The following is a 56,989-nucleotide window of genomic DNA, read 5'->3' as shown; positions in this document are numbered from 1 at the left end:
AGGCGGGCGATCTCGTTCTTGATCTGGCGCAGGTGGCGGACGGCCTCGACGACGTTGCCGGTGCCGGCCTCGCCCTTGGAGCGGATCATCGCGGCGCCCTCGGCGATACGGCGCAGGGCCTCGCCCAGGTTGGTCGCACCACACACGAAGGGGGTCGTGAAGGCCCACTTGTCGGAGTGGTTGACCTCGTCGGCCGGGGTGAGGACCTCCGACTCGTCGATGTAGTCGACGCCGAGGGACTGCAGCACCTGGGCCTCGACGAAGTGACCGATGCGGGACTTGGCCATGACCGGGATCGAGACCGCGTCGATGATGCCCTCGATCATGTCCGGGTCGGACATACGGGCCACGCCGCCGTCCTTGCGGATGTCGGCCGGGACCCGCTCCAGGGCCATGACCGCGACCGCGCCCGCGTCCTCGGCGATCTTCGCCTGCTCCGGCGTGACGACGTCCATGATCACGCCGCCCTTGAGCTGCTCCGCCATGCCGCGCTTGACCCGCGCGGTGCCGGCCACCACCTCCTCGCGCGGCAGGGACCCGGGGTGAACGGACATGACTGCCTCCTCTGCTGCTGATGGGTGCTTGGGGTCAAGCCCCTGTCCTGCCGTCCAATCTCGCGCCCTGCCCTGCGGCGCTCCGTCGGCCACTCGGCTGGTCTGCCGGTGGAGCGGCCGCCTCCGACTGGGGGACCCCCTGCTCAGCGCGACGGCCGCACAGTGAGAGGCGGGCAATTGAGTTGTGCACAATTTAATTGTGTGTATGCTTGGCGTCCTGAGGCAGTCACATCGAGGACTTCACGGAAAGTGATCTCATGGAAATCCGTCGCAACAGCAAGATTGCGGCCGTGGCCATAGCTGCGGGTGTCGCCGTAACGATCAGCACCGGGGCGTTCGCAGTCGCATCCCCCGGTCCCTCGCACGCCCCCGCCAAGCCCACCGTCGTCCTGGTGCACGGCGCCTTCGCGGACTCCTCCAGCTGGAGCGGCGTCGTCAAGGACCTCCAGCACCGCGGCTATCGCGTCATCGCTCCCGCCAACCCGCTGCGCGGGCTGCCCGGCGACTCCGCCTACCTCGCCAGCGTGCTGCACGGCATCCGCGGGCCCATCGTTCTGGTCGGGCACTCCTACGGCGGTGAGGTGATCACCAACGCCGCCGCAGGTGACGCCGACGTCAAGGCCCTCGTGTACGCGGCCGCCATCGCCCCGGACAAGGGAGAGAGCGCCAACGACATCCTGGGCGCCTTCCCCGGCAGCAAACTCCCCGACGCCCTCGACCAGTTGCCCTACCCGAACGCCGACGGAAGCACCGGTACCGACCTCTACATCAAGCCGGACAAGTTCCGGGAGGCCTTCGCCGCCGACGTGCCCGCTTCGACCGCTGCGGTCATGGCCGCGACTCAGCGCCCCATCGACGCGTCCAGCCTTGCCGCCAAGAGTCAGGCGGCGGCGTGGAAGACGATCCCCTCGTGGTACCTCGTCGCCACGCACGACCAGGCCATCCCGCCGGCCGCCCAGCGCTTCATGGCCAAGCGTGCCGCCGCGCACACGGTCGAAGTCGGCTCGGCCCATGACGTCGCCGTCTCCCACCCCGGCGCCGTGGCCGACCTCATCGCCGACGCTGCCCGCGCCACCGTCCACGACTAGGTCGCGTCCCCACAAGTCCCGCCTGCATCAGGGTGGATGCGCGGGTGGGACGGCCGCTTGGCAGGACTCGGTGGTCTTGCCGTACATCGCCAGCGCTGCAAGGCGCTGTTGGACCTTCCCCGGTCGTGTCGTCCTTGCCGCCGGCGGCCACGAGGAGTTGCTGCCGGAGGCCCGGCGACGCCCCATGTGGCCGGGTACCGGTCTGGGGCACGTCATCCGGCTGCGGCGTCCTCGGCCTCCCAGCGCAGCAGGTCGCCCGGCTGGCACTTGAGGACCTCGCAGAGCGCGGCGAGCGTCGCGAAGCGCACCGCCTTGGCACGGCCGTTCTTGAGGACCGCCAGGTTGGCGGGCGTGATCCCGACGCGTTCCGCGAGCTCGCCCACGGACATCTTCCGCCTGGCCAGCATCACGTCGATGTCGACGACGATGGGCATCAGATCACCTCGTCCAACTCGGCCCGCATCTGCGACGCTTCGACGTCGCGCGCGACCGCCTGGGCGAGCAGCGTCCGCAGCACGAGCACGATGAGCGCGACCCCCAGGATGGCCACGCCCACCCCGCCCATGATGACGGTGACGCCCGGGTCGTCCCGCTGGCCGGGCGCATTGACGGCCGTGACCGCGAACCACAGGAGGGCGGCCGCCACGATCGCGCCGATCATCCTGTCCACGTACCGGAAGGCGGCGCGGGAGAACACGGTGCCGCGTCGCACCATCGTCACCAGCCGCCACACGCAGACCAGGGCGACCTGGGCCGACACCATGCCCAGGATCGTGATCACGCGCAGCGGGGTCAGCGGGAGCGACCCGTCCTCCGGGTCGTTCCCGCCGGCCAATGTCCACACCATTGCTGCCTGCACGAATGCGGTGCCGGCGAGTACCGCCACGAGCACGGCGCGCAGCGCACGCACGGTCAGCTTTCCCATGACCCAACTTTCCATCGAGATGCGATGGAAAGCTATCGAGTTTCGATAGATGAAGCAAGGGCTGGGACGGAGGGCGGTGGCGCGGCCCCGACGCCTTCGTCCACCCGGGCCCGGGCCCGCAGGTCAGGGCAGTCGGCAGGGGTGGAAGCGGCTGGAGTGGATGTGGCCGAAGGATGCGGGCAGTTGGGCAATGCCCTGGCCGGGGGCGATGGTCAGGGCGCGTCCCTTGTAGGCGGTGCCGTTGTACACGGTGACGCATCGGCCCCGGGGCTCGCCGCCGACGCGCGATGTCCCGGCGCCGTTCCACACCGACGCCGCGTTGTTGAAGCCGACGTAGGCGGTCGTCTCGGGGTAGTACGGCATGTCCTGCGCCGCGAGGCTCACCACACCTGTGTACGAGGGGCCGGTCCAACCGCACACCCAGCCCGGGCTGCAGCGCTCGGCGGACGCCACGGAGCCGACCGGCCAGTCCTGGGCCGCGGGGGCGAAGACGAAGAGGAGGGCGAGGCCGGCGTAGAGTGCGGCGCCCCGGCAGCGCGGGCCGGTGCGTCGGCAGCGCGGGCCGGTGCGTCGGCAGCGCGGGCCGGTGCGTCGGGCCACGGCTGCGGTGTGCGCGGTCATGAGGGTCACCGCCGCTCTTCGGTTCGGCCTGGTGGGGACTGCCGCGGTCGGCACGGCAGCGCCCGGGTCGCGGAGCCGGCGGTCCCCCGGGGGGGGGAGGCGCGGCACGGCTCCGGGTATCCATCGCACCCCTCGTCCGTCTTGATCGCACCCCGGCCGCGCCGGCCGCTTCCGGCCGCCCCGGGCGTCGGCGTGGTCGATGTGAGGGGATGTGCGGTGGCGCGCCGTGCGCCGGTGATGTGTTCGGGGAGCGCGTTCCTCCTCCGGCGTACTCGAAGTGCGGGTGAGCCCGCGGGTCGCGAGGTCGATCACCGCGAGGTGGATGACGGCTTCGGAGCGGTGGAAACGGGTCCGCGGACCGGACCGCCCGTTGTCGGGGGCCGGCGGACGCGGCGTTGCCGTGGGTCCGCCGACGGTCGAGCCGGATCGCCGGCGAACGATTTTGGAAACCGCTGAAGCGGTATGAATTGAGGATCGCCGGCCGGGGACGATGCCCGGCCGGCTCGCTCAAACGGCACGGCTGGCACGCATACCGCTGCCGCGTTCCAGCTCTTCGGCGAAGGTCAGCCAACGCTCGCCGCACAGCCTGGCGGCCCGGGCGATGTCGGCGTGCCGGTGGGCCGGCACCGCGCTCATCAGCCACCTCCACCGCTCGTCATCGAGCTCGTTGGCCGCCGCGAGGAGTTGCAGCAGCGCCCGGCCCGCCTCGGAGAAGCGCAATGAGGGGTCCTTGCGCAGGTTCGCGAACCGGCTGGGTCCCGCGACCACGACGGGCTCCGACCGTATGCGCGGGCCATGGCCGGCCGTCTCCGCGAGGACCCGGTTGCGCGCCCCGCTCCCGGCCGCCTCCCCGCTGTCCTGCGCGGTGCCGCGGAGCTTGGCCGGAACCGGGTCCTTGCCCTCACGGATGCGCCGGCGGACATCCCTGGCCGTCGCCGGGGCTATCCCCGCCTCCTGCGCGATCTCACGCAACGACGCGTCCGGGCGGGCCGCGATGACCTGGACGGCGCGGCGCCGGCCGACCGCGCTGTCGACCGGCCTCGAACGCCCGTCGCGTCCGGTCCGTGCCTCCACCTGGTCGCTGTCGGCGGTCGTCCTCCTGCGCAGCGCGGAGACCGTGACCGGCGAAAGACCTGTCACTTCGGCGATACGCCGGTCCGACCACCGGCCGTGGCTGCTGATGATGCGCTCGGCCGCCGCGACCCGGTCCCGGCGCGACAGCGGCATGCCGTGTTCGGCGTTGAGCCGGACGGCCAGCACGAAGGCGTCGTCGGCCGTGCCGTCCACGAACCGAACCTCGACGCGGTCCTCTCCCCGCAGCACGGCCGCCTGCACCCGGTGCATGCCGTCGATGATCCGCATGGTCGGCCGGTGTACGACGATGGGCGGCAGCGGGGTCGGCGCTTCGGCCAGCATCTCGGCGTGCGCCGCGCTCCCCCCGGCCGTTCGCGGTGAGTCGCACGCCACCAATGAGCTGATGGGGATCAGTTCCGAGACTGACTGCTGAGACGTGTCCGGCGCTGGCGGCCTGACCCCGTCTGCCGTTGACGCGTCGAGCATCAACGCCTCCTCAGGCATCGTCGGTTCAAGGTTCGGGACACTGACGCTACCAAGAAACTAAACCGACTGTCCCGACTTGTTCTGGGTGTACTGCAGGGCCGCGCACCGCGCGACGGCGCGGGGAGGCAACCGCGTGAGCGGTTAACAGTCCTTTGACCAGGCATCTGGTGATGGCACGTCGGGTGGAGTGATGGGGTGCCGCGCCATCCGGGGCGCCGCACCGGCTGCCGCACGGGGAACGGCGCACAAGCGACGTACCGGCCATTCGTCCGGACGGCCCGGCCCGCGCTCCCCCGCCTCGGCCGGCCGGGCCGCTTCCGCGGAGCCCCTCCGGCTCCGCGGCTTCTCGCGGCCGATCGCCGCCGGACTCACCCGCCCGCATCGTCGGCCACCCCGGGGTGCCGGCGAGGCTTTCGGCAATGGCGACGGCAATGGCCTTCGTTCTGTGTGCACTTGACACTTACTCAGCGGGCATGGCCACCATGGGGCCCTTGTTCACCGAATTCTTCCGCGGAGTTTTCATGCCGAAGGACAGATGCGTAAGGGCCCGGGGTGGACTCGTCGAACGGCATTCCATCGATTTCGTCCCGGCCGGCGAGCGGCACGGCAGACCTTCCAGTCTGTTCGCTCTGTGGTTCGCCGCCAATCTGCAAATCAGCGCGGTGGTCACCGGATCGCTCGCTGTGGTGTTCGGGCTCGACGCGCTGTGGTCCGTGGTGGCGCTTCTGGCCGGGAATCTTCTGGGCGGAGCGGTCATGGCCCTGCACGCCGCGCAGGGCCCGCGGCTCGGACTGCCGCAAATGATCTCCTCCCGGGCCCAGTTCGGGGTGCGGGGGGCGGCGGTCCCGCTGGTCTGCTCGATCGTGATGTACATCGGATTCTTCGCGAGCGGCAGTGTGCTCGCCGGGCAGGCCGTGGGGCATCTCGCGCACACGGGTGAGACCGCCGGGATCGTGGTCTTCGCGCTCGCCACCGCGGTGACGGCCGCGGTCGGCTACCGGCTGATCCACCGAGTCGGCAGGCTCGCGGCGGCGGTCGGCGCCCTCGCCTTTGTCTACCTGGGCGTTCAGCTGGTGCGGAGCGCGCCGCTGGGAGTGATCCTCGGGGAGCACCACTTCTCGGCACCGCTCTTCCTGCTCGCGATGTCCCTCTCCGCCTCGTGGCAGCTGGGGTTCGGCCCGTACGTCGCGGACTCCTCCCGCTATCTGCCGCGCGACACCCGGCCGGGCGCGGTGTTCGGGGCGACGATGGGCGGCAGTGTGCTCGGCGCGCAGTGGTCGATGGGTTTCGGGGCGCTCGCGGCGGCCTGGCACGGCGGCGGGGAGGGCGACGAGGTCGGGAACATCGTCGGCATGGGGGGCTCGGCGGCCATCACGCTGTTGCTGTATTTCGCCATCGCCTTCGGGAAGTTGACCGTCAATGTACTGAACACCTACGGCGGTTTCATGTCCATCGTCACCGGGGTCAGCGGATTCCGGCGGATCCGTCCGGTGGGTCCTCTTGCCCGAAGTCTTTACGTCGGCGGCATCATGCTCGCGGGAACAACGCTCGCACTGCTCGGCCGGGGGAACTTCCTGGAGTCCTTCTCGACCTTTCTGCTGTGTCTTCTGACTTTCTTCACCCCGTGGAGCGCGATCAATCTGGTCGATTTCTATCTGCTGTCCAAGGAGGGGTACGACATCGAGGCGCTGGCCGACCCCGGCGGCCGCTACGGCGCCTGGAACGTGCGGGCGCTGACGACCTACGCGGCCGGCATCCTCGTCCAGCTGCCGTTCCTGTCCACCGAGCTGTACACCGGACCGCTGGTCGCCCGGCTCGGCGGCGCCGACGTCTCGTGGATCGTCGGCCTGGCGTTGCCGGCGCTCATGTACGGGCTGCTCGCCCGCCGGGGGCCAGGGCGCCGTCCCCGGGGGAAGGACGACGCCCTGGGGTCCGGTGTGCCGGCCCCCGCCGAGCTCAGGAGTCGGTAGGGGTGTACCGGGTGCGCAGCCAGGCGGCGAGCACGGTCAGGGGCACCGCGGTGACGGCCGCGAGGGCGAACAGCTCCTGGTAGTGGCCGTGCTCGGTGAGCGGGCCGCCGAGTCCCGAGCCGATCGAGCTGCCGACGAACAGGGCGGACACGAACAGTGCGACGGCGGTGCCGCGGGCCGCGGGCACCAAGGTGGTGGCCCAGGTCTGCAGTGAGGAGTGGAAGAAGGACCAGCCGCCTCCCAGGAGGATCGCGGCCGCCCCGATGCCCGCCACGGACAGGCTCAGGGACGCGGTCAGGAAGCCCCCCGCCATCATCACGCCGCCCGCGGCCAGCAGCGTCCATGGCGGGCGCGTCGCCACCAGCTTGAGCAGCCGTGAGAAGGCCAGGGTGCCGGCGCCGTAGAGGGCGGTCACCCCGCCCGCGCCCATCGTGCCGACCCCATGGTCCTGGAGCGCCGGGGCGAGGAAGGTGAAGCAGCCGAGCAGCACCGCTCCCTCGACGAGGCCGAAGCCCATGACCACCCAGGACCACCTCAGCCGCAGCACCGAGCCGAGCTGCTCGGTGGGGCGGCGCAGGGTGGTCGCGGACTGGGACTCCGTCAGGCCGCGCGTGGCGAACACCGTGACCGCCGCCAGCACCGCGGAGAGGGCGAGCATCGCGCGCCAGCTGAGCAGTTCGGACACCCCGCCGGCGACCAGGGTGGCGGCCGCGGTGCCGATGGCGAGAGCCACCTGCAGATCCGACAGGGCTCGCTGGCGCACCGCGGGGGAGACGGTGTCCCCGACATACGTCAGGGAGGTGGGTACGACGGCCCCGAAGAAGGCCCCGGTGGCGATCCGCAGGACCACCAGCACGGTCAGCGTCGGGGCGGCCGCGGAAGCCAGCCCGCACACCGCTGCGGCGGCGAGCGAGAAACGGATGACGCGCATGCGCCCGTACCGGTCGGACAGCATGCCCCACACCGGCTGGACGCACCCGTAGGCGAAGAAGTAGCCGCTCGCGACCAGCACGACCTCGTCGAGTCGTACGTCGAATCCGGCGGCGACGGCCACCAGCAGGGGGGTGATCGCGAACCGGTCGAAGTTGCTGAGGAAACAGGCCACTCTGAGGACCGGCGGCACACGCCCGGCCTCCGGCGGACGCGGTGTCGAGCCGGCCTGCACGCTCCGTGGCGGTTCGGGACCGGCCTTGCCGAGCCGGGTGTCCTGGGACATCTGGGGGCCTCTCTGCGAAGCGCGAATGCTGGTCGCTCCAGCCTCGGACGGGCGCGTGAGGAGAGCCAGGAGACAAAAACTCATAGCATCAGCGCTCCCCCTCTCGAAGTGGCGGGAGCCGGGGGCTGCCGGGATATGTTGATCCGGAACTTGACGGGCGTCATTCCAGGAGTTCGTCGGTGACGGTCCGGGAACGGCTGGAGGGACGATTGCGGACAGGAAAAGAGAAGGCCGTGTTCGAGGACGTCGAGCTCTCATCGTTGACCCGCCGCCCGGGCGTGAAGTGGAACCGGGCCGCACCAGGTGTGCTCGCGGCGTGGATCGCGGAGATGGATTTCCCGCCGGCCCCTGCCGTACGGGAGGCGCTCCTGCGGTGTGTGCAGGAGGACCTGGGGTATCCCGCGTGGGACGGGCGCCCCGAGGAGATCCCGCTGCGGACGGCGTTCGCCGAGCGCATGCGCGAGTGCCACGGCTGGGTGCTCGACCCCGGTCATGTACGGGAGTTCACCGACATCAACCAGGGCCTCCAGGCCGTTCTGGCGGTCGCCACCCGGCCGGGCGACGGCGTCGCCGTGCACACCCCGGCGTATCCGCCCTTCCTGGCCACGGTGACCGGCATGGAGCGGCGCCTGCGCCCCGTCCCGTACGTCCGGCGCGACGGAGCATGGGTCTTCGACGCCGGCCGGCTCGAGGGCGAGCTGGCCGACGGCGGCTGCCGGGTGCTGCTGCTGGTCAATCCGCACAATCCGACAGGGCGTGTGCTGCGCCGGGACGAGCTGGAGACGCTGGCCGAACTCGCCTGCCGGCACGACCTGCTGGTGATTTCCGACGAGATCCACGCCGACCTCGTGCACCGCTCTCACCGGCACGTCCCCTTCGCCTCCCTCTCGCCCGAGGTGGCGGCGCGGACGGTGACGTTGACCTCGGCGACCAAGGCGTTCAACGTGCCGGGGGTGCGCTGCGCCGTCGCCCATGTCGGTGCGGCCGAGGTGCGCGCGGCGCTGGCGTCCCCCACCCATCTGTACGGAGAGCCCAACACCTTCGGTGTGGCCGCCACCCTGGCGGCCTGGCGGGAGGGCGATTCCTGGCTGGCGCAGCTGCGGCGGGTGCTGGAGCGGAACGCGGAGCTGGTGCGGGCGGAGCTGCCCGACGGCATCGGGTACACCGTCCCGGAGGGCTCCTTCCTGGCCTGGCTGGACTGCCGGTCGCTGGATCTCCCCACCGACCCGGCCACGTTCTTCCTGGAGAAGGCCCGGGTTCTGCTGAACGACGGCCGCTCCTTCGGACCTGGCGGCGAGGGCTTCGTCCGGCTCAACTTCGGTACGTCTGCCACTCTTCTGCGGGAGATCCTGGGCCGGATGCGCGACGCCGTGGACTGACCTCGCTCCGCGCGCCGTGCGCCACGGGAGCGACCGCTGCCTGGCGGGGCACTGCCTGGGCTTCCCGTGGCAGCCGGTCCGGGGAGAAGGACAGGACGGTCTCCCTCGAAACCGGCGCCGCCACCAGGTGCGGATCGACGGTCAGGCGGGTCACTCCCAGCGGTTCGGCCAGCGCCCGCAGTATCGGCTCGGCGAGTTCGACGCAGGCCTGGTCGTCGCCCAGTTCGATGGCCAGCCGGGCCCGCGAGGTGAAGCCGACGACGGTGCGGCCGCCCGGCGGAGTCCGGAAGAGCCTGATGAGGTGGACGTGCCTGCGCCTGTGCACCGGGACGAACAGTCTGGTGGTGGAGGCGCGTTGGGGTCCGAGGCCGTGCCTGGGGTCCATGGGTTCCTCCGTGAGGTGGCCGGCGGTCCGGGGCGGGCCGGGGGCGGCGTGTGGGTTCGCCGGACACGGCCCCGTGGGCGAGGTGTCCGGCCGAGGAGTTGCGGCCGGGTGGCCGGCGGGCGGCTGGTCCGGTGCGTCGTGCGGAGTCCTGCTGCCGAGGGCTGCCGTTCGGCCGGCGCCGTGGGGCCGCGTCCGCCGGTGACCGGTCCGGGGACGGCCCCGGCGGGGCGTGCCCGGACAAGACGGCGCGGGCCGTGCGCGCGTCCCGGCCGTCACCGCCCCGGCCGGCCGCTCAGTGTGCGCCGCTGGCCGGGCATCCGGCAGGTCCGGGTTCCCGGCCCCTCGGGACGGCTCTCCCCGAGTGTGACCGTGCCGGGTTCGGCCCTGGTCGTCGATGTGCCGGCGGGGCCGGGACGTGACGGCTCGGGCGGCGGCAGCCAGCTCAGCCGGTCGAGGGCCTCCTGGCGGCGGGCCGGCGGCTCGTGCTCCGCGCACTCGGCGGCGTAGATGCCCATGAGGGTGTGGAAGCGGTACCGGTGGCCCGGCCCCTCCTCCAGCAGATGGTGGGCGGACAGGACCGAGAGGAGCCGGCGGGCGGTGGCCCGGTCCGTCCCCGCGAGTGTCGCGGCGATCTCCTCGGTCACCGGTCCGTCGTACAGGCCCAGGTGACGGAACATCCGCGCCGCGTCCGCGGGCAGCGCCTGGTACGACGCGTCGAAGGCGCCGCGCATGCTGGCCGCCGCGTCACCCTTCACCGTGAGCCAGTCGAGCCGGCCGCGCCCGGCCGCGTAGGGCTCGATCAGTGCGTTCAGTGGCACACCGGGGTTGGCGGCGAGGCGCTCCGCGACGATGCGCAACGCCAGCGGCAGCCCGCCGCACCGGGCCACCAGGCCGGCGGTGGCCGGGCCCTGCCCGTGGAGCCGGCCCCCGCTGAGGTCGGTCAGGAGTCGTGCCGACTCCTCGTCGGCCAGCGGGCCGATCGTGACCAGGTGCGCCCCGTCGCGCGCGGCGAGCCCGCTGAGGCGCTGCCGGCTCGTGGCCAGGACGCAGGAGGGGCCCTGGGGTATCAACGGGCGCAGCTGGCCGGGGCTGTACGCGTCGTCGAGCACCACCAGCATCTTCCGGCCGTGCAGCAGGCTGCGGTACAGGGCGGCCCGGGCGGCCGGGTCCGGCGGTATCCGTGTGCCGTCCACGCCCAGGCCGCCCAGCAGTTGCTCCAGGGCGTCCGCGGCGCTGACCGTGCGGCCCTCCGGTCCGGTGCCGCGCAGGTCCACGTACAACTGGCCGTCGGGGAAGTGGCCGGCGAGCCGGTGCGCCAGCCGCAGGACAAACGCGGACTTGCCCACGCCGGCCGGTCCGTCGACCACCGCCACGGGTGTCGTGCCGCCGCCGCTCTCGCCGGTGACCAGGTTCTCGAGCCAGGCCAGTTCTGCGGTCCTGCCCAAAAAACCCCGGGCCAGGGGCGGGAGCTGGGCCGGCCTGGGCGTGCCCTGGGGCGTCGCCCGGCGGCTGGTGAGCAGCAGGGGGCCGGTGTCCGCGCCGGGCTCCGGGCGTCCGGACAGGATCTGCTGGTAGAGGTGGCGCAGGTCGGCTCCCGGCTCGATGCCCAGGTCCCGGCGCAGCAGCTCCCGGGTCTCCTCGTACACCCGCAGGGCGTGGGCCTGCCGGCCTCCTCGGTACAGCGCTGCGATCAGGAGCCAGCGCAGCTTCTCGCGCAGCGGCTCCTCGGCCACCGCGCCGGTCAGTTCGGTGACCAGCTCGGCGTGCCGGCCCACCGCCAGCATGGCGGCGGCCCATTCCTCGACGGCCGTCAGCCGCAGGTCCCGCAGCCGGTCGCGTTCCAGCACGGCGAAGGGCCCGGGAACCGAGTGGAGCGCCTCGCCCTGCCAGAGCGACAGGGCCTTCTCGTACCACCGCAGGGTGGTCTCGGCGGGGACCTTGCCCCGTGACCTGCGCGCTTCGCCGAGGTGCTGGACGAAGCAGGTGGCGTCCACGTCCGCGGGGTCCGTCCGCAAGCAGTAGCCGCCGGACTGAGAGCTGAGCACCGCGCCGGCGGCTCTCCGGCCGCGGCCGGGCTCCAGCGCGCGGCGCAGGCCGGCGACGTATGTGTGCACGCCGTTCGAGGCCGTTCGCGGCAGGACACTGCCCCATACGGCGTCCGCGACGTTCTCGACACCCACGACGTCACCGGCGCGGCTCGCGAGCAGGGCGAGGACGGCCCGCTGTTTGGGCGGGCCCAGCGCCACCTCCGTCCCGTTGCGCCACGCGCGCACCGGTCCCAGGAGCTGTATGCGCAGGGTCGCCCCAGCGGTCGCCATGGGTGATTCGCCTCCTGGAGTACGGTTCCGGCGGTTTTCCGGCCGGCTCCCCCCGTAGGGCGGCAGCCTCCGCGCAGGAATGATCTGCACCAGCAAGAAGAAGAGGAAGCGCCGTCGCGTCCTGGTATCGGGGCAGCGTCCCGGGGATTCGCTCTCACGAACGCATGCAGACGCGACGGAAAGATCGATGGATTCGGGGTTCGCTCGCTCGCCCGGCCCGAATCATATGCAGCGAGAGGGAGTCACCGGATGAACGTCTCCTGGCTTTCCGGGCATGTTCCCGTCTCTTCTCCACGGAAAGACGTACGCGAAAATTACCAGTGCGTGAGCCGCAGCTCAATGTCATCCCATTCCGCTGAGGTGATGTGCTGCGGCGGCAGTCGTGTCCTTTCTCGTTCCTGCCCGCGGGCAGGGCGGTCGGTGGGGCGGCGTCCGGACCGTCGTGCGCCCGCCCGTCCCCGGCGCGTGTTCAAGTGCTCGCCGGGGGGCAGTTGAACACCTGCGCCGAGGCCGCCGTGCGGTGGCCTCGCGCCACCGGGGCGGGTGACGCCCGGCTGTTAGGGTTGCGCCGATGGCAGCCACGACACCTTCCAGCGATTCCGGCCGCCGTACGCTCGGGGCCTTCCTGCGCTCCCGGCGCGAACGCCTCTCCCCCGACGACGTGGGGATCTCCGACTCGTCGCGCCGCCGCACTCCGGGGCTGCGCCGCGAGGAGGTGGCCGCGCTCTCGGGGGTGAGTCTCAGCTGGTACACGTGGCTGGAGCAGGGCCGCGACATCAAGGTGTCCCGCCAGGTTCTTGCGTCTCTCTCGCGGTCCCTCAGGCTGTCCGCGCCGGAGATCCGGCACCTGTACCGGCTGTGTGACGAGCTGCCTCCGGCTCTGGGGGATCCGCACGGCTGTCCCGGCTCCGACGAGCAGCTCGACGCCATGCTGCGGGCGCTGGAACCCAACCCGGCGGTGCTCCTCGACCAGCACTGGGACGTCCTGGCCTGGAACCGGGCCGAGGCCGGTCTCTTCACGGACTTCGACGCACTGCCCGTCGAGCGCCGCAACATGCTCTGGGTCATCTTCGGCTGGCCGCCCGCGCGCTCGCTGATGACGCACTGGGAGGCCCAGGCCGGCCAGGTCCTGGCCCAGTTCCGCATGCGTGCCGACGAGGAGCCCGGTGACCCGCGGTTCGCGGCGGTCGTCGCCGACCTGCTGGCCGGCGCACCCGACTTCGGCCGCTTCTGGCAGCGGCACGAGGTGGCCGACTACCGGACCGTGCACAAGCACTTCACGCATCCGAGGGCGGGCCGGCTGACGCTGCGGCAGTCCAAGCTGATCGCCGCGGACGACCCCCGCATCCACCTGCTGGCCCGGTTCCCGGCCGACGAGTCGACGAAGGACGCCCTGGCGCTGCTGGTGGAGTGAGCGCGGCACGCGCCGTCGGGGTCGCGCGTGGGGCAAAGGTGCCGGCCCCCACGACCGGGTGCGGTCGTGGGGGCCGGGGGGAGACGCGGGATCACTGCTCGTGCAGGAACTCCCGGATCGGGTAGCCGACATGCCGCTGGTCGGTGAGCGCGTAGCCGAGGATGACGTCCCCCGGTTTCAGCTCGGTGATGTTGTGGACGCTGCCGCCGGGGCCGAGCACCCGCACGTGCCAGTCGTCCTGGGCGATCACGTTCACCTTGCCGCCGGAGGGTGATTCCGCCTCGATCAGGAGCATCGGGCGGCTCTCCATCTTGATGCGGCCGACCACGACGCGCCGTGTGTTGCCCTCGGTGTCGACGGCCAGCAACTCGGATCCGGAGCGCAGTTCGGCGAGGTAGCGCGTCCGGTTCGCCGGCGTGAGGCTGTAGGAGTGCAGGGCGGCCGCGTTCACCCGGAACGGGCGGGTCGGCATGTACGGCAGCGGGTGCGTCTCGCTGCTGACGAGGATCATGCCCGTGGCGTGCGAGCCGACCAGGATGCCCTCGTTCTGCTTGAAGTGGGAGCAGGTGTCGACGCACACCCGGTCGCCCAGGCCCACGTGGGCGAGCCTGGTCACCGTCAGCTCCTCCAGCTTCAGCTGCTCGGTGCCCTCCTGGCAGATCTCGGTGAGCGTGGTCGCCTGGCCCACCGCGTCGGGCCGCAGCAGGACGCCCTCGGGGCCGCGTTCGAGGACGGTGAGCGTGATCTCGGCGTCCTCCAGGTCGGAGACCACCGTGATCAGCTTGCCCTCGGCCTTGTCCGTGGCGCCCAGCAGGATCTCCAGCGGGATCTTGCTGGGGTCCTGCTGGAACTCCACCAGCGTCCAGGCCGCCGTGGACGCGACCGTGCAGGCGACGTTCAGCGACTCCTCACCGGTGACCGTGACGAAGACGCCTTTTTCCGCGCCGGGCGACGCGGGCTCGTACTTGCCGGCCAGGGCGTGGTCGACCACCAGGATGTCGGCGATCTCCGCCAGTTTCACGGCCGCGGGCTGCGGGGTGCCCGGCAGTACGAGACCGACCTTGCTCTTGTTCGGCGGAATCGTGGCCAGCAGTTCCGGGTCGTCGGAGACGAACCCGTCGATGCCGACGTGCACGGCCTCCTCGATGACGGGGGCGGTGAGGTCCTTCAGCCCGCGGACGTCGATCCAGGTGAGCTTCACTGCGAACTCCTCATGGGTGTGCGGGTCAGGTCTGGGCGGGTGCGGGATGGACCGCCGCGAGCTCGTGGTCGGGGTGGGAGGAGGCACGGGCGGTGAGGCCGCCGGCGGTGGAGGCGACGGCGGGCAGATGCAGGGCGTCGGCGACCATGCGCACGGTGCCCGCCACGTCGTGCGAGGCCCAGACGTTGCGGCCCATGGCCACGCCGAGCGCGCCGGAGGCCACGACGTCGCCGACGGTCCGGGTCAGCTGCCGTCCGCCCACCGGCGCGCCGCCCGCGGTGATGATGCCGATCGGGCAGCTGCGCACCACCTCGGCCATGGTGACGGGCGAGCCGGTGTAGGGCACCTTCGCGATGTCGGCGCCGAGGTCGGCGGCGAGGTTCGCGGCGTGCGCCACGAGGTCGGGGTCGGTCGGGTCGCTCATCCGCGGTCCGCGCGGATAGACCATGGCGATGAGCGGCAGGCCCCAGCGGGCGCAGCCGTCGGCCGCCCTGGCCAGGTCGCCCAGTTGCTCCGCCTCGGTGTCGGAGCCCATGTTGATGTGGATGCTGACCGCGTCGGCCCCCAGTTCGAGGGCTTCCTCGACCTCGGCGAGCCGCACCTTGGCGTTGGCGTCGGGGGCGTGCCGCGTGATGCCGTTCAGATGGAGCACCAGCGCGGTGCCGCGCAGTACGTCCGCCGGCAGGAACCGCATGCGGCCCTTGTGGACCAGCAGGGCGTCCCCGCCGTTGCGCGACACCGCGAGGGCGATGTCGCGGACGGCCGGGGCCGAGGCGATCGGGCCATCGGCGACCGAGTGGTCAAGGGGCACCACGAAGGTCCGGCCGGACACCGGATTGATGAGGCGGCTCAGCCGCAGACTTTTTCCCGGGGAATGGTGGACCACTTCCATGGAGATTCCTCTCACGCCGGACGCAACCACCCTGGCGCATCCCGGCCGTGCCGCTCCGACGGATGGATGGGAGATCGTCCCAGAACTGCGGCAGAAGGCCTGATCGACGGGACTCGCCACATCGAAGTCGGAAAGGTTCGGGCATGTCAAGTAGCCATCGGTGAGGACAAGTTGCGCGCCGGGACGTGATTGACACGGCGTTCGGCGAACGTATCGTTGAGCCCTGTCGAATCGCGCTGCGCCAACCCGCACCCCCTTCGGCAATGGGCGGGTCACAGTAATGCGTCCGCTTCTTGTGAACGGACTTTTTCGGCCGTCGATTCAATGACGACTTGCGCGCGACGCCCACTGATATCTACAGGAGAGCTCAATGAGTGCTTTTCCGCAGAACTATTGGTATGTCGCTGCATGGAGCAGGGAAGTGGGCAGGAAGCTTCTCAGCCGGACGATCTGCGGCGAACCGATCGTGTTCTACCGCAGCCGCGACGGCCGGCCCGTGGCCCTGGCGGACCGCTGTGTGCACCGCCGCTACCCGCTGTCGCTCGGCCGGCTCCAGGACGATTCCATCGAGTGCGGCTACCACGGCTTCGTCTTCGACTGCTCCGGGGCCTGCACCTTCGTGCCCGGTCAGGACCGTGTGCCGCGCACCGCGCGGGTGCCGAGCTACCAGGTGGTGGAGCGGGACAAGTGGATCTGGATCTGGATCGGCGACCAGAGCGAGGCCGATCCGGCCCTGGTGCCGGACGCGCACTGGCTGGACGACCCCGAGTGGGCCTCGGTGGAGGACATGGCGTACTCGCCGTTCCGGTACGGCCTGCTGATGGACAACCTCATGGACCTGTCCCACGAGACGTACCTGCATGCGGGTCTGATCGGCACGCCGGAGATCGCCCGCACGCCGTTCACCACCCATGTCGACGACGCGCGCAACCGGGTCACCTTCTCGCGCCACATGGAAGCCGTGGCGTGCCCGCCCTTCTACGAGAAGACCACCGGCTACACCACGCCGATCGACCGCTGGCAGGACGTGGCGTTCCAGCCGCCCGCGTTCTGGGTGAACAACGTGCGGGTCGCACCGCAGGGCACACCGGTCGGCCCGAACGGGGACGAGGGCGGCGCCCACGTGAAGATCCTGCACGGGCTCACGCCGGAGACCGAGAACAGCACGTGGGACTTCTGGGCCGTGGTCCGTGACTTCGCGCTGGACGACGACTCCGTGAGCCAGGCGCTGCTGACGATGAACCAGGAAGTGGTCCAGCAGGACCTGGACGCCCTGACCGTCCTGGAGCAGGTCGTGGCCAGCGAGCCGCCGGGGACGCAGGAGCTGAGTGTCGAGATCGACGCGGGCGGCCTGGCCGCGCGCGCGATGCTCCGCAAGATCAACCCGTAACGGTCCGCACCGAGCCCGAAGGGCGGAAGACATGGCTCGCGACACGCTTGAGGTCCTGATCCGCGAGCGGACCGAGCTCGCCGCGGGTGTGCTGGGCCTGGAACTGGTGGCACCCGACGGCGGCGCGCTGCCCGCCGCGGACCCCGGAGCGCACATCGACCTGGTGCTGCCGTCGGGGCGGGTACGGCAGTTCTCGCTGTGCACGCCCGACGGCCGGGCCGGCACCTGGCGCATCGCCGTCCTGCGTGAGCCGGAGGGGCGCGGCGGGTCGGTGGAGGTGCACGACGAACTCGCCGTGCACACCCGCCTGCGAGTCGCCGGGCCGCGCAACCGCTTCCCGCTGCTGCCGGCCGACGACCTGCTGTTCATCGCGGGCGGCATCGGCATCACCCCGCTGCTGCCGATGCTCGCCGAGGCCGAACGCAGAGGCTGCCGCTGGCGGCTGGTCTACGGCGGGCGGGCCAGGGCGTCCATGGCGTTCCTGCCCGAACTGGCCCGCTACGGCGATCGCGTCACGGTCGTTCCGCAGGACGAGTACGGGCTGCTCGATCTCGACGGGCCCCTGTCCGGGATGCCGGCGGGCGGGCGGGTCTACTGTTGCGGGCCCGAGCCGCTGCTCCAGGCCGTGCAGCAGCGCTGCGCCACGCTGCCCCGGCTGACGCTGCACACCGAGCGGTTCACCGCCGGGGCCTGCGCCGCCGCCCCCGGGAGGGCGGACACGGGCTTCGATGACACGGGCTTCGAGGCTGTCCTGGAGCGCAGCGGCAGGTCGGTACCGGTGCCCGCCGGGACGTCGGTCCTCGACGCGCTGCGCGAGGCGGGCGTGGCGGTGCTTGCCTCGTGCGAGGAGGGCACCTGCGGCACCTGCGAAACCACGGTCCTCGAGGGCACTGTGGACCACCGCGACAGCCTCCTGACCCAGGAGGAGCGCGACGCCGGTGACCTGATGCTCATCTGCGTCTCGCGGTCCCGCGGCCCTCGCCTGGTCCTCGATCTGTGAGTTCGGCGAGTGCTTCGAAGACCGCCGGCCTTCCCCGTCCCTCACCCGCCCCCCGCGCCGTGTTCGAGGGGCCCACAGCCCCCGGCCGCACCTGGAGAACACCGATGACGCACCCCTCGTCCTGGGACGGCCTCATCGAGGACGCGTTCCTCGAACAGGTCCGGGCCCGCCCGTCGGCCACGGCCCTGGTCGCGGGCTCCCACGTGCTGACCTATCAGGAGCTGTACGACCGGGCGGCCGGTGTCGCCGCCGGGCTGCGCCGGGCCGGCGTGCGGCGCGAGACGCTGGTCGGCCTGGCCTTCGACCGCTCGGCCGACTCGGTCGTGGCCCTGCTCGCCGTCGTGCTCGCGGGCGGCGCGTACGTGCCGATCGATCCGGCCTATCCCGAGCACCGTGTCCGCCAGATCACCGAGACGGCGGCGCTGCGCCTCGTGGTGTGCCCGGAGCCGGTGCGCGAGCGGTTCACGGCGCCGCAGCCGGCGCTCACGTGCGGACTTGAGGAGCTTTTGCGTCTCGGCGGGGCGGCGCCGCCGCACGACGCGCCCCGTGCCGGGCACTCCCCGCTGGCCTACGTGATGTTCACCTCGGGCAGCACCGGACGCCCCAAGGGGGTGATGGTCGAACACCGCGGTGTACTGCGCCTGGTCAAGGACACCGACTACGTCGACCTGTCACCGGCCCAGCGCGTGCTCCAGGCCGCTTCGCTCGCCTTCGACGCGGCGACGTTCGAGATCTGGGGCGCCTTGCTGAACGGGGCGTCGCTGCACGTGGTGGACCATGAGACGGCCGTCGTGCCGGGGCGGTTCGCGCGGGCGATCCGGGAGCAGGGCGTGAGTGTCGCCTGGGTCACCGCCCCGCTGTTCCACCGCATGGCCCAGGAGGACCCGACGGCCTTCGGCTCGCTGGCCACCCTGCTGACCGGCGGCGACGTGGTCTCCCCCGCCCATGTGCGGCTGGTGCGCGAGGCCAGTCCCTCGCTGACCGTCGTCAACGGCTACGGACCGACCGAGAACACCACCTTCACCACCACCTTCCCCGTGCGGGAGCACACCGACGGCCCGCTGCCCATCGGCCGGCCCATTGCCGGCACGACCGTGCGCGTCTGCGACGAGCAGGGCCGTCCGGTGCCCGCCGGGACCGTCGGCGAGCTGTACACCGGCGGTGCCGGGGTGGCCCGCGGCTACCTGGCCGACCCGGATCTGACGGCACGGAAGTTCGTCGTGCTGGACGGGGAGCGCCACTACCGCACCGGTGACCTGGTGCGTGCCACCGAGGACGGGGTGCTGCACTTCCACGGCCGGCAGGACGACCAGGTCAAGATCCGCGGCCATCTCGTGGAGCTCGCCGAGGTCAACGCGGCGCTCAAGGCGCTGGAGGGCGTGGCCGACGCGTACGCCGCAGTCGTCGGCGAGCCGGGTGAGGAACGCTCGCTGGCCGCCTATGTGGTGGCGCCCGGCGTCGAGGGTGCGGTGCTGCGGCGCACGCTGCGCGAGCGGCTGCCGGAGTACCTGTGCCCGGACCGCTTCGTGATGCTGGACCGGCTGCCCCTGACGTCGAGCGGCAAGGTCGACCGGCGGTCCCTGCCGGCCGTGGCCGGGCCGGCACCGCGGCGCGGCGGCCACCCGCTCACGGCCGGTCAGGCCCGGCTGGCCGGACTGTGGGCCGGCGTCCTCGACGTCGGCGCCGAGGCCATCGGCCCGGAGACGGACTTCTTCGAACTCGGCGGGAACTCGCTGCTCCTGGGTGTCCTCATCGGCCGGCTGGCCCGGGAGGGCTTCGCGGTGAGGTACGCCGACGCGGTCGCCGCGCCGTCGCTCGCCCAGATGGCCCGCACCGTGGCGGCCACGGACTCCGCCCCGGTGCCGGCCGTCCCCCGTCCGGCACCGGGTGCGGCCCCCCTCCACCCCCAGCAGCAGGGCCTGTTCGCGATCTGGCAGGCCGATCCGGAGTCGCTGACGTACAACATCCCGGTGCGCCTGGAGCTGACCGGGCCGGTGGACCCCGAACGGCTCCGCGCGGCACTGGCCGCCCTGGTGTCCCGGCACGAGGCGCTGCGGATGCAGTTCACCGTCGAGGCCGACGGGGTCCGCCAGGAGCCGGCCCCGCCCACTGCACCGGAGTTCACGTTTCTGCCCGCACCCGACGAGCGGGTCGTCGCCGCCTTCGTACGTCCCTTCCGGCCCCGCCGGCCCGACGGCGCTCCCCTGCTGCGTGCCCTGCTGGTGCGCGCCGGCGCCCCGGACCGGCACGAGCTCCACCTCGACACCCACCACGCGGTCTTCGACGGGGTCTCGCTTCGGATCCTGGTCGAGGAACTGCTGGCCGCCTACGCGGGCGAGCCGCTCGCCGGGCAGCCCGCGGACTACCGCGCGGCGGCGCACTGGGCCCGGGACCGGGCCGCCGGCGGGGACGACGCGGCGGACGAGGCCTACTGGCTGCGGCAGTTGGCGGACCTGCCCACGGCGCCGGTGCTGCCGGTGGACCGTCCGCGCGGGCCGGTCCGGGCCACCCGGGGAGCGGTGGTCGGCGCCGTGCTGGAGGCCGAGCGCTGCGCCGGCGTACGCGCGGCGGCCCGCCGGCACCGTACGACGGCGTTCGGGGTGCTGTTCGCCGCGTGGGCCGCGACGCTGGCCCGGGTCTCCGGGCGCCGCGACTTCACCGTCGGCACCCCCACCAGCGGGCGGGTCCATCCTGATCTGGACGCCGTCGTGGGCATGTTCGTGAACACGGCCTGTCTGCGTGTGCGCCTGGACGACGGCTCGGCGACACTGGGCGATCTCGTCTCGCAGGCGGACCGGCTGGCCCGGGAGGCGCTCACGCACCAGGGGCCCCCGTTCCCCCAGCTGGCGCAGCGGCTCGGGGTGATGCCCGAGCCGGGGCGCAACCCGCTGTTCGACGTGCTGTTCGCACTGCAGGACATCGACTTCTACGTGGTACGCCGGGGCCCGCTCACCGCCCGTACCGAACTGGTCAATCCGGGGACCACCCGCTTCGACCTCAACCTCCAGGCCTATCTGCGCCCCGATGCCTTGAGGCTCGACCTGGAGTACGCGACCGACCTCTATGACGGGGCATCCGCGCAGTGGCTGCTCGACGCGTATGTGGAGGCCGTGACCGAACTGCTCGACGATCCCGCGGCGCCCGTGCTCCGGGCGAGCCGCCCGACACCGGCCGCCGAGCTGCCGGACTTCGACCTGTGAGGGCCGCCGACGTGGACACGAAAGACACCATGAGCACCGCGTTCCAGCTCAGCGGGGCCACCCATGCCTTCCCGGAGCAGACCGCGTACTGGACCTCGCTCCTGAGCGGCTGGGAGCAGCCCACCGTCCTGCCTCGCGACTTTCTGGCCCATGCCGGCGAGCCCTCTTACGGCCAGGTCACGGTGCCGCTTCCCGCCGTGTGCGCGGCTCGCTGCCGCGGCCTGGTCAAGGACCGGCCCGCACTCGCCCAGGTGCTGGTCACGGCCGTGGTCGCGGTGCTCGGCGCACGCGCCACCGACACCGAGCAGGTGCAGGTGCTGACCGGCTACCGGCACCCGGCCACCGCACGGGAGGCCGCCTTTCCGGTCGGGGTGGCCCTCACCAGGCAGACCACGCCGCGCGAGCTGCTCGCCTCCGCCCGGTCCGCGTACCAGGAGGCGACCGCGCACCTGGACGTGCCCGTGACGCACCTGATGCGCTCCCGGGGGCACCTGCCCACCGATCTCGCGGCCGGCGCCGACGGGGAGCTCTCCGCCGCGCAGGCGGCGGACGCCGGCTGCGTGATCCATGTCGACGTGCGGCTGCGCGACGCGGAGCCGCACCTCGTGCTGCGCTATCGCGCCGACCTGTTCACCATGGCGACCGCACGGCGGCTGGCCGGCACCTGCGTCCAGCTGCTCGACGCGGTCACCCGCGACCCGGACGCTCCGGTGGACGACCTGCTGGACGCCACCCCCGCCGAGTCCGCCACGATCGCCGGGTTCAACGCCACCGCTCGCGACTTCCCCCGCGACGTCCCGCTCCACCGCTTCCTGGAGCAACAAGCCGCCCGGTCCCCGCAGTCGGTCGCGATCCGCGACGACGGCACCACCTACGCGGAACTGGACCGGCGCGCCAACCAGCTCGCGCACCGGCTGCGTTCCGCCGGCGTGGGGCCCGGCACGGTCGTCGGCGTGTGCCTCACCCGCTCGCCGCTCACCCTCACCACGATCTACGCGGTTCTCAAGGCGGGCGGCGCCTACCTTCCGGTCGACCCGACCCTGCCGGCCAACCGCATCGCGTACATGCTGGAGCACAGCCGGACGGGCATCGTGGTCGGCGACGGCGCGACGCGGAAGGTGGTCCCGGCCGCCCAGACCTTCCTCGACGTGAGCGAGCCCGGCGTCCTGGACGGCGACGCGCCGGCACCCGAGGGCGGCGCGGGACCCGAGGACCTGTGCTACGTCATCTACACCTCCGGCTCCACCGGCCGCCCCAAGGGGGTCATGCTGGAACACCGGGCCGTCGTGAACCGGCTGGTGTGGATGCAGCGCGCCTACCCCCTGACCGCCGACGACGTGATCCTGCACAAGACACCGTTCACCTTCGACGTCTCCGTGTGGGAGATCTTCTGGTGGACGCTCGCCGGGGCATCCGTCTGCACCCTTGCCTCGGGTGCGGAGAAGGACCCCGCGGCGCTGGTCTCACGGGTCGGTGAACACGGCGTCACCGTCCTGCACTTCGTGCCGTCGATGCTTCAGGTGTTCCTGCAGTACGTGGAGCGCGACGCCGGAGCGCTGGCATCGCTGCGACGGGTGTTCGCCAGCGGCGAGGCCCTGGGCACGGCGCATGCCGTCCGCTTCGCGGAGCTGCTGACCGGCCCGTCGGGTGCCGAGCTCGTCAACCTGTACGGTCCGACCGAGGCGGCCGTCGACGTCACGCACTTCCCGTGCGCGGACCTCGACCCCCGGGTCAACGTCCCGTTGGGGCGGCCGATCGACAACATCGTCCTCAGGGTGCGCACCCGGGCCGGCACCACCGCCCCGGTCGGAACCCCGGGCGAGCTGTGCATCGGCGGGGCGGGTCTGGCCCGCGGATACCTCGACGCGCCGGAGCTGACCGCCGAGCGGTTCGTCGAGGACCCCGCTCTGCCGGGCGGGCGCGGCTACCGCACCGGCGACCTGGCCCGCTGGCTGCCGGACGGGACGCTGGAGTACCTCGGCCGGATCGACACCCAGGTGAAGATCCGCGGGTACCGCATCGAGACCGCGGAGATCGAGCACGTCGCCGAGTCCACGCCCGGTGTCGCCGCCTGTGCCGTGCTCGCCCTCGACGACGGCGGGGACCGCAGCCTGTGCGCGTACGTGGTGCCCGGCACGGGTTATGACGAAGCGGCGGTACGCGACCGGCTGGCAGCCGAGCTGCCCGCCTACATGGTCCCGCAGTTCGTCGTCGTCCTGCCCGCCATCCCCACCACCCACAACGGCAAGCGCGACGTCAAGGCCTTCCCGCCGCCGCCCCGGCCGGCCGCCGGCGCCTCGGGCCCCGCACCGACGAGCCCGGTCACGGTCCGGCTCGCGGAGATCTGGGCACGCGTGCTCGGTGTGAAGGCCGTCGGCCTGGAGGACAACTTCTTCACCCTGGGCGGTGATTCGATCAAGATCGTGCGGGTGCTGGCCGAGGCGCAGCGCAGCGGTCTCGGCTTCTCCTTCCAGGATCTGTTCGCCCATCCCACGCTCGCCGGCCTGGAACCGCACGTGCAGCGGGGTGCGCCCCAGGGTGAGGTGGGCGAGGAGGAGAGTCTGCTCAGCCCCGACGACGCGCGCCGGCTGCCGCCGGACGCCGAGGCCGCCTATCCGCTGTCCGCGCTGCAGGCCGGGCTGCTGTACGAGGTGGAGCTGACCGGGAACCGGCCCGGTCTCTACCACGACGTGGTCGGTTACCGCGTCGGTGAGCCCCTCGTCCTGGACGCCTTCCGTGCCGCCGCCGACGTGGTCGCCGCCCGTCATCCCCTGCTGCGCACCTCGCTGCATGTGTCCGGCTACGGCGAGCCGCTGCAGATCGTCCACGCCGCTCCCGCGGATTTGGTCGAGGTCACGGACCTCTCCGAGCTGGACCAGGCGGCGCAGGAACGGGAGCTGGCCGACTTCTACGAGCGTGAGCCGGCCCGTGGTTTCCGTCCCGCGGAGGGCGGCCTGGTGCGTGTCCGGCTGCATCTGCTGGGCGAGCGCGGCTTCCAGTACAGCCTCAGCTACCACGCGGCCGCGCTGGACGGGTGGAGCGTCAGCGTGGTCCATCACGATCTGTTCTCCGCCTATCTGGCGCTGCGCGCGGGCCGGGTCCCCGAGTTCACCCCGCTCGGCTCGGACTACCAGAGCTTCGTGCGCCTGGAGCGCGCCGCGGTGGCATCGGCGGACAGCCGTGATTTCTGGCAGGGGGTCCTCGACGGCCACGAGGGTGTCCGGCTGCCCCGGTGGCCCTTCGGCCCCGCCGCCCCCGCCGACGTCTCCGGCGTGGCCATGCACGACGTCGCGCTGGAGGACCCGGTCCCGGCCGCGGTCGAGCGCGTCGCCGGGCAGCTGGACGTACCGGTGAAATCGGTCCTGATGGCGGCGCACGTGGCCGTGCTCGCCTTCATCACCGGGTCCGGGGACGTGCTGACCGGCTACGAGCACAGCGGCCGGCCGGAGGTGGCCGGCGGCGACCGGATCGCCGGCCTGTTCCTGAACTCGGTGCCGTTCCGGATCCGTGTCGGCGACGGCAGCTGGGCCGACCTGGTACGGGAGGTGTACCGCGCGGAGACGGCGCTGCTGCCGCACCGGCGCTACCCGATGGGTGAGATGAAGCGCGTGCGGCAGGTCCAGGAGCCCTTGTTCGAGGCCGTCTTCAACTTCACGCACTTCCATGTGCTCGACGATCTGCGCCGGGAGCACGGGCTGCGCCTCGAGCGGAGCCGGGTCACCAGCGAGACCGAGTTCCCCTTGCGCGCCGAGTTCTGGCAGGACGCCTTCAGCGGCGAGGTCGCGCTGTCGCTGCACTACCACCGTGACGTCTTCCCGGCCGAGCAGATCGAGCGGATCGCCGGCTACTACCGGCGCGCCCTCGAACTGCTGACCACAAAGCCCGAGTCCGGGCACCGTGAGGTGACGCTGATGGGCGACGACGAGCTGGGGCTGCTCACCGCGGGCCTGGCCGGACCCGTGCGGGAGCTGCCGGACGGCGGAGCGCTCGGCCTGTTCGCCGCACAGGTCGCGGCCCGGCCCGACGAGATCGCCGTACGCCACCGGCGGAGCGCGTTGACCTACCGGGAGCTGGACGCCTCCTCCGCCCGCCTGGCCGGCCGGCTGCACGCGGCGGGGGTGCGGGCGGGTGATGTCGTCGCCACCCCGATGGACCGCGGCATCGCGTGGGCGGTCAGTGTCCTGGCCGTGCTGCGGCTCGGCGCGGTGTACCTGCCGCAGGAGCCGACCGATCCGGCCGCCCGGCTGCGCGGCATGCTCGCCCGGTCCGCGTGCCGTCACGTCCTCACCGCCGCCGGGCACCGGGACATGCTGGCGGAACGGCTGGCCGGTGACGGCGAGAAGACGCCCGTGGTGCTCTGCTACGAGGAGCTGATGGCCGAGCGGGCCGCGCCCTGGGTGCCCGGTGCCCCTCCCGGTCCGGCCGCTCCGGCCTACTTGATCTTCACGTCCGGTTCGACCGGTGAGCCCAAGGGTGCGCTGATCCACCACGAGGGCATGCTCAACCACCTGCTCGCCAAGGTCGACGCACTGGGGATGACGGCCGGGGACGTGGTGGCGCAGGTGGCCACCCAGTGCTTCGACATCTCCGTGTGGCAGCTGCTCTCGGCCTGGCTGGTGGGCGGCACCACGGTCGTCTTCGACGCCGGACTCGTCACCGACCTGCCCGGATTCGCCCGGACGCTGGAGGAGGAGTCCGTCAGCGTGCTGGAGGTGGTGCCCTCGTTCCTGGACGCGTTGCTCGGCGAACTCGGCGACCGTCCGCGTGCGCTGTCCGCCCTGCGCTGGAACCTGGTCACCGGCGAGGCCTTCCCGCCCGCGCTGACCCACGGCTGGTTCGAGCGCTTCGACGTGCCGATGGTCAACGCCTACGGGCCGACCGAGACCTCCGACGACGTCACCCACCACGTGCTGACGGGCCCTGCGACCGGCGAACGCGTGCCGGTGGGCCGCCCCATCGCCAACACCAACATCCACATCGTCGACTCCGGCGGCCGGCCCGTCCCCTTCGGCACCTACGGGGAGATCCTGGTGACGGGGACGGGCGTGGGGCTCGGGTACCTGAACGACCCCGAGCGCACGGCGCGGGCGTTCGTGCCGAACACCCTTGACACGCTCTCCTCGGCGTCCGGGCGGCTCTACCGCACCGGTGACATCGGACGCTGGCTGCCCGGCGGGGTCCTCGACTGCGCCGGCCGCCGCGACCACCAGACGAAGCTGCGGGGCTTCCGGATCGAGCTGAGCGAGGTGGAGGGGGCGCTGGCCGCGGTGCCCGGCGTGGATCACGCCGTGGCTCTCGTACGCCGCGACAGCGGCCGGGACCGGCTCGCCGCCTGGTACACGGGCACGGCCGAGCCATCGCCCGGGGCGCTGTCCGCGGCGCTCGCCCGGATGCTGCCCCGGTACATGGTGCCGGACGTCTTCGAGCGGCTGGAGAGCTTCCCCGTGACCCGGAACGGGAAGGTGGACCGCGCCGCGCTGAGCCGCCGTCCCCTCACCGACCGGAACCCGGACGTGATCGAGCCTCCCGCGAGCCCCGCCGAGTCCGCGATGGTCGCGGCGTTCGCCGGGATCCTGGGCGTGCCGGAGCACGCCGTCTCGGTCACCGCCGGTTTCTTCGACCTCGGCGGCCACTCCCTGGCCGCGATGCGGCTGGCGGCCAGGCTGCCGGGGGTGGCCCTGCGGGACGTGGTGGCCCATCCGACGCCGCGGGCGCTGGCCGCGCTGGCCGCCCGGACGGATCCGCGCGCGGCCACCGGGCCGGCGGCAGGCGGGCAGGCGGCAGGCGGGCAGGCGGCAGGCGGGCAGGCGGCGGCTCGGCGTGGCGCCCCGCTGACCGATCTGACCGCGGCCGCCGGGCTGCGGACCTCCGGCCCCCCGGCCACGGTGGTGTGCTTCCCCTTCGCGGGGGGCACGGCCGCCAGCTACCTCACCGTCACCAGGGCGCTGCACCGGGCGGGCGCGCCCGTGCGGGTACTGGCCGCCGACTTCGGTCATGCCCTGGCCGACGGGGCCGGCGCGGAGGAGCTGGCCGCCGCGATAGCCGACCGGGCGGAGGGGCCCCTGGTGCTCCTGGGCCATTCCGCGGGTGCCGCACCGGCCCTGGACACCGCGTTCGCGCTCCGCCGCAGGGACCAGGAGCCCGCACGCGTCTTCGTGGTCGCCTCCCTGCCCCGCTCCGACGACCCCGCGGACTACGACCCGGAGGCGTCCCTGCGCCGGAGCGACGAGGAGGTGTGGCGGTGGCTCGGGCAGCACACCGGCCTGGACACGGCCGTGCTGCCGGCGGCCGGGCTGCGCCGGCTCGCCCAGGACTTCCGGCGGGACTCGGCCGCCGCGGCCCGTTCCTGGACCCGGCTGCTGGCCATGCCGCCCGGCAGCGCGCTCGACTGCTCCCTGACGCTGCTGCTCGCCGCGGACGACCCGCTCACCCAGGACCACGAACAGCATGTGCACCGCTGGACGCGGCTGACCCGCGAGCTCGACCTGAGCATCGTCGGTCACGGCGGTCATCACCTCAACGCGACCCGGCCGGACTTCCTGGCCGAGCAGATACGAAAGGCGGTCCGCCCGTGAGGGCGCTGGGTGCCTACGAACTGGGGGCGCCCCACGCCTTCCTCGAACTCCCCGACTTCGCCGAGGATTTCTCCACCCATCTGAAACTGGAGGGACTCAACCCGGCCGGGTCCATCAAGCTCAAGGCGGCCCGGGCGATGGTGGAGAACGCCGAGGCCGACGGCGTGCTCAAGCGGGGGGCCCGGCTGATCGAGTCGACCTCCGGGAACCTCGGCATGGCGCTGGCCTCCGTGTGCGCCGCCAAGGGCTTCCACCTGATGGTGATCACCGATCCGAACGCCAACGAGCACAGCATCCGCTTCATGCGGGCGATGGGCGCGCACGTGACGGTCGTGACCGAGCAGGACGCGGGCGGCGGATTCCTGCAGACCCGTATCCGCCTGCTCCACCGCCTGCTCGCCGAAGACCCGTCGCTGGTGTGGCTCAACCAGTACACGAACCCGGCCAACCCCGGGGCCCATCGGGACGGCACCGCCGTGGAGATCTTCCGGGGCTTCGGGGAGCCCGACTGGCTGTTCATCGGCACGGGCACCGGCGGCACGTTGATGGGGTGCGTCGAGTACGTGCGGGACAGCAGGGCGGCCACCCGCGTGGTGGCCGTGGACACCGTGGGGTCGGTGACCTTCGGCGGGCCTCCGGGACGGCGGTGGATACCGGGGCTCGGAGCGAGCCGGCGGCCGGAGATCTTCATCGACGACGGGTCCTTCGACAAGGTCCTGGTCAAGGAGCGCGACACGGTCCTGATGTGCCGTCACGTGGCCAGGACCTATGGCCTGCTGCTCGGCGGCTCCACGGGCACCGTGCTGGCCGCGGTGCGGTCCATGCGTGACGCGATCGCGCCGGGTGCCACCGTGCTCGCCATCTCTCCCGATCTGGGCGACCGCTACCTGAACACCGTGTACGACGACGACTGGGTGTACGACCGATTCGGCGTGACGGACCTGACCGGCGTCGAACCCACCGACAGGACGAAGGCGCAGGCATGACGAAAGGCGAGGGGACACCGATGGCAGCGTTCTCGGTGCTGAGCGGCGGTGACGTCCACGCGCTGCTGGAGGGCCGCGAGAAGGACGTGATGGAGCAGGTGCGGGCGGCGTATCTGACGCACCATGCGGGCGAGAGCGTCAACCCGGACAGTTACTTCCTGCGGTTCCCCGAGAAGCCCGACGCGCGCATCATCGCGCTGCCCGCGTACCTCGGAGGCGAGGTCGGCGTCGCGGGCATCAAATGGATCAGCAGCTTCCCGGGCAATGTCGCCAGGGGCGAGCCCCGCGCCTCCGCGGTGCTGGTCCTCAACGACTACGGCACCGGCCGCCCGATGGCGCTGATGGAGGCGGCCGGGATCAGCGCGGCCCGCACGGCGGCGTCGGCGGCCCTGGCGTGCACCGTGCTGGGCGGCGACGCGCCCGCCACCGTCGGTGTCGTGGGCGGCGGTGTGATCGCGCGCACGCTCTGCCAGTACCTGCACGCGACCGGTGTCCCGCTCGACCGGGTCCGCTGCCACGACCTCGACCCCCTCTCGGCCGGGGCCCTGACCCGCCACCTGCGCGAGCGGTACGGCTCGGGGGCCCGCGAGGGCGACCTCGAGGCCGCCCTGGACTGCGATCTGGTGCTCCTCGCGACCACGGCTCCGAGCCCGTACGTGCCGGCCGGGCACCGCTTCCGCGCCGGCCAGCTGGTGCTGAACATCTCGCTGCGGGACCTGGCGCCCGAGACGCTGCTGGCGGCCGACAACATCCTGGACGACGTCGAGCACTGCCTGAAGGCGGACACCTCCCCGCACCTGGCCGAACAGCTCACCGGTGGGCGGGAGTTCGTCACCGGCACCCTGGCCGGTGTGCTGCGCGGGGAGGTGGCGCGGCACCCGGACCGGCCTGTCGTCTTCTCGCCGTTCGGGCTCGGCGTCCTCGACCTGGCGGTCGGCCACTGGCTGTACCGGCGCGGGCTGGAGGAGGACCGGCTGATGCCGCTGCCCGGCTTCTTCGCGCAGACACGACGATGGTGAGCGGGACGCCTGCCGCGGCCGTGGCGGGGGCCGGCGCCGGGAGTCCGCTGGCCGCACGGCAGTTGACCGCCCTGGTGGTGGCGCGGGCCACGAGCTGTGCGGGGTTCTTCGCCGTACTGCCCTACCTCGGGCTGTGGCTGGTCGACGCCCAGGGCCTGTCCGGTGGCAGTGCCGGTCTGGTCGTGGGTTCCTCCATTCTGGCCAACCGGGCCGGCGCGGTGCTGCTGATACCGCTGATCCACCGGCTGGGGCTCAAGGCCTCGGTGGTCACCGGCTATACGGGGGCCGTCGCGGTCTTCGCCGTGCTCGGTACGGGGCCGGCGCTTGTGGTCGCCGGCTGGCTGGTGCTCGCCGCGCTGGTCGGCCTGTTCCTGGCGATGGCGACGACCGCGATGAAGGCCTTGGTCGCGGCCCTCCCGGCGGATCAGCGGCTGCGGGGGTTCAGTTACCTCAACATGGCGGTCAACGCGGGGTCCGCGGTGGGCCCGGTCATCGGGGGTCAGTTGCTGCACTGGCACGCGAGCTGGCTGCCGCTCTCGGCGGCGGTGCTCCACCTGGTGGCGCTGGCCGCGGTGCCGGCGCTGCCCGGCACCCGGGGGCGGTCCGAGCGTGCCCTGCCGGCCGCCGAAGGCAGCGGGGGCCGCCGGCTCGTGCGGCGCCGGTTCGTGGTCTTCTCGCTGCTGGCGTGCGGCACCTGGGTGGCGTACGCGCAGGCCGTGGACGTTCTTCCGGCCTACCTGGGTGACACGGTCGACGCCCGCGACCTGGGCCTGGTGTTCACCCTGAACGCCGTGATGGTGGTCGCCCTGCAGGTGCCGGTGTCCTGGCTGTCGGGCCGGGTGCTGGACGCCCCGCGCGGCGGCTTCGGCATCCTGTGGGCCGCGGCCGGCACGGTACTCGCCGTGTCCGTGCTGCTGTTCGCGCTGGGCCGGTCGATCGGCCTGGGCGTGGTGGTCGTGGCGATGGCGCTCTTCACTCTGTCCGAACTGGTCTGGAGTCCGCTCTACGACGCCCAGGTCAGCGAGCGCCGCGGGGCGCTGTCCCTGCCGGCCGCCTATGCCCTGGCGGGTGTGGCCTCGGGTGCCGCGGAGTCGGTGGGGGCGTGGCTCGGGACACTTCTGGTGGTCGGCCACTCCGGGGCGGGACTGCTCTCGCCGGCGGCGGCGCCGTACTGGGGTGCGGCCGCTCTCGCTCTCCTCACCGGCCTGGCCATGGCCTGGGACGGGCGTTCGTCGTCCGCCGGGCCGCTCGACGTGCACGACGGAGAAGGGAATGACCATGACATGGATGTGTCTGCTCGGGCCTAGCCCCGGCGGGGCGAGGGCGATCGCCTTGCACGGCCACCGGCCCGTGGTGCTGGTCACCCCGGGCGTGGCGGTGCCGCGCGAGGTGGCGGAGCACGCGGAGCGCGTCGTCTTCTGTCCGATCACCGACCATGACGCGGTGCGGGCGGCCGTGGGCCGTCTGATCGCCGAGTTCGGGCCGCCGCGTCTGGTCCTGTCCTTCACCGAGTACGCCCAGGAGGTCTGCGCGCGCATCGCGACCGGCCTCGGGCTGCCGTCCGTCTCCCCCGCCGCCGCGGCCCGCGCCCGCGACAAGGCGGCGATGCGCCGTCTGCTCGCGGACACGCCCTACGCCTGGCGGTACGCCGCCGGCACCGCCGACGAGGTCGCCGCCGCGGTGCGGGGCGAACCGGACGGTGTCTGCTGGATCGTCAAGCCGGCTGACGGTGCGGGCAGCATCGGGGTGTCGGCTCTGCGGTCGTACGCCGAGCTGGCGCGGTGGCAGGCCGGGGCGGCGGCCGCCGCCGGGGCGGAAGGGACGGCGGCGGAAGGGGGCGGCTCCTCCCGCTACATCGTCGAACACCGGGCGGACGGGCCGGAGTTCAGCGTCGAGGCGGTCAGCGCGGCGGGCCGGCACACCGTGCTGGCGATCACCGCGAAGCAGACCACGGGCAGCCCCGGCTTCGTGGAGACGGGACACATGGTCCCCGCTCCCCTGGCCGAGAGCGACGCCGAGCGGCTCCGGGAGGCGGTGCGCTGCGTCCTGGACCGGCTGGAGATCGGCAGCGGCGCCAGCCACACCGAACTGCGGCTGGATCCGGTGCACGGGCCCGTCGTCATCGAGACGCACACCCGGGTCGGCGGCGACTGCATTCCGGAACTCGTCGAACTGGCCACGGGTCAGGACCAGTACGAGCGTACGGTGGCGGCGCTGCTGGGAACGGCCCCGGCGCTGACCGCGGCCCCGGCCGCACCGGGGGCGGCGATCAGCTTCGTGCTGCCGCCCGCCTGCGGAACCCTCACGGCCGTCGCCGTCACTCCCGCGGACGACGTCCTGCGCTGGAGCTTCGACCGCGCGCCCGGCGAGAGGCTGTCGGACCTGGACAGCTCCGAGGACCGCGTGGGCTACGCGATCGCCCTGGGCCGGACGGCGGTGGAGGCGATGGAAAACGCCGCCAAAGCGACGGCCGGCGTCTATCTCCAGGTCGCCGCGCCCTGACCCCGTACGCGCGGGCCCCGGTTCGACGCCGCTCTCCGCCCGCCGCCCCCGGTACCCGGCCCAGGCCGGGACCGGGGGCGGCGGGCGTTTCGGCACGCACCGGGCGGCACGGCGGTGGCGGGCGGGAATCCGGCCCGGGAACGACAGGCAGTGCCCCGCGCACCATGGCCTTTCCGCGGGGTGGCACACGGATCCGGCGGCATGCGTCGGTCAGCGGGCATCCCGGAACCCGGCGCCGGGCTTCCTTCGGTCAGATCCAGCGCGCGTCGCGGGCGATGCGCAGCGCGTCGATGCGGTTGCGGGCCCCCATCTTCGTCACCATGGATGCGAGGTAGTTCCGCACCGTGCCCTGCGAGAGATGCATGCGGCCCGCTATTTCGCGGACCGTGTCACCCCGGGCGACGTGTTCGAGCACGGAGAACTCGCGTGCGCTGAGCGGGCAGTCGCTGTTGCTCAGCGCGGCCACCGTCAGCTCCGCGTCGAAGACCCGCTCTCCTTGGTGCACGCGGTGGATGGCCTCGACGAACTGGCGTGGTGACACGCTGCGTTCCACGATGCCGGCGATACCGGCATCGAATGCCTGGCGGACGACCGACCGCGTCACCGCGGTGGCGAGCAGCATGCTCCGGCATCCCAGGTGCGCGATCTTCTCGGCGATGGTGATCGCGTCGCTGTCCTCGCCCTCGAAGCCGATGATCGCGACATCGGGTCGGTGCGTCTCGGCGAATTGCAGCGCGGCGAAGTTGCTTTCCGCGGGTCCGACGACGCGGACCTCCTCGCGTCGCTCCAGCAGTGCAGCCAGCGCGAAGCGGGACAGATGCAGGTCATCAGACACCAGGACATCGATTCCCATGCGATCCCCCTGAGTAGTTGCTCGATAGCTCGTCATTGTGGGGAGCGCGACTGGGTGAAGTCTGGATGCCGTCTGTACAAAAGCCCGGGTGCCTTCTCCGTGAGGGGCCCGTGGCCGCCGTGACGCGGTGTCCTTCCTGGTGCCGGCGGCACGCGGGCCCGGTCGGTCCGTCGGCGACCGCCCGGGGACACGGTCCCCGGTGCTCGATCGGCGTCGGGAGAGGCCCCGGTGGCCGGCCGGGGGCCGTGTCCGTGAGGTTCGAACCGGGTGCCGCCTCGCGGTCCGTCAGGTCACGGCTTCTGCGCTTCGTCGGCGGGGGCGGGCCGGGGCAGGACGAAGACCGCGATGAGGACGGCGCAGACGAGGATTCCGGCGCCGACCAGCATGCCGAGGGCGTATCCGGCGTTGAGGCGGCCGGGCGTGATCGCATGGCCGGTGCGGTCGGCGGCGACGGTGCCGAGGGCCGCGAGGCCGAGCGAGGCACCGATCTGGCGCGTGCTGTTGAGCACGCCGGAGGCGGCACCCGCCTCGTGGGGCAGGACGCCGCCGGTGGCGATGGAGACGGCCGGCGCGAGGCACAGGCCTATGCCGACGCTGGCCAGGACGGACGGGCCGAGGACGTCGACCAGGAACGAGCCGTCGGAGCGGATCAGTCCGAACCAGGCGTAGCCGAGCGCGGCCAGCGTGCCACCGGTGATCAGCATGTTCCGGGGGGCGAACTTGTAGCCGAACTTGACGGCGAGGGTGGAGCCGACGACCACGCCCAGCATGAACGGCAGGAATTCGGCTCCGGCGCGGGCCGGGCTGCCGCCGAGCACCCGCTGGAGGTAGAGGGAGACGAAGTACAGGGCCGAGGCCATGGCGCCGCCGAACAGCAGCATGTAGAGGTTGGCGCCCGCGACCGAGCGGTTGGCCAACAGGCCGAGGCGGATGACCGGGTCGCGCTTGGTGGTCCGCTCGACCTGGATGAACCCGGCCAGCAGGACGACGGCGACCGCCAGGGTGATCAGGGTGGTCGCCGAGGTCCACGGGTGCTGGTCGGTACGGACGACACCGAACACCAGCAGGGCCGCACCCGCCGTGGCCAGCACGGCGCCCAGCACGTCCGGGCGGCCGCGGCGCGCGGCGGGGGTGTCCTGGGCGACGCCGCGCCAGGACAGGGCCAGCGCGAGGGCGGCCATCGGCAGGTTGACGTACATCACCCACTGCCAGCCCGCGTACTGGGTGAGCAGTCCGCCGACCAGGACGCCGACGGCGCCGCCGGAGGCGTTCACCGCGCTCCAGATACCGAAGGCCTTCACGCGTTCCCTGCCGCCGGGAAAGGTCGAGGCGAGCAGCGCCAGCGCCGCCGGTGCGACCGCCGCGGCGCCGATGCCCTGCGCGGCGCGTGCGGCCACCAGTTGGCCGGGGGCCTGCGCGAGGCCGCCGGCGAGGGAGGCGATGCCGAACAGGCCGAGCCCTAACAGCATCACGCGCTTGTGCCCGTACCGGTCGGCGATCTTGCCGCCCAGCAGGAGCAGGCCGCCGAAGGTGAGGGCGTACGCGTGGATCACCCAGGTCAGGCCCACCTCGCTGAAGCCGAGGCCGCTGCCGATCCGGGGAAGGCCGACGTTCACCACCGTCAGGTCCAGCGACACCATGAACTGCACGACGGAGACCGCGGCGAGGGTGGTCCCAGGCCGCGCGCCGCTCGCGACGCGTGTCTCCTCACTCGCTACTTGCGTACTTGCCACCGCACCCAGCCCCTCTGCGTCTGGTCGTGCCGAAGAATTTCCGACCGTGTTCCGAAATTAGCAGCGGAGGCGGAGAGGTGTCGACCGTGCAGGTCGAACAGCGGGTGACGCGGCGAGGCATGATGGGGCGATGCCCCGATCGAACGCACCGCGCCGGCCCGTCGGCCGTCCCCCCGTGACCTCCCGCGAACAGATCCTGACCGCGGCCCGCGCTCTCATCGACGAGTACGGCTGGGAGAAACTCACGGTCCGCCGGCTCGCGTCCGAGATCGGCGTCGGGACGACGACCCTGTACTCGCACGTACGGGACAAGGAGGATCTGCTGTTCCTGCTGATCTACGAGTACGCGGAGCAGATTCCGCACCCCGAGCTGCCGGACGAGCCGCGGGAGCGGATCACCACGGCCGCCGTCGCGATCCACGACGGCCTGGCGGCGTGGCCCTGGGCCGCGGAGGTGCTCACCACCGACGGGTTCATCGCCCGGCTCGGCGACTCGTTCCTGTGGCTGGTGGAGACGATCCTGGCCGGAGTCGTCGACGCCGGGTGCCCCCGGGAGCAGGCCGTCCGGATCTTCCGCAGCATCTGGTACTACACGGTCGGCGAGATCCTCGTGCGCGCGCACACCCGCCGCCGCAAGATGGACGAACAGGACCCCACCTGCCTCAACCCCTACTTCGGCAACGCCGACGGCCCGCTCCGGCACTCGCATCTGGCCGCCATCGCCGACCGGTGGGCGGCGCTGGCCGGGCAGGACACCTTCGCGCAGGGGCTCCGCGCCTTCGTCGACGGCCTGCTCGCGCAGTGCCTGACGCAGACACCGGGAGCGCCGGACGCCGGGGCGAGCTGACCGTTCAACTGCCTTCCGTGGGCAGTTGCACATGCGAGCACGGCCGTCGCGGGCACAACGGTTCAACGTCTCGGATTCAACCCGCGCGTCGGTCGCCCATATCACGCGCGGCTTTCCGTGACTCCCTCACGCATTCGCAGGGGTGTTTACATTCCGCGCGCCCGCGTCCGGCCTGGTCGCAGAGTTCGTCCCCCGGCCGGGGACGACGATGCCGCCGGAAGTCATGAGGAATGCATCTACGAGGGACCGGGGCCGGCATTGTAGCGTGACCGCATCCCGACGAGGCCTCCGCGATCCGGGTCCCGACTCGCGGAGCATGACCGCGCTCACGCACACCATTGCCGGACGGGCATCGAACTCGGAAGAAGAATTCGACCATGAACATCCCTGTCTATATCGCGTCGGCTGCGGCCTGGATTCCGTCCGCGGAATCGGCGGCGGAAGCGGTGGCTGCCGGTATTTACCCTGCCGACGACAACGCCACCAACAGAATTCCGTGCCTGCCGGTGGCCACTGATGAGGTGTCGGTTCCCGACATGGGAGCGATCGCGGGGCGAAAAGCCCTCGACCGGGCCGCGGACGTGGTCGGAGGCCGGGTCGATCTGATCCTGCATGCGTCGATCTACCACCAGGGCCGCGACCACCACTGGAACTCGGCTCCCTACATCCAGCGTGAGCTGGGCATCACCGACGCCTTCGCCCTGAACCTGGAGGGGATGTCGAACGGAGGCATGGCGGCGATCGATCTGGCGATGGCCCGGCTCGAAGCCGGCCGGGGAACCAGCGCGCTGGTCACCACGGCCGACCGGTTCTGTCCGCCCGGGTTCGACCGGTGGCGGGGGTCGTACGGCATCGTCTTCGGCGACGGAGCCACGGCGATGGTCCTCTCCACGACCGGTGGTTTCGCTCGCATCCATGCCATCACCTCGGCCACCGATGCCTCCCTGGAACCGCTGCACCGTGGCACCGCCCCGTTCACCAACGCCTACGGGGTGGTCGCCGACGAGAATCTGCGCACTCCCAAGAAGTCGTATCTGGAGGAGGTCGGGACGGAGTCGGTGCTGCAGCGCGCCGAGGAGACGCTGATGAGCGCCATCTCCGAGGTGCTCGGCCGGACCGGGAACAAGCTCGACGACTTCGCCAGGATCCTGCTGCCCAACATGGGGCACGGGATGATGGAGGCCCAGTTCTTCAAGCCGCTGGACATCCCGGCCGAGCGCACGCTGTGGAACTGGGGCCGCTACGCGGGGCACTTGGGCGCAGGCGACCTGACCGCGGCGGTGGCCCGCCTGGTGGAGAAGAAGGAAGTCGGCCCGGGCGACCTCGTGCTCCTGGTCGGCACCGGAGGAGGCTACTCGGTGACCGTGGCGGTGCTGGAGATCGAGTCGGTACCGGAGTGGCCCGAGACCACCACCGACTTCGCCCTGCCCGCCGACGTCACACCGTGAGTTCGCCCATGACCGGGGCACCGGCGTCGCCGTAACCCCGCCACGTCCACGGCCGGCCGCGCGGATTCGAACCCCTCGGATCCGCCGCCGGCGTGAGGCGGACAGAACCCTCCCGGCCGTCCCGGCCCCCTCCGGGACGGCATCGCCGCGTCCGAGCGGGCGCCGCGCCCCTCCCCCGCCGGCCACACCCGCCTCCCGGCCTCGGCCCCAAGCCCCCGTGCATCTGCCTGGTCCGGCAGGTGTGCGGGGGCGAGGCGTGCACGGGGCGCGGCGCCTTCCCCGAGCCGTCGGATGTGTGCCGGTGCACCGCGCCGCCGCGGTACTGGCGGCTGCGGGCCCTCCCGCGGCGCAACGGAAGGGGCCCCTGTGCCCGGGGGGCACGGGGCCCGCTCACCGCTCCCACCGACCAGCCACGGCAGGGCACCCGCCGCCCGGGGGTCCGCGGTCCGCGACGCTCAGGCGAACGCGCCCGGCTGTCGCAGCTCGCCGATGAGTTCGTCGACACGCTGCCGGGTGAGGTGGCGCATCGCATACAGGTGGACGTAGGTGCGCGCGACGCCGTCGACGTGCACGGTTTCGCTGGAAAGTGAGTAGCGGCGGACGATGTCCGCGTGTGGCCGGCGAAACCGTACGGTCAGCGACTGCGGGCTGCGGGCCACCCACAGGTCCTGGTCCAGCTGGTCCTGCAGTGCGAGGAGTTGCGCGTGCGCGTAGGCGGCGAGGCCGTCGCACTCGGCCGCGAGCCGGGCCTGGTCGTCGTAGGAGTGACGGGCCAGATAGTCCCACATCAGCAGCGAGGAGAAGCCGTTGCGGGACCCCGCGAAGGTGGTGTCGGCGGCGCCGATGTACTCCGATGCCCTGGGCGGGGCCATCTGCAGTCCGGTGCGGGTCATGAACACCCCGCACGCCCACGGTGTCCCCATCCATTTGTGGCCGCTCATGGTCAGTGAGTGCAGGTCGCCGAGCCGGAAGTCGAAGGCCGGGGGGGCCTGTTCCACCAGGCCGGCGTCCCGGGCCATCTCCAGGTACGGCACGTAGCCGGCTCCGAGTGCCCCGTCGACGTGCAGCCAGAATCCCGACCGCTCGTCGTGGTCGCCGTCCTGGCCGCGGTGGACGCGCCGGTGGTCCAGCCCGTGTTCGGCGCAGATGCCGCGCACCGTGGCAGCGACCGCCTCGATGTCGTCGTAGGCGCCCTTGAAGGTGGAGCCGTAGTTGAGGCTGAGCAGGATCGGGTGGCCGCGGCGGGCGAAGAACCGCACCAGGACGGCGAGTTGTTCGACATCGATGGCGCCGTCCTCGGTGGAGGGCACTTCGCGCGGCCAGGGGGTTCCCGGCGCGAGGGGGTTGTCGTCGGGGTAGCGCGTGGAGCCCAGGGCGTGGAAGGTGTCGATGTCCAGCGCCCGTACGGCCTTGGTCAGCGAGTAGTGGGTGTCTTCGGAGAAGAACGCCACCGGGTGGAAGGCGTGCGGGCCTTCGCCGTGCGGGGCCTGCTCGACGGCCCGGTCGCCCGGTGTGCGGTGGTGCGTGCGCAGGGGCTTGCCCGACAGGTAGTCCCGTGCGTTCCACAGGCCGTACAGGTTGCCTTCGCTGGCGCCCATGGTCAGGACGTAGCCCCAGTACGACTCGGGGTCCTGCGGGTTGTGCGGCCACTTCGCGTGCCACAGTGAGGCGAAGTAGTCGAGTACGGCCCGCTCGAGCACCTTGGAGTTGAGCGTGTACGAGCTGGACTGGTAGGGGTCTCCGACGTTGTTGAGGTGCCGGTTGAGATAGTGCCCGAGGCGCTGTTCGTAATCGAGGGCGCTGGTGACCTGGTAGCCGGCGAAGTTGCGGGTCTGGGTGTCTATGTGGCGGCGGAACAGTGCCTCGGCCTCGGTGTACTGGTCCGCGTCCAGTCCGGTGGGCGGCAACTGCACCTTGTGATGGGGTACTTCGGGGACGCTGGTATAGGCCGTGCGGGGGTCCAGGGACGGCGGGGTGCCGTAGGGGCGGCCGCCGCCGACCCGCAGGCCGCTGAAGGTCTTCTGCCACGGGGTGTCTTCGGGGCCGAAGGGTATGTCCGCGTGCGTTTCGGCTTCACGAGGCATGGGAGCTGGTCCTTTCACTGCGCGGCTCCGGAGCGAGGCGGAGTCACGGCGCTGCTTGGGAGAGGCTGCCGGAAGGGTCACCGACCGGGGCGGCGGGCGGCGCCGGCGCGGTGGCGCCGCCCAGGCGCGCGTAACGGTCCGGGCGGGCCGAGCGCAGCCAGGAGGCAAGGGCGACACCGAGGCCGGCGACGATCAGCAGGAGCCAGGGCAGGGCGGTGACGACGGGATCGGTGGTCCCGGTCAGGACGTCGAAGTTCGACACGACCAGAATCGCTGCGGTGATCAGCCCCAGGGCTCCCAGCGCCGGCGCGATGACGGTCTGCCAGCGTCCCTCGCTCCGGTGACGGAAGTAACCGATCACGGCCACCGAGGCCAGTGCCTGCAGCAGGATGATCCCGAGGGTGCCCAGCCCCAGCATGCTGGTCGACATGTTCACGTACGGGTCGAGGCCCGCGGCCGCGAACAGGGCGACCGTCACCGTGCTGAAGACGGTCTGGATCACGCTGGCCCGGTGCACGGAGCCGTGCCCGGTGTGGGTGGTGTGGAGGCTGCCCGGCAGCAGTCCGTCGCGGCCCAGGGCGTACATGTACCGGTTGGCGGCGTTGTGCAGCGCCAGCCAGGACGCGAACAGGCTGGTGCACAGCAGGACTTGCATGGTGACGGTGGCCGGGTTCCCCAGGTAGCCGTCGCTGAGCCGGAAGAACAGGTCGCCGAGGTGGTCCGCGGCCTGGGCGCGTACCCGCTCGGGTCCCAGAGCGCCGACGGCCACCCAGCTGGTCAGGGCGTAGAACGAGGCGACCACCAGCACGGCGATGACGGTGGCGCGGGGCACGCTGCGGTGGGGTGCCTTGGCCTCCTCGCCGTACAGGGCGGCCGATTCGAAGCCGAGGAAGGAGGCGAAGCCGAACATCACGGAGACGCCGAGCCCGGGGGCGAGCACCGCGTGCGGGGCGAAGGAGGCGGCGGGGAGGGCCGTGCCGCCGTGGCGGGCCAGGATGGCGATGTCCAGTGCGACCAGGATGGCGATCTCGCACACCATGCACAGGGAGAGCAGCCGGGCGCTGAGGTCGGCTTCTCGGTAGCCGAGCATGCCGACCAGGAGCAGGCCGAGTCCTGCCCAGGCCTGCCAGGGCAGGTCGAGTCCATGGGCTGCGGCCACGCTCTGGGTGAAGTAGGCGAAGGCGCCGAGAACCCCGACCGTGGCGGCGTTGTAGGCGAGGACCGCGAGGAGGCCCGCCCCGGCGGCCGCGCGGCGGCCGAGGCCGTGGGCGATGTGGGTGTAGAAGCCGCCCATGTGGCTGATCCGGCGTGCGATGGCGGCGTAGCCGGCGGAGAAGCACAGCAGGGTCAGGCCCGCGAAGAGGAACATCGCGGGCACGCCGGGGCCGGTGCCGATGGCGAGGGCGAGCGGGACGGTGAACACCATCGCGGCCAGGGGGGCGGCCGCGGCGATGATGATGAACACGATCTTGGGGGTGGTCAGCGTGCGCTGGAAGCGTGCGCTGTGCTGGGGCGGGGGTGTGCCGGTCATGAGGGTCTCCAGAGGGGGGCAACGGCCCTCGCACGAGCGGGCGTGCGCGCTCGCGCGCGGGCGGGTGGGCACAGGGGTCGAGGCGTCGGGCCGGGCCGGAGGGTCGCGACGGGGTGGGGCGGCCCGGCGTGCGAAGCGGTGTTCAGCGCCGCGTCCTTCCTGGCCGGCCCGCACGGCCGGCGGATCCGCCGTCCGGTCCGCGGGATCGCCCCACCGGTGCGTCGAGGCCGCCCGTTCGTCCGGGGCGCGCGCCGGATGCGCTTCCTCCCCCTGCCGCCGGCGTCAACGCCGTATCGCCACGGCGAACGAATGGTCCGCCTCCGGGCGGATCCACACCGGCACCGATTCGCCGCCGTACGCTGCGGTCAGCGCCCCGCCGGACCGGCTGAGGCGGATCTGCCAGAACAGGAACTCACCCAGGGTTCCGAGGCAGTTCATCGCCTTGAACGCGGCTTCCTTGGCGGCGAACAGGTCGCGCGCGGTGTAGGGGCCGGCCGGAGCGAGCAGCAGGCGCCGCTCCCGTTCCCGCAGGATGAACGCGGCCGTACGAGAGGTGATGGTCGCGGGCTCGATGTCGACGCCGACCGCCTCGGCACCGGGGGCCACGACGGCGACCGCGAGCCGGTCGGTGTGGGAGATCGAACCGGTGAACCCCCGGGGGAAGAGCGGCCTGCCGTCCCGGGCCCGGGGCACGGTCCGCTCGATCGACCCGGCTGCGGCCAGTGCCGCGGCGGCCGCACGACGGCCGGCCGCGAACTGCTCGGCCGGTCCGTGGGGCGGCGGCACCGGGGACGTCCCCATCGACATCTCCGGTGCCGCGTTCCGGAGCACGGCCGGCTCGGCGGTCACCGTGAGCCCCTCAGCCGCGCAGCGCCACGACATGGCCTGCCAGTGAATCGATCGAGCGCAGCACCTCGGGCCGCACGTCGTCGGCCCACTCGAAACCGAACGCGTCCTCCATCGCGACCAGCAGAGCGACCAGCGCGGTGGACGGGACCCCGGCCTCGCGGAGCGACACGGCGTCGTGCACTGTGCTGACGAAGGAGGGGCCGCCGAACACATCGACCAGCAGCTCGCGGATCCGCCGCCGTACCTCCACGGCCGTGTCAGACATGCTCTTCCGCTTCGTCGATGAACTTGTGCACGAGCTCCTGGAAGCCCACGGGGTCGTCGAGGAAGGGCACATGGCCGGCCTTCGGCATGATCGCGCAGCGGCCGTTCGGGAACAGCGCGGCCAGTTCGTGGCCCGCCGTCGGGCCGAGCAGAATGTCGTCGTCGCCCAGGGCGATCAGCGTCGGCGCCTGGATGCGGGTCAGCAACTCGGTGCTGGGATCACCCTGCTGGGCCAGCGTCAGGCCGTTGTTGAGCTCCTCGGGCGTCGACATGGCGAGGAAGCTCTCCCGCAGGCCGAGGAAGCCCGGCACGCCGTACTCCTCGATCATCTGCGTGCTGACGAACTCGGGGTACATGTGGCTGAACAGCACGGGTATGTCGTGGCTGTTCAACGTCCGCAGCCAGGCCCGCTGGAGCATCCGGTGACGCCGTATCTGCGGGCCGACGACCGGTCCGGCCAGCACCAGGCCTCGGACCCGGTCGGGGTAGGTGAGGGCCACGTCACGGGCGAGCTGGGTGGAGGCCGACGAGGCGAGCAGGTACGTCGAGTCGATCTCCAGGGCGTCGAGCAGTCCGACCAGGTCCGCCGCGTGCTCCTCCCAGGCCGGTTCCTGTCCCAGGCGCGTGGAGTGGCCGTGATTGCACAGGTCGTAGCTGACCACGCGGTAGTGCTTGGCGAGTTCGTCGGTGTAGTCGCGCCAGAACGGGGCGGTGAAGAAGAAGTTGTTGAGCGTCGTGATGGCGATGCCCTCACCTGTGGACTCGCAGTAGAGTTCGACGCCCTCCCGGGTGCGTACCAGCGGTGTGTCCTCGCGGTAGCTCAGGTCGTGGTAGTACTCGTCCTGCACTGCATCAGCCGACATGATGTTCCGCCTTCTCCTCGGTGTTGACGACTTCGGCCCCCGCAAGGACCCGTGCGAATGCGGCGACGACGTCGGCCGCCGAGACCTCCTCGGAGATCTCGCCGCAGGACCGGCCGCAGTACAGCGCCATCTCTTCGATGCGGCCGCTGGTCGCCTCGGTGGGCACCGCCGCGCTGAAGCGCGGCACCAGGTACGGCTTTCCTTCGACCAGCGTCTTGCCGATGAACTTCGCGGGCTGCCCGGGGTCGGCGGTGACGGCCGTGGCGAGCACGCGGTGCCGTCGGCCCGGCCACCCGATCTCGTACACATCGGTGATCACGGTGTCGGTCTCGTCCGCGTCGGTGACCGCCGACTTGAAGCGGGCGTGGGCCCGCGATTCGTGAGCGACGACGAAGGCGGTGCCGAGCAGCACCCCGTCGGCGCCGGCGGCCAGTGCCCGTGCGGCCTCCCCGGGCGAGCCGATTCCGCCCGAGGCGACGAGGCAGGCGTCGGGCACCCGTGCCCGCAGTGCGCCCATCAGGTCGTCACGTCGCGACGTACCGAGCAGGTGACCGCCCGCCTCGATTCCCTGCGCCACCACCACGGCGCCCCGCGCGGCCGCGTGGACACCGTCCTCGACCGTCCCGACCTGCACCACCAGGTGCCGGCCCGCTGCGGTGACCCGGTCGAACACGGCGTCGTGGGGCATGCCGAAGAAGGACAGGTGCACGCGGTCCGGTGTCTCGTCGAGCACCTGCGCCACTTGCCGGTCCAGCTCGTCCGGCCCGACCACTTCCGGGATCAGGTTCACGCCGACGGGCCGGTCGGTGCCCGAGGTCAGCCGGGCGAGCATGGCCGACAGTGCGCCGCCGGCCAGCTTGTAGCCGCCCGCGCAGCCCGCGGCGCCCGCGTCGGACACCGCGCAGGCCAGTTCCGAGCCCGCTACACCGCCCATGCCGGACTGCAGCAGACTCACGTCGGTGCCGAGCACCCCCGCCACGGACGGCATCAGCTCAGGCTCTCGACCGCGGACGCGGCGGCGTCGGCGCTGCCGAACCGCTCGGTCAGGGTGTGCACCCAGCGCTCCAGGCCGAAGGCGAGGCAGCTGGTGTGCGCCGTGTCCTCGCCGGCCAGGATGCCGCACCGCTCGCCGAAGAAGTTGCGGTGGTAGTTGACCGAGCCGATCGCCAGGCCGCCCACGACGAACTCCTCCTTGACCGGGAACAGCCGCTGCATCTTCGCCTTGCCGCTGTTCTTGTCGAAGAACGGGTCGGTGGCGGCCTCGAGACGGACGTCCAGGCCGAGTTCGGCGCACAGGGCCGTCACGGCGTCCTTGGCGCGGAGCAGGTGGTTCTTGGCCACGTTCTCCGGCGCCACGCAGACGATCTCCCGCATGGAGAAGCCGAGCAGCCGCTGCAGGCCCTCGTAGTGGGTCTCGTTGCGGAAGCAGGTGCCGACGGTGGTGCGCATCGTCCCTTCGGCGGGCAGCGTGGAGCCCGCCAGGTCGACGTAGATCGAGTAGCAGGCCGCCGAGGGCAGCGCGAACGCGGTCGGCTCCATCACCTCGGCCGGTATCCGCTCGACCGGCCGCTCCGCCTCGGTCAGCAGACCGCCGAGGCGTTGCGGGTCGAGCCGGGTCGCGGCCAGGCCCAGGTGCGGGAAGTTGTCGTAGTAGTCGAACGTGTCGAGGTCCTTGCAGCGCATCAGGAACGGGAACCGGAACTCCGGCGCGTCCCAGCCCTCGGCCAGGCGCCGGAACACCGCGTCGATCGCCCGCAGCACCCTCAGCTGGCTGCCGTCGAGAACTCCCAGGCCGTTGTCGGTCGCCGTGGTCATCGGGCTGCCTCCTCCTTGAAGAAACGGGCGTTCAGCGCGCTGAGGGTGCGGAAGTCGTCGAGATCGAGGTCCTCGGGATCGATCGGCTCCCCGGTCAGCTCTTCCAGCAGGAAGATGAACTCGACGAAGGCCAGCGAGTTGATGGCGCGGCTGTCGATGAGGTCCAGATCGTCGGACAGGTGGTCGAGTGCGGGGTTGCGGCCCACGATGAACTCGCGTACCGCCTGCATGGGCTCGGTCGTCACTTGATCAGCTCCCTGCCGACGCCTGCCTTCGACAGGAACTTCCGGGTCCGCTTCAGCACCTGCTCGTGCGCCTCGGCACGGGCAGGGTGTTCCAGCGCCCGCCGCCGCAGCGCGAGCGCGTCCGGAATGTCCGCGTCGCGGTAGGCGGCCGGGTTGTAGAGGGTGGCGATGCTGTACTGCAGGTAGTTCTCGAGGTACTCGGCGACCGCCGGCACCTCGTCGGGGTCGCGCCTGGACACCTGGGCGAGCAGGTTGGTGAAGATCATCCGGCCGAAGGCGACGTGCCGGCTCTCGTCCTGGTGGTGCACGCGGTTGATCTCGCGGGCGATGTGCGGCAGCGACTGGTCGGTCGCCATGTGGGCGTTGTAGTAGTCGACGATCTCCTCGAAGATCAGGATGCGCGCGAACACGATCAGTTCGCGGGCCACCGGCGAGAGGTGCTCGACCGAGTCGGCCTTGAGCGTCGGCTGCGCGGGGTAGAGCCGGCCTCCGTAGCGCAGGCAGAACTGCGCGAAGAACCACATGTGCTCGTTTTCCTCACCGATGAAGTGGTGCAGGAACTCCGAGACATCCGCGTAGGTCCGCTCGTGAATGCGCATCACGACTTCGTTCAGCAATTCACGGATGCCGTGGATGTTGAGGCTGAAGAAGTTGATCGCCTCGTACTTGGTCAGCGCGATCTGCTGTTCGCGGGTCAGTTCGTCCCACATCTCGGTGCCGGCCAGCGTGGTGAGGCTCTCGCTCATCCACGGCAGGCCGGGCTCGATGGTGTCGGGCCAGTCGAACATCGAATACGGGTTGTAGTAGCCGGATTCGGCTAGGTTCTCCAACCGGTTCAGGTCCAGCACGACCGGCTCGATCTCACGTGTCGCCATTTTTCTGCTCGCCCTTCCGAACGCAGTGGTGCAAGAGTTCAGCTTCCCTGCATCGATCGAATGTCCGCGCGCACCTGGACCGGCTGTCGGGAGCCGCATTCGTGCTGCCCGAAGGAGGCGTTTCCACAAGCCGTGGACGGGATCACCTTGTTGTAGATCGACCCGAGGCACAGCTCCTGGAAGTCCCCGGTGTCCGGTGACAGGCGTGCGGCCAGCTGCGCCTTGGCGATGTCGACGGTCTTGAGCGCACCGTCGTCGTCCACGACCTCCACGCATGCGTGCGGCAGGTCGAGGGCGCCGCCGAGCACGCCGCAGAACCAGCCCCGCTTCGCCTCGGCCCGGTACCCGGCCGACCGGAACCGCTCGGCGAGCAGCAGGCTGGCGGCGATGCAGCTCGTCGCGCCCAGCGCGTGCACCAGCTCGTAGTCGGCCTGCATCGCGACGGGGATCATCTGCCAGCGGTAGCCGGAGTCGAGGTAGTCGCGGGTCAGGCGGCGCAGCTGGGCGGAGAGCAGGGGGGTCCGGGCGCCGAGCGTGGTGACCTTCGCCTGGTAGTGGGCCGACCCCGTGCTCGCCTGCGGTGCCTGTCCGCCGGCGACCCGCCCGCCGAAGCGGGCGGCGTCGGGCGCGGCGAAACGCCAGGGCGCCTCCCCCTCGCACGCGACGCAGTCCAGTGTGACCTTGAAGTCCCAGGTCTTCTCGCGCAGCAGATCGTCGACCGGGCGGCCGGCGAAGCGGAACAGCATGCGGAACGCGAGCTCCGGCTGTGTGTTTCCCCTGCCCGAGTACATGCCGAGGTTGTAGAGGTCGTTCACGTCGAAGTGGCGCACTCCCGACCGGACTTCGAACGGCAGGCCCGCATCGGCGAGCCTGTCGATGTCCGCCGGGCCGCACCTCAGCATTTCCTGCGCCGTCGATTCGGGCTGGGTCTTGTGGGAATACTCGGCGGGTACGAACTCGATGGATTCCGCCACCTCTTCCCAGGGTGCATGGGGGGTGACTGTTTGACGCAGCACAGCCTGTTCCTCCAAGAAAGGGATTTGGCCGACGACTCGGCACCCGTCACTGCCACAATGCCAGGGCAACGTAACTGCCTCGACGCTATCCGCCGGAGGTTGCCTCTCGGAATAGTTTTTCCGCATGCACCCTCATGCGTTTCGCATAAGGCCCGGAGGCATCAATACGGGCGTCGCCTCACGGCGGGCCGTCGCGGGAACTCGGAGACGCCGGGACGAGGTGCGGTGCACCTTCCCATTTCTTTACCCGATTGAGGGTTCGGTGACCGGACCGCTGCCGTGGCCGTCCGGGCGGACGGGGGGCCGGTGCGGGTCGTTGCCGCACCGGCCATTTCGGGCCGGGCGGGAGGAAAGGTCTGCCGAGCGGATCCGGTCCGTGTGCCGCGAGGCCCCCGCCCGGTCCGGGCGGGGGCCTCGCGGCACACGGAGCGGGGCGTCGGGCGCTGTCACTCGCCCCGGTGGGCGTAAGCGGCCAGGTCGATGCCGGCGCCGTTCGCTATGGGTATGGCGTCGAGGAACTGGTCGGGCAGGTCGAAGCCGTCGACGAGGGTGGTCATGTGGGGGGCGAGGTCGTCGAGCAGCGAGTCGGTCAGGAGCGGCAGTTCGCGGATGTGGTCGGCGCTGATGTGGCCGGCGGCGAGGAGGTCGCCGGTGTGGGCGCCGAGCTGGTCGAGCAGGAAGAGGGTGCACAGCTGCTGGAGCAGGTGGCGGGCCCGGGGCCCGGCAGCCTGCTCCACCGCTTCGATGAACGCCTCGGCGGCGCGCAGGGCGGCGTGGACGGAGACCATTTCCAGCGCCGCCGAGGAGGCCTTGTTCCAGCGGGCGACCGAGCCGCCGGTGCGGTCGCGGCGCAGGGCGGCCTTGGCGCGGGTCTTCCAGATCGCTTCGGCCCGGGCGAGCAGCGCACGCAGGAAGGAGAGGTCGGTCAGCTCACCGGTGCCGGCTGCCCCCAAGGGCGAGGGGGTGGTGTCCTGGTGGCCGAGCAGGAGTTCCGCCGCGGCTTTGGTCCAGATCACGAGGTTGTCGCCCTCGGCGGTGACGGTCCCCTCGATGTACGGGGCGTAGTCGGAAAGGCCGTTGACCGCGAACAGGCCCTGGGCGCCGCAGCGTTCGCGGCACTCCGCGGCGATGGCGCGGGCCTGCCAGGTGATCCAGCCCTTGGCGATGGCCACCTGGCGTTCGGCTTCGGCCTGGTTCTCGGCGGTGTGGCGGGCCCAGCCGGAGAGCACCGAACGGTGCAGGAAGGTCATGGCGTAGGCGGTGGCCGTGGACCTCAGCAGGCGGCTGTGGTGGGTGCGGTGGGTGTTGACGGGAATACGTTCGCCGGCCTTCGGCCCGGTGACGTGACGGTGCTGGCCGTAGCGGACGGCGATGTTCACCGCTGCCCGCGAGGCGCCGACGGCGGCGCCGCTCATGCACAGCTTTCCGACGGTGACCCGGCCGATGGAGTGCAGGAAGCGTTTGCGGCGGCTGCCGAAGGTGCTGGTCAGGGTGGCGTCGTGACCGAGTCGGCCGTGCTCTGCCGCGAGCAGGGCCTCGCGCGGCAGCCGGACGTGGTGGAAGGCGGTCAGGCAGTGGTCCACGGGGGCGCCGGCCCGGAAGGGCAACTCACGTACCTCGACGCCCGGCAGCAGGCCGCGTTCGTCGCTCAGGGGGGTCAGGAACAGGAAAACGCCCTGGTCCTCGCCGTCGACCAGGAGACGGGCGGCGACCGTCGCGGTCTTGGGTCCGCCGGTGGTGCTGGTGTTGGGCATGAACTTCCGGGCGCCGGGGTGCGGGGTGTGGAGGATGAATCCACCGCTCTCGCGGTCGAACTCGGCGGTGGTCTCCAGGCTGGCGCTGTCGTTGCCGTGGTCGACCTCGGTGCACAGGAACGTTCCGATGCGGCGCATGGACGTGAACTCGGAGAGGTCCCGGCGCTCGTCGGGGTCGTGGTCCAGGAGGCTGCCGAGGAACAGGTTGTAGTGGATGCTCGCCACCGTGCACAGGCTTCCGCCGCCGTCCACGATCGCGGCCCACTCGTGGAGGTTCGCCAGCACGCTCGGGTCCCGGGCGAGGCTCTCGGCGTTCTCGACGGTGTCGTTCACCAGCCGCAGCCACGTGTAGGCCTGGGCCGCCTGTTCCGCGGCGGAGCGGCCGGGGCGGTGACGGAACGTCTGCCGGCTGATCAGCCGACGCCATATGCCGTGGTTCTTCTCCCGCTCGTCGCCGCTGCCGAAGAGCAGCCGGGCCAGTTCACGGGCCGACTGCGGGTCCGTCGCCGCCGGTCCGGCGGCCGTCACGTGGTCGACGGCGCCCGCCCGGTGCGACCGGGAACCGTCCGTGGGAGGGCTTGCACGGTCGGGTGCGGCAGGCCCGCCGACGTGGGTTGCCAGAACGGTCATGTCGTATCCCCCGTCATTGCAGATCCATGGTCTGGGATGTGCAGACCAAAAAGTACGGGCCGATCGGTTTGCATCTCAAGTAAAGAAGAGTAAAGCGCTCTTCGGCCGTCGGCCGCTCGCCCGTCGGGTCCGGCCCGGCGGGCGGAGGGGCATGCGGACCTCCAGGCGGGCACGGTGCTGCTCGGCAGCCTTGCCCGGCGGTGTTTCAGCGCCTCTCCCCGGACCCGCCGATGACGTCAACTAGCCCAGCAGCCAGCGGTTTTGAGAGCAGGCGGGCCGGCCGGCCAGGACCGGAGCCCATCGCGCCGGGCGCCTCCTGCCCGCCAGGGGGCGGTGCACCACCCGCGTCGGCAGGTGCACGATACGGCCGGCGACAGCATCGCTGACCGACCGCCGGCGGACGGAAGAGCAGTGTGGCAAAAACGAACCCGTTGGTTTACTTTGGTTCTCGGAGCGCTGGGGGAACGACGGGAGTGTGTGGTGGCGCTGCAGGAACGGGCCGTCCGGACGAGGCGCGCCATCCTCGTCGCGGCAGCCTCGGTCTTCGCCGAAGTGGGCTTCGAGGCAGCGACCATCTCCGAGATCCTGCACCGGGCCGACGCGACCAAGGGATCCCTGTACTTCCACTTCACCTCGAAGGCCGAGCTGGCCCAGGCGGTCCTGGCCGACCAGCTCGCCGCGGTCCCGGCTCCGCCCCCGCAGGAGCTGATGCTCCAGCAGGGGGTGGACGAGGCGTTCCTGCTGGCCCATCTGCTCCACCTGGGAGATCCGGTGGCCCAGGGCAGCATCCGGCTGACGGTCGATCAGGGCGGCCTGCACGACGTCCTGGACCGGCGGGTGCCGATGAGCCAGTGGATCGGGCACAACACCCGGATGCTCGGCAGGGCCAGGGAGCACGGCGAACTGCTGCCGCACGTCGACGTGGCGGCCACGGCACGGATGTTCGTCGGTGCGTTCACCGGTGTCCAGGTCCTGTCCCAGGTGATGACCCAGCATGGGGACCTTCCCGAACGGGTGACGGACCTGCAGCGCCACCTGATGGCGGGCGTCGCGGTCCCGGCGGTGCTCGTGCAGCTCGACATGGCTGCGGATCGGGGAGCCCGGGTGTACGAGGCGGCGCTGAGACTGCGCGACCAGGGCGGGACCTGCGAGGAGATCCCGGCCGTCGGAGAGGCTCGCGCGGCCGGGTGACGGCCGGCCGTGCGAACGGTGCGGCGGAGCACGACGGCCCTGTCAGGTGGATGCGGGCGGGGCCGGACACCCTCGAAGGAGGGCCGGGGGCCACGCCCCCTGGGCAAGGCGCAACACGGCGTATGCACTGACCACCAGGGGAGAGACGACTATGAAGACGACTGGCTGCCCTTACGTCCTGGATGTGACCGGGCGCGACCTGGCCGCGGAGGGGGCGATGCTGCGGGCGCAGGGCCCTGCCGTCCCGGTGGAACTGCCGGGAGGTGTCACCGCGTGGGCCGTGGTCGGACAGCGGCACGTCGAGCGGTTGCTGACCGACCCGCTGGTGTCCAGGGACGCCCGGCAGCACTGGCCGGCATTCATCGAGGGGAGGATAACCGAGGAGTGGCCACTGTACCCGTGGGTGGCGAACGAGAACATGCTGATCGCCTACGGCAGGAGCCACTCCCGGCTGCGCCGGCTGGTCGCGGGGGCGTTCACCGTGCGGCGTACCGAGAGGCTGCGCCCCCGGGTCTCGGAGATCATCGCGGAACTCCTCGACCGGCTCGCCGCCCTTCCGGCCGGAACGCCGGTCGAGCTGCGGACGGCCTTCGCCGAACTGCTGCCCATGCGGGTCATCTGCGAACTGTTCGGCGTGCCGCAGGGCGAGGCCACGGACACGCTGTGCGCCGCGCTGCACAAGGTCTTCGGCACCACCATTCCCGGCCAGGAGATAGAGGCGGCACGGCTGCAGGCGTACCTGCTGCTCGCGGAGCTGGTGAAGACCAAACGGGCCGAGCCCGGGGACGACTTGACCTCGTCACTGATCGAGGCGCGCGACCAGGGTGACCGGCTGAGCGAGGAGGAACTGCTCGGCACCCTCTTCCTCATGATCGCCGGCGGGCAGGACACCACCGCCGCGCTGATCACCAACGCCATGGGTGCGCTGCTGACCCACCCCGACCAGCTGGAGCACGTACGCGCGGGACGGGCGAGCTGGCAGGACGTGTCCGACGAGGCCATGCGCGTCCACACGCCGGGTGCCTACTCGCCCATGCGGTTCGCCGTGGAGGACATCGACCTGGACGGCGTGGTGATCCGCAAGGGCGACCCGATCCTGGTCTCGTTCGCGGCAGCGGGCCTGGATCCCGAACGCCACGGCCCGGACGCCGGCCGCTTCGACGTCCTGCGCAAGGACCGTGACCTCCTCGGGTTCGGGCACGGGGCGCACCGCTGCATGGGGGTGCCGCTCGCCGAGGCGGAGGCGACCACGGCCTTCGCCGCTCTGTTCGAACGCTTCCCCCGCATGCGGCTGGCCTGCTCACCGGACGAGCTGGAGCCCATGGAGAGCTTCCTGATGAACTCCTACCGTGAGCTGCCGGTGATCCTGTCCCCTGCGGCCTGACGCCGCCGCCCCGGGAACGGGACTGCGCCGCCGGGGGCCCGGCGGCGCAGTCCCGTTCGCCGTCGGGTCGGGGCCGCTTCACCGGCCGTCGGCGCACGGGCGATCGCCGACGGAGGACGGAAGTGGGTGTGCGGTCTTTTTGCCGAGTGAGCGGACGGGTCTTGCGAGACTGAACGGAAATGCCTCGGAAACAGACGGCGCCCAGCGAACTGATATACCTTCACCGGACGTGCGGGACAGCGGTGTTGTGTCCCCCGCCGTCCCCGCGAGCGGCAGCCTTCTTCCAGCCGCCGGCCCCGACCGCCCCTTGACCGAAGCTATAGGGTGATGGCCCCCGGACGTCGGCGCCGCACCTGCCCCCCGGCCTCCGCCCGGGCCCTCCTCCTCGTCGGCGCCGGGCCCCGCCGGGGCGGCCCACCAGAGGTTCTCCGGCTCAGCGACACCGCTCCCGCGCGCGCGGGACGAGGGCGAAAGAGGCCCGGGAAACCGATTCGCTGGTTTTCCGCTTTACCCCTGCTTTTAGCTCGGCCGGGCGGTCAACGCCCCCTGGATCCCCGCACATCGCCTCGCCGGGACACCCAGCACCCCCCGTCAGCAACCCCTCTTTGGGAGCATTGCCGGTGCTAGCATACGAACCCTACGGTTTTTTTTCGGGGGTGCGGAGGTGGTGTGACGTGGCGAAGCAGGAGCGGGCCATAAGAACGCGGGAGAAGATCCTCGTCGCAGCGGCCGAGGTCTTCGCCGAAGTCGGGTACGACGCGGCCACCATCGCCGAGGTCCTCAAGCGCTCCGAGGTGACCAAGGGAGCCCTCTACTTCCACTTCTCGTCCAAGGACGATCTCGCCCAGGCCGTGCTGGCGGAACAGCTCTCCTCACTGCCCCAAGTGCCGCCGCAGGAACTGGTGCTGCAGGAAGGCCTGGACGAATCGCTGATGCTCGCCTACCTGCTGGGCAAGGGCGATCCGATGGTGCGCGGCGGCATACGGCTCACCGTCGACCAGGGAACGTCGCAGGACGTCCTGGACCGGGCCGCGTCGATGCAGAACTGGATCGACCACAACGCGGAGATCCTGGAGCGCGCCAAGCAGGGCGGGGAGTTGCTCCCCCACGTCGACGTCGCGGCGGCCGCGAAGATATTCGTCGCCGCCTTCACGGGCGTCCAGATCCTCTCGAAGATCATGACCGGACACACGGACATGACCGAGCGCATGACGGACGTCCAGAAGCACCTGATGGCGACCCTCGCGGCGCCGGGAGTGCTCGTACGGCTCGACTTCGGGCCGGACCGGGGGGCCCGGGTGTACGAGGCCGCCATGAAGCAGCATCACACGGCGGCGGAGCCCGCTTCGGCCTGAGCGGCACGCCCCGGGCGGTTCCGCCGGCGGGGGGCCGGGGTCCGCGGAGAAGTCCCGGGTCCGGCACGACGCGCCCACCGCCGCCCGAGGGCTTCCACCCCCGAGCAGGAGCCGGCAACGCCCTTTCCGCGCTCCTCGCGCCTTTCCCGGCCGGGCGGTTGGCCGTGGACTGATCCGTAGCGCTCCGCGGAAGGAGCACTGCGGCCGCCTCCGCAGCCTCGCCACGCTTTCCAAGTCGGCTGTTGCCGCACCTCAGTTGTATGTTCGTATAACTCAGCCCCTGGAAACCAGCATTACGGTTTGTTATTATGCACCGGCTGGCAGGGCTGCCGCGATCCGTGCCCCGGCCGGAGATACCAGCGGCCGTGCGGGAGTGGGACCCACCGGCTCAGTCCGCCCCGCTGCCTCTGCCTCACCGGAGCCCTCAGATGGCCACACAGGAACGCGCGGTCCGTACGCGCAACACCTTGATCGAGTCCGCCGCCGAGTTGTTCGACCGGGACGGATACGACGTGGCCACACTCTCCACGATCAGCGCGCGGGCCGGGGTGAGCAGCGGTGCGCTGCACTTCCACTTCACCAGCAAGGCGACACTCGCCGACGCGGTGGGGCAGGCGGCTGCACTGCGGCTGGAGGTGATCACCCGGCAGGAGGCCGGCGGCGCCCTGCAGATGCTGATCGACGCCACCCACGCCCTGGTGTGGCACCTGAACCACGACGTGGTGCTGCGCGCCGGGTTCGGCCTGAACGACCGCCTGGAGCACGTACGCGACGGCGCCGGCCTGCGTGCCAAGTGGCAGGCATGGGTGGAGCACGCTTTCGTGCGGGCCGACAGGGAGGGCGCTCTGGCGCCGGGGCCGCTGGCCCGGGACGCGGCGACGGCCGTGGTCGCGTTCACCTCGGGCCTCGGGATCCTGGGCCGCCAGGACGCGTGGTGGCGCTCGCACGCCCCGCTGACCCGGTTCTGGCGGCTGCTGCTGCCGGCGCTCGCCGAGTCCTCCTGCCTCGACGCCCTGGTCGCGTCCGGGACCAAGTCCCTGACGCCCGTGGCGCCTTGAGGGCCGGCTTATGCCGCCGGGGCGTGCGATGGGCGGGGCCGGGTGACGCCACAGAGGGAGCCGAGAGGGGTGGCCATAAACCAGGACGGCGGTATAGTTTTTTCCGTGCAGGCGCTCTCACAGGTGCGCCTGCTTCACCCCTCAGGCCTCTCCCCCCGGTCCTTGAGGGGTGGTTGGAGTTCCCGTGGCCGCGCCGACCTCCCCCGGGGTGCGGCCACGGAACGACTCCCATGCCAGGGGCCGGCCGCACCAGGACCCCGGCCGTTCGACGCCGTCGCCTTTGCAGCGCACCGCTGACCGGCACGGTGCGGGCGACCTGTGCTCGCTGCGGGAGGCGCCGTACCTCACGGGCCGCACGCGGGCCGCACGCCGGAACGTCTCGGCTCCCTCGGTCAGGCTTGCTCTGCAGTGCGTTGCCGGCCGGCCGGCCTCAGCGGGCCGTCGCGAAGTCCTGCGTCCAGGAGTGGCTCGTCCCCAAGACGCCGACGCCGATCTCCTGTGGCCTCCCTGTGCACGGGCGCGTTCGTGCTGGCCGCGGCGAGCCTGCTGGACGGCCGGCGCGCGACCACGCACTGGGCGCACACGGGGGAACTGGCGCGGCGTCATCCGCGGGTGACGGTGGACCCGGACGTCCTGTACGTGGACGAGGGCAGCGTGCTCACCTCGGCCGGCAAGGCCGCCGCGATGGATCTGTGTCTGCACCTCGTTCGCCTCGACCACGGTTCGTCGGTCGCCAACACGCTCGCCCGCCGCCTGGTGGTGCCGCCCCATCGCGACGGCGGCCAGGCCCAGTTCGTGACCACCCCGGTCCCCGCTCCCGGCAACCATCCGCTCGCCGAGCTCCTGCCGTGGGTGATGCGGCGACTGGACCGGCCGCTGACCGTGGAGGACCTGGCCCGCCGGGCGGGGATGAGTTCGCGCCATCTGGGCCGCCACTTCAGGTCGGTGACCGGTACCACTGCGCTGCAGTGGCTGCTCGCCCAGCGCATCCGCCGCGCACAGGAGTTGCTGGAGGCGACCGACGACACCGTCGACACCATCGCGGCCGCCACCGGCATGGGCACCGCCACGACACTGCGCCGGCACTTCAACCGCACGGTCGGTGTGCCGCCGGACGCCTACCGGCGCACCTTCCGCTCGCGGCCCCGTCCCGGCCCGGACGGCGAGGCGGGCGCACCGGCCTCGCAGAGATAGGAGGCGCAGGGTTCCACTGCGGCTTCCGCGGGGCCGGTGCAGGGCACACCTACCCCCTGGGGCGCCCGATACGCCCGATCCATCCCTGCCGTCCGGGAGAGGAGAGGTGCGGGCGCACGCGTGGGGCCCGGCCGTCCCTGACCGGGCCCCACGTCAACCACCGCCGCCCGCAGCATTCCTGGCGCTACGGGCGTGCGCCTACCAGCGGTACCAGCGGCCCCTGCGGCCTGCACCGTCCGCGGACCGGACGACGAAGCCCAGCAGCCACACGGCCAGCACGATCACCGCGATCCACCACAGTGCCTTCAGCGCGAAGCCCGCGCCGAAGAGGACCAGAGCCAGAAGAAGAACCAGAAGCAGGGGAACCATCGTTATCAACCTCCTGGCCACCGAATGCCCTTACCTCGCCCCTACAAGCTCATAAAACATAAGTTATTTCCACGGGATGAAGGGCATGCGTGCCGCCCACGATTCCCGCTCCCGGGGCATCCGATGCACCGCGGCCGTGCGACGCCGGTCACTCAACGCACATCTGTGCCCCTGGGTTTACGGGCGCTGTGCGGGGTCATGCGCACCACCGGCACCTCATACCGCGAACCGAGGAGGGTGAGCAGCATGTCCGCCAGTGAGAAGGCCCGGGCCAAGGCCGAGCAGGCCGTCGGCAAGGCCGCCCAGGCGGCCGGACGCGCCACCGGCAACGAGAAGCTGATCGCCAAGGGCCGCGCGGCCGAGGCCGCGGGCGACGCCCGCGAGGCCAAGGAGTCACTCAAGGACACCGGCCGGCACTGACCGCCGCCCCCTGCGGCACCCGCACGTGAGGGGCGAACGGACCGTCCCCCCCGGGGGCATGGCGCGGGGGGGGCGGCCGTCCCGGCAGGTGACCGATGTGAAGCCTCTGGTCCGAGCGGACACGGTACTGGCACCGTCTCGAACTCGCCCTCACAGGCGCCGCCCGCCACACGGGCACAACCATGGTGAAGGTCAACCCCGCGTACACGTCGCAACGGTGCTCCGCCTGCGGCTTCGTCTCGGAAGGAAACCGCGAGAGCCAAGCGGCCTTTCGGTGCAAAGCTGAAGGCTGCGGACACCGCGCCCACGCCGACGTGAACGCGGCCATCAACGTCAAAAACGCGGCAGGGCATGCCGTGTCAGCCTGTGGAGACCTCGGCATCAGCCGGTCCGTGAAGCAGGAACCCGCAGGCCGGGCGACCGGCCGAACCCCCTCATAGGGCAATCCCCCTCCTTCAAGGAGGGGAGGAAGGCAAGGCGGATCCGGAGGGCAACAGGTTCATGGTGGTGCTCGATCCCGATCACGCCGCATGACGTTCTCCGGCGCGGAGGCGGCGGCGCGAGCCTGCTGGAGGGGGGCCGTACCTCCTCGCGCGGCCGGCGTGCCCGCGCCCTTCCGCTCCGCCCCCGGGCGCCCTTGGCCGCGACGACGCCGGCGCCCTCCCCCTACGACGACGTCGGCCTCCCAGATCCGGTTGCGGTCTGGGAGGCCGACGTCGCGCGAGCACCGATGTGGCCTACGCGTCCGGGCGGTCCGGGCCTTCGCCGCACTGCGGGCGTTGCTCGCCGTGGGGGGCGCCGGGTGGACGTCGCGGCATGGCCCGGGGTGGGCCGAGTGTGGGGGTGGCTCAGTAGGCGGAGTTGACGTTGTCGATGGAGCCGTAGCGGTGCGCGGCGTAGTTGGCGGCGGCGGTGATGTTGGCGACCGGGTCGGTGATGCTGTGGGCGGTGCCGTTGACGTGGTAGGCGTTGAAGGTGGGGTCGATCACCTGCAGCAGGCCCTTGGAGGGGATGCC

Annotated in this window: 44 protein-coding genes and 2 pseudogenes; 21 read left to right on the top strand and 25 right to left on the bottom strand. The window is 71.8% G+C overall.

The features are described 5' to 3' along the window. Window positions 1-554: beta/alpha barrel domain-containing protein (locus FHS34_RS39460; protein WP_512700975.1), on the bottom strand; the 554-nt coding region annotated here is incomplete at its 3' end. A 257-nt stretch (window positions 555-811) separates the two neighbouring features. On the opposite strand from FHS34_RS39460, the gene FHS34_RS39455 reads away from it, so the two are divergent. Beyond that, window positions 812-1,642 carry an alpha/beta fold hydrolase gene (locus tag FHS34_RS39455; protein WP_184974945.1) on the top strand — a complete coding sequence of 277 codons (831 nt, stop codon included), beginning with the start codon at window positions 812-814 and terminating at the stop codon, window positions 1,640-1,642. 212 nt (window positions 1,643-1,854) lie between these two features. On the opposite strand, the gene FHS34_RS39450 is transcribed toward FHS34_RS39455, so the two are convergent. The 4 genes from FHS34_RS39450 to FHS34_RS39435 form a co-directional block, all read right to left on the bottom strand. Beyond that, window positions 1,855-2,076: a helix-turn-helix domain-containing protein gene (locus tag FHS34_RS39450; protein ID WP_184974942.1), complete on the bottom strand. Its 222-nt coding sequence runs from the start codon at window positions 2,074-2,076 to the stop codon at window positions 1,855-1,857. Beyond that, window positions 2,076-2,567: a DUF2975 domain-containing protein gene (locus tag FHS34_RS39445; RefSeq protein ID WP_184974938.1), complete on the bottom strand. Its 492-nt coding sequence runs from the start codon at window positions 2,565-2,567 to the stop codon at window positions 2,076-2,078. Before FHS34_RS39445 ends, FHS34_RS39450 begins: the two co-directional genes overlap by 1 nt. Before the next feature lie 123 nt (window positions 2,568-2,690). Continuing rightward, window positions 2,691-3,188, bottom strand: coding sequence for a peptidase inhibitor family I36 protein (locus FHS34_RS39440; protein WP_225817908.1), 498 nt, complete (start codon window positions 3,186-3,188; stop codon window positions 2,691-2,693). A gap of 507 nt (window positions 3,189-3,695) precedes the next feature. Further along, the gene (locus FHS34_RS39435; protein WP_225817906.1) at window positions 3,696-4,604 is read right to left on the bottom strand and encodes a ParB/RepB/Spo0J family partition protein; all 909 of its coding nucleotides are present in this window, start codon (window positions 4,602-4,604) and stop codon (window positions 3,696-3,698) included. 665 nt (window positions 4,605-5,269) lie between these two features. Between FHS34_RS39435 and FHS34_RS39430 the strand changes: the two genes are divergently transcribed. Further along, window positions 5,270-6,718, top strand: a complete 1,449-nt coding sequence (locus FHS34_RS39430; protein ID WP_184974928.1) for a purine-cytosine permease family protein — start codon at window positions 5,270-5,272, stop codon at window positions 6,716-6,718. Here the strand turns inward: FHS34_RS39430 and FHS34_RS39425 are convergent. After that, window positions 6,705-7,934: an MFS transporter gene (locus tag FHS34_RS39425; protein ID WP_184974924.1), complete on the bottom strand. Its 1,230-nt coding sequence runs from the start codon at window positions 7,932-7,934 to the stop codon at window positions 6,705-6,707. The genes FHS34_RS39430 and FHS34_RS39425 overlap by 14 nt on opposite strands. Window positions 7,935-8,167: 233 nt before the next feature. On the opposite strand from FHS34_RS39425, the gene FHS34_RS39420 reads away from it, so the two are divergent. Continuing rightward, a complete protein-coding gene (locus FHS34_RS39420; RefSeq protein ID WP_184974921.1) occupies window positions 8,168-9,313 on the top strand; it encodes a MalY/PatB family protein in 1,146 nt (381 codons plus the stop codon). Here the strand turns inward: FHS34_RS39420 and FHS34_RS39415 are convergent. After that, the gene (locus FHS34_RS39415; RefSeq protein ID WP_184974960.1) at window positions 9,246-9,698 is read right to left on the bottom strand and encodes an SAV_915 family protein; all 453 of its coding nucleotides are present in this window, start codon (window positions 9,696-9,698) and stop codon (window positions 9,246-9,248) included. The two genes, FHS34_RS39420 and FHS34_RS39415, sit on opposite strands and share 68 nt — an antisense overlap. Window positions 9,699-9,970: 272 nt before the next feature. After that, window positions 9,971-12,016, bottom strand: a complete 2,046-nt coding sequence (locus FHS34_RS39410) for an AfsR/SARP family transcriptional regulator (RefSeq protein WP_184974918.1) — start codon at window positions 12,014-12,016, stop codon at window positions 9,971-9,973. A gap of 571 nt (window positions 12,017-12,587) precedes the next feature. On the opposite strand from FHS34_RS39410, the gene FHS34_RS39405 reads away from it, so the two are divergent. Further along, window positions 12,588-13,430 carry a helix-turn-helix transcriptional regulator gene (locus FHS34_RS39405; RefSeq protein ID WP_184974915.1) on the top strand — a complete coding sequence of 281 codons (843 nt, stop codon included), beginning with the start codon at window positions 12,588-12,590 and terminating at the stop codon, window positions 13,428-13,430. Between the two features lie 91 nt (window positions 13,431-13,521). Here the strand turns inward: FHS34_RS39405 and FHS34_RS39400 are convergent, their stop codons facing one another. Then, window positions 13,522-14,631, bottom strand: a complete 1,110-nt coding sequence (locus FHS34_RS39400; protein WP_308288338.1) for a 3-dehydroquinate synthase II family protein — start codon at window positions 14,629-14,631, stop codon at window positions 13,522-13,524. A 25-nt stretch (window positions 14,632-14,656) separates the two neighbouring features. Further along, window positions 14,657-15,523, bottom strand: coding sequence for a 2-amino-3,7-dideoxy-D-threo-hept-6-ulosonate synthase (locus tag FHS34_RS39395; RefSeq protein WP_184974912.1), 867 nt, complete (start codon window positions 15,521-15,523; stop codon window positions 14,657-14,659). Window positions 15,524-15,893: 370 nt separating this feature from the next. On the opposite strand from FHS34_RS39395, the gene FHS34_RS39390 reads away from it, so the two are divergent. From FHS34_RS39390 to FHS34_RS39355, 8 genes are all read left to right on the top strand, one after another. After that, entirely contained in the window at window positions 15,894-16,913 is a 1,020-nt protein-coding gene (locus tag FHS34_RS39390) for an aromatic ring-hydroxylating dioxygenase subunit alpha (RefSeq protein WP_184974909.1), read from the top strand. Window positions 16,914-16,944: 31 nt separating this feature from the next. Further along, window positions 16,945-17,913 (top strand): PDR/VanB family oxidoreductase, encoded by a 969-nt coding sequence (locus FHS34_RS39385; protein ID WP_184974906.1) that lies wholly within the window; start codon window positions 16,945-16,947, stop codon window positions 17,911-17,913. Between the two features lie 104 nt (window positions 17,914-18,017). Next, complete coding sequence (locus FHS34_RS39380; RefSeq protein ID WP_184974903.1) at window positions 18,018-21,113, top strand: non-ribosomal peptide synthetase; 3,096 nt, start codon at window positions 18,018-18,020, stop codon at window positions 21,111-21,113. A 29-nt stretch (window positions 21,114-21,142) separates the two neighbouring features. Next, entirely contained in the window at window positions 21,143-27,688 is a 6,546-nt protein-coding gene (locus tag FHS34_RS39375) for a non-ribosomal peptide synthetase (RefSeq protein WP_184974899.1), read from the top strand. Continuing rightward, on the top strand, window positions 27,685-28,674 hold the full coding sequence (gene sbnA, locus FHS34_RS39370) for a 2,3-diaminopropionate biosynthesis protein SbnA (RefSeq protein ID WP_225817904.1): 990 nt from the start codon (window positions 27,685-27,687) through the stop codon (window positions 28,672-28,674). Before FHS34_RS39375 ends, sbnA begins: the two co-directional genes overlap by 4 nt. Before the next feature lie 20 nt (window positions 28,675-28,694). Beyond that, a complete protein-coding gene (gene sbnB, locus FHS34_RS39365; RefSeq protein WP_184974896.1) occupies window positions 28,695-29,693 on the top strand; it encodes a 2,3-diaminopropionate biosynthesis protein SbnB in 999 nt (332 codons plus the stop codon). After that, on the top strand, window positions 29,690-31,000 hold the full coding sequence (locus FHS34_RS39360; protein ID WP_184974893.1) for an MFS transporter: 1,311 nt from the start codon (window positions 29,690-29,692) through the stop codon (window positions 30,998-31,000). Before sbnB ends, FHS34_RS39360 begins: the two co-directional genes overlap by 4 nt. Then, complete coding sequence (locus FHS34_RS39355) at window positions 30,966-32,195, top strand: ATP-grasp domain-containing protein (RefSeq protein WP_184974891.1); 1,230 nt, start codon at window positions 30,966-30,968, stop codon at window positions 32,193-32,195. The genes FHS34_RS39360 and FHS34_RS39355 overlap by 35 nt, the downstream gene beginning before the upstream one ends. 250 nt (window positions 32,196-32,445) lie before the next feature. Here the strand turns inward: FHS34_RS39355 and FHS34_RS39350 are convergent, their stop codons facing one another. Together FHS34_RS39350 and FHS34_RS39345 are read right to left on the bottom strand one after the other, a co-directional pair. Next, window positions 32,446-33,048 (bottom strand): response regulator transcription factor, encoded by a 603-nt coding sequence (locus FHS34_RS39350; protein ID WP_184974888.1) that lies wholly within the window; start codon window positions 33,046-33,048, stop codon window positions 32,446-32,448. A 290-nt stretch (window positions 33,049-33,338) separates the two neighbouring features. Next, window positions 33,339-34,781, bottom strand: a complete 1,443-nt coding sequence (locus tag FHS34_RS39345) for an MFS transporter (protein ID WP_225817901.1) — start codon at window positions 34,779-34,781, stop codon at window positions 33,339-33,341. 130 nt (window positions 34,782-34,911) lie between these two features. On the opposite strand from FHS34_RS39345, the gene FHS34_RS39340 reads away from it, so the two are divergent. Both FHS34_RS39340 and FHS34_RS39335 read left to right on the top strand, forming a co-directional pair. Continuing rightward, window positions 34,912-35,628: a TetR/AcrR family transcriptional regulator gene (locus FHS34_RS39340; protein WP_184974885.1), complete on the top strand. Its 717-nt coding sequence runs from the start codon at window positions 34,912-34,914 to the stop codon at window positions 35,626-35,628. Window positions 35,629-36,005: 377 nt separating this feature from the next. Then, window positions 36,006-37,076 carry a ketoacyl-ACP synthase III family protein gene (locus FHS34_RS39335; RefSeq protein WP_184974882.1) on the top strand — a complete coding sequence of 357 codons (1,071 nt, stop codon included), beginning with the start codon at window positions 36,006-36,008 and terminating at the stop codon, window positions 37,074-37,076. 455 nt (window positions 37,077-37,531) lie between these two features. On the opposite strand, the gene FHS34_RS39330 is transcribed toward FHS34_RS39335, so the two are convergent. The 11 genes from FHS34_RS39330 to FHS34_RS39280 form a co-directional block, all read right to left on the bottom strand. After that, the gene (locus FHS34_RS39330) at window positions 37,532-39,160 is read right to left on the bottom strand and encodes a pyridoxal-dependent decarboxylase (protein ID WP_184974879.1); all 1,629 of its coding nucleotides are present in this window, start codon (window positions 39,158-39,160) and stop codon (window positions 37,532-37,534) included. 43 nt (window positions 39,161-39,203) lie between these two features. Continuing rightward, entirely contained in the window at window positions 39,204-40,691 is a 1,488-nt protein-coding gene (locus FHS34_RS39325; protein ID WP_184974876.1) for an APC family permease, read from the bottom strand. Window positions 40,692-40,973: 282 nt separating this feature from the next. After that, window positions 40,974-41,540 carry a 4'-phosphopantetheinyl transferase superfamily protein gene (locus FHS34_RS39320; RefSeq protein WP_184974873.1) on the bottom strand — a complete coding sequence of 189 codons (567 nt, stop codon included), beginning with the start codon at window positions 41,538-41,540 and terminating at the stop codon, window positions 40,974-40,976. A gap of 10 nt (window positions 41,541-41,550) precedes the next feature. Continuing rightward, window positions 41,551-41,805: an acyl carrier protein gene (locus tag FHS34_RS39315; protein WP_184974870.1), complete on the bottom strand. Its 255-nt coding sequence runs from the start codon at window positions 41,803-41,805 to the stop codon at window positions 41,551-41,553. Then, window positions 41,798-42,667, bottom strand: coding sequence for an alpha/beta fold hydrolase (locus FHS34_RS39310; RefSeq protein ID WP_184974867.1), 870 nt, complete (start codon window positions 42,665-42,667; stop codon window positions 41,798-41,800). The genes FHS34_RS39315 and FHS34_RS39310 overlap by 8 nt, the downstream gene beginning before the upstream one ends. Beyond that, the gene (locus FHS34_RS39305; RefSeq protein ID WP_184974864.1) at window positions 42,657-43,655 is read right to left on the bottom strand and encodes an NAD(P)H-dependent flavin oxidoreductase; all 999 of its coding nucleotides are present in this window, start codon (window positions 43,653-43,655) and stop codon (window positions 42,657-42,659) included. Before FHS34_RS39305 ends, FHS34_RS39310 begins: the two co-directional genes overlap by 11 nt. Further along, the gene (locus FHS34_RS39300; RefSeq protein ID WP_184974861.1) at window positions 43,655-44,482 is read right to left on the bottom strand and encodes a class-II aminoacyl-tRNA synthetase family protein; all 828 of its coding nucleotides are present in this window, start codon (window positions 44,480-44,482) and stop codon (window positions 43,655-43,657) included. Before FHS34_RS39300 ends, FHS34_RS39305 begins: the two co-directional genes overlap by 1 nt. Then, on the bottom strand, window positions 44,479-44,727 hold the full coding sequence (locus tag FHS34_RS39295) for an acyl carrier protein (protein WP_225817899.1): 249 nt from the start codon (window positions 44,725-44,727) through the stop codon (window positions 44,479-44,481). The genes FHS34_RS39300 and FHS34_RS39295 overlap by 4 nt, the downstream gene beginning before the upstream one ends. After that, window positions 44,724-45,602, bottom strand: a complete 879-nt coding sequence (locus FHS34_RS39290; RefSeq protein ID WP_184974858.1) for a diiron oxygenase — start codon at window positions 45,600-45,602, stop codon at window positions 44,724-44,726. The genes FHS34_RS39295 and FHS34_RS39290 overlap by 4 nt, the downstream gene beginning before the upstream one ends. 38 nt (window positions 45,603-45,640) lie before the next feature. Further along, a complete protein-coding gene (locus FHS34_RS39285) occupies window positions 45,641-46,576 on the bottom strand; it encodes a hypothetical protein (RefSeq protein ID WP_184974855.1) in 936 nt (311 codons plus the stop codon). Window positions 46,577-47,064: 488 nt separating this feature from the next. Then, a complete protein-coding gene (locus tag FHS34_RS39280; RefSeq protein ID WP_184974852.1) occupies window positions 47,065-49,002 on the bottom strand; it encodes an acyl-CoA dehydrogenase family protein in 1,938 nt (645 codons plus the stop codon). 480 nt (window positions 49,003-49,482) lie between these two features. Between FHS34_RS39280 and FHS34_RS39275 the strand changes: the two genes are divergently transcribed. From FHS34_RS39275 to FHS34_RS39255, 5 genes and pseudogenes are all read left to right on the top strand, one after another. Then, a complete protein-coding gene (locus FHS34_RS39275; RefSeq protein WP_184974849.1) occupies window positions 49,483-50,193 on the top strand; it encodes a ScbR family autoregulator-binding transcription factor in 711 nt (236 codons plus the stop codon). Between the two features lie 151 nt (window positions 50,194-50,344). Next, window positions 50,345-51,577 (top strand): cytochrome P450 family protein, encoded by a 1,233-nt coding sequence (locus FHS34_RS39270; RefSeq protein ID WP_184974846.1) that lies wholly within the window; start codon window positions 50,345-50,347, stop codon window positions 51,575-51,577. A gap of 674 nt (window positions 51,578-52,251) precedes the next feature. Beyond that, a complete protein-coding gene (locus FHS34_RS39265; protein WP_184974843.1) occupies window positions 52,252-52,932 on the top strand; it encodes a ScbR family autoregulator-binding transcription factor in 681 nt (226 codons plus the stop codon). 428 nt (window positions 52,933-53,360) lie between these two features. Continuing rightward, on the top strand, window positions 53,361-53,990 hold the full coding sequence (locus FHS34_RS39260) for a ScbR family autoregulator-binding transcription factor (protein ID WP_184974840.1): 630 nt from the start codon (window positions 53,361-53,363) through the stop codon (window positions 53,988-53,990). 498 nt (window positions 53,991-54,488) lie between these two features. Further along, window positions 54,489-55,184, top strand: a pseudogene (locus FHS34_RS39255) (helix-turn-helix domain-containing protein); the annotation flags it as partial. 198 nt (window positions 55,185-55,382) lie between these two features. On the opposite strand, the gene FHS34_RS39250 reads toward FHS34_RS39255, so the two are convergent. Further along, complete coding sequence (locus tag FHS34_RS39250; protein ID WP_184974837.1) at window positions 55,383-55,553, bottom strand: hydrophobic protein; 171 nt, start codon at window positions 55,551-55,553, stop codon at window positions 55,383-55,385. 246 nt (window positions 55,554-55,799) lie between these two features. Between FHS34_RS39250 and FHS34_RS39245 the strand changes: the two genes are divergently transcribed. Together FHS34_RS39245 and FHS34_RS39240 are read left to right on the top strand one after the other, a co-directional pair. After that, window positions 55,800-55,973, top strand: coding sequence for a CsbD family protein (locus tag FHS34_RS39245; RefSeq protein ID WP_184974834.1), 174 nt, complete (start codon window positions 55,800-55,802; stop codon window positions 55,971-55,973). A 140-nt stretch (window positions 55,974-56,113) separates the two neighbouring features. After that, a pseudogene (locus tag FHS34_RS39240) lies at window positions 56,114-56,413 on the top strand (zinc ribbon domain-containing protein); the annotation flags it as partial. A gap of 408 nt (window positions 56,414-56,821) precedes the next feature. On the opposite strand, the gene FHS34_RS39235 reads toward FHS34_RS39240, so the two are convergent. After that, window positions 56,822-56,989 (bottom strand): transglycosylase SLT domain-containing protein (locus FHS34_RS39235; protein WP_184972983.1); only part of this gene is annotated, 168 nt, incomplete at its 5' end.

It is taken from the genome of Streptomyces echinatus, assembly GCF_014203595.1.
In the GTDB taxonomy this organism is placed as follows: Bacteria; Actinomycetota; Actinomycetes; order Streptomycetales; family Streptomycetaceae; genus Streptomyces; species Streptomyces echinatus.
Note: the sequence above shows the minus strand (reverse complement) of the source record. Positions and strands in the feature narration are given on the sequence as shown.

Bases quoted from the DNA above. Each gene is read 5' to 3' on its own strand.
- FHS34_RS39455 (WP_184974945.1), top strand. From the start codon at position 812: ATGGAAATCCGTCGCAACAGCAAGATTGCGGCCGTGGCCATAGCTGCG.
- FHS34_RS39450 (WP_184974942.1), bottom strand. From the start codon at position 2,076: ATGCCCATCGTCGTCGACATCGACGTGATGCTGGCCAGGCGGAAGATG.
- FHS34_RS39445 (WP_184974938.1), bottom strand. From the start codon at position 2,567: ATGGGAAAGCTGACCGTGCGTGCGCTGCGCGCCGTGCTCGTGGCGGTA.
- FHS34_RS39440 (WP_225817908.1), bottom strand. From the start codon at position 3,188: ATGACCGCGCACACCGCAGCCGTGGCCCGACGCACCGGCCCGCGCTGC.
- FHS34_RS39435 (WP_225817906.1), bottom strand. From the start codon at position 4,604: ATGCTGGCCGAAGCGCCGACCCCGCTGCCGCCCATCGTCGTACACCGG.
- FHS34_RS39430 (WP_184974928.1), top strand. From the start codon at position 5,270: ATGCCGAAGGACAGATGCGTAAGGGCCCGGGGTGGACTCGTCGAACGG.
- FHS34_RS39425 (WP_184974924.1), bottom strand. From the start codon at position 7,934: ATGTCCCAGGACACCCGGCTCGGCAAGGCCGGTCCCGAACCGCCACGG.
- FHS34_RS39415 (WP_184974960.1), bottom strand. From the start codon at position 9,698: ATGGACCCCAGGCACGGCCTCGGACCCCAACGCGCCTCCACCACCAGA.
- FHS34_RS39410 (WP_184974918.1), bottom strand. From the start codon at position 12,016: ATGGCGACCGCTGGGGCGACCCTGCGCATACAGCTCCTGGGACCGGTG.
- FHS34_RS39405 (WP_184974915.1), top strand. From the start codon at position 12,588: ATGGCAGCCACGACACCTTCCAGCGATTCCGGCCGCCGTACGCTCGGG.
- FHS34_RS39395 (WP_184974912.1), bottom strand. From the start codon at position 15,523: ATGGAAGTGGTCCACCATTCCCCGGGAAAAAGTCTGCGGCTGAGCCGC.
- FHS34_RS39390 (WP_184974909.1), top strand. From the start codon at position 15,894: ATGAGTGCTTTTCCGCAGAACTATTGGTATGTCGCTGCATGGAGCAGG.
- FHS34_RS39385 (WP_184974906.1), top strand. From the start codon at position 16,945: ATGGCTCGCGACACGCTTGAGGTCCTGATCCGCGAGCGGACCGAGCTC.
- FHS34_RS39380 (WP_184974903.1), top strand. From the start codon at position 18,018: ATGACGCACCCCTCGTCCTGGGACGGCCTCATCGAGGACGCGTTCCTC.
- FHS34_RS39375 (WP_184974899.1), top strand. From the start codon at position 21,143: ATGAGCACCGCGTTCCAGCTCAGCGGGGCCACCCATGCCTTCCCGGAG.
- sbnB (WP_184974896.1), top strand. From the start codon at position 28,695: ATGGCAGCGTTCTCGGTGCTGAGCGGCGGTGACGTCCACGCGCTGCTG.
- FHS34_RS39355 (WP_184974891.1), top strand. From the start codon at position 30,966: ATGACCATGACATGGATGTGTCTGCTCGGGCCTAGCCCCGGCGGGGCG.
- FHS34_RS39350 (WP_184974888.1), bottom strand. From the start codon at position 33,048: ATGGGAATCGATGTCCTGGTGTCTGATGACCTGCATCTGTCCCGCTTC.
- FHS34_RS39340 (WP_184974885.1), top strand. From the start codon at position 34,912: ATGCCCCGATCGAACGCACCGCGCCGGCCCGTCGGCCGTCCCCCCGTG.
- FHS34_RS39335 (WP_184974882.1), top strand. From the start codon at position 36,006: ATGAACATCCCTGTCTATATCGCGTCGGCTGCGGCCTGGATTCCGTCC.
- FHS34_RS39330 (WP_184974879.1), bottom strand. From the start codon at position 39,160: ATGCCTCGTGAAGCCGAAACGCACGCGGACATACCCTTCGGCCCCGAA.
- FHS34_RS39325 (WP_184974876.1), bottom strand. From the start codon at position 40,691: ATGACCGGCACACCCCCGCCCCAGCACAGCGCACGCTTCCAGCGCACG.
- FHS34_RS39315 (WP_184974870.1), bottom strand. From the start codon at position 41,805: ATGTCTGACACGGCCGTGGAGGTACGGCGGCGGATCCGCGAGCTGCTG.
- FHS34_RS39310 (WP_184974867.1), bottom strand. From the start codon at position 42,667: ATGTCGGCTGATGCAGTGCAGGACGAGTACTACCACGACCTGAGCTAC.
- FHS34_RS39305 (WP_184974864.1), bottom strand. From the start codon at position 43,655: ATGCCGTCCGTGGCGGGGGTGCTCGGCACCGACGTGAGTCTGCTGCAG.
- FHS34_RS39300 (WP_184974861.1), bottom strand. From the start codon at position 44,482: ATGACCACGGCGACCGACAACGGCCTGGGAGTTCTCGACGGCAGCCAG.
- FHS34_RS39290 (WP_184974858.1), bottom strand. From the start codon at position 45,602: ATGGCGACACGTGAGATCGAGCCGGTCGTGCTGGACCTGAACCGGTTG.
- FHS34_RS39280 (WP_184974852.1), bottom strand. From the start codon at position 49,002: ATGACCGTTCTGGCAACCCACGTCGGCGGGCCTGCCGCACCCGACCGT.
- FHS34_RS39270 (WP_184974846.1), top strand. From the start codon at position 50,345: ATGAAGACGACTGGCTGCCCTTACGTCCTGGATGTGACCGGGCGCGAC.
- FHS34_RS39260 (WP_184974840.1), top strand. From the start codon at position 53,361: ATGGCCACACAGGAACGCGCGGTCCGTACGCGCAACACCTTGATCGAG.
- FHS34_RS39250 (WP_184974837.1), bottom strand. From the start codon at position 55,553: ATGGTTCCCCTGCTTCTGGTTCTTCTTCTGGCTCTGGTCCTCTTCGGC.
- FHS34_RS39245 (WP_184974834.1), top strand. From the start codon at position 55,800: ATGTCCGCCAGTGAGAAGGCCCGGGCCAAGGCCGAGCAGGCCGTCGGC.